This window comes from Duncaniella sp., from assembly GCF_029054785.1.
Classification (GTDB): Bacteria; Bacteroidota; Bacteroidia; order Bacteroidales; family Muribaculaceae; genus Duncaniella.
Genome location: NZ_JAIDEN010000023.1, coordinates 1 through 42198 on the forward strand (window position 1 = coordinate 1; position 42198 = coordinate 42198).

The window sequence follows — 42198 nt, forward strand, 5'->3', positions numbered from 1 at the left end:
GGTTGCGCGGGCAGCGGGTCTGGCAGGGGGTGGTCGGCGGCTCGTTGGCGATTATGGTCTCAGGAACTACCTTCGGGCGTGCGCCGGGATGGACTCCTTCGGGGGCGGTGAAGAAGTCGAGGATCTGTTTCATCAGGGCATCGCGCTCGTAGCTTCCGGTGATGGTCTCGAAGGGGAAGCCGAGGGTTACGGCACGGTGGGTGCCTGGATCGAAGGCTACGCCGGCTATGTAGTCGTTTTCGGTGTAGCGCAGTATGGCAGTGCCGTTCGATTTGTCGATCGGGCTGAATGATTCCGGCGATTCTACGGCATAGCAGTCGGCGTTGAGCTGCTGACGGAAGGTGAACGAGAGGCCGGGGCTGAATTCATTGTATTTCGACTTGACCTCGCGGACCTTGCCTGTGACGGTAGCCTTGGCCTGGCGCCACTGGAGGCCTAAGACAGAGTGGCCGAACCGGCTGTCGGAAACCCGCCGGTCGCCTGACGACAGTGGATTGTCGAAGAGATCGGAGCCGATATAGCTGCCTGAAACGAAGAGAGAGCCTCCGCCGTCGCAGAACTCGCTCAGACGTTGTTTGAGCTGTTCGGTAAAGGGTTTGAACTTGCGTTCCTGCGAGGTGCCTACGGTGATTTCCTTCTGCTTGCCGAGGATGAGGTCTATGATCCCGACCTCAGGCATGTTGTCGACAAAGGCATCAACTCCGGCTGAGATGAAAGAATAGCCTGCGGCGCGTATCGAGGTGCCGTGGACATAGACGAAATCAAAGGTGTTGCCCGCAAAGACTTCGGTCTCGTGAGTGGCGTGGCTCGCGCCATGTCCGGGGGAATCGTTGGAGGTCCACTCGATTCCGGGGCGGAATTCGGTCTGACAGCCGGTGAAATGGATGTCCTGAATGTAGGGCACACCGTGGTCTTCCTCATAGTCGAAGCCGACGCGCCCTGAGGCGTAGATTTCGGCAGGGCCTGAGATGCGGGTGAATCCGTTGACAATGAGCACCTGCGGCTTGTCAGTCGCGGTGTTGCACAGCGAGAGGATTTCAGAGGGGAAACTGATGCCGCCGTCGTTGCCTGCCACGATCTTGTAGCTGTATATGTGGTCATCGTTGACACGCACTGTCAGCCAGGGATCGTCTGTCACGGCCAGTTCGGTGAATGCCCCGTCGTCGACACGCTCGTAGACAATATAATATGTGGGCTTGGCCGACGGTTCAAGCGGGTCGTCGACTCCCTGCCAGGTCAGCAGATACTCCCCGCCGCTTCCGGAAATGCGGAACCGGCTCACGGGCAGAGGCTCGACCACGTAAGGCACTCCGTCTTTTTCGTGGAGGTATTTCAGTATGCCCTTATAGATCGCGCGGCTGACGGTGAAGCGGAAGGTCGGGTCAAGGCCGTAGCGCATGTCGGCGAAATTCTGGTGGCTGAGGAGTTCGATGAGCATTGCAGGGACCTGAGTGTCCGTCACTTCGCGGTAAGGCTTGTTGCGGAGTTTGCGCCGGGTCCATGTCGGCTCGTAGAGAGTCTGAATGTCGCTGACAATCTGGTCGGTCACAATGTCGGCATAGCGTTTTGAGGTAGTGCGCGCCTCTCCGCTGCCAAGCCGGCTTCCTTTGGTGTAGACGATAGGCATTGTGCCTACGGTCTCGTCCGGGCCGGAGGTTGTGCCTGCGTCGGTGTGGAATGCAAACGAGAGGTCAATCGGAATACCGAGGCCTTTCTGGCCCGGAAGCTGCGAGGAGCCTCCGGCGAGGTAGTTGACCCACAGAGCGCGGCTCTTGTAGTCATCCTCATAGTCATTCTCTCCGTCGGTGATGCTGTAAACCGAAGAGGGGATACCGGCCCACTGCATCCAGTAGCGGGCGCCCTCCGTGAAGCGCGGATAGGTGCTGACTGTGGGTTCTCCGCCGGGAGCCGAGCGGCTGACGTTGCCCATGCCGCCGCCGATCTTGACGGCGTCGGCGGTGACGATCCTGCCGCTTTCCGACGAAAGATTGGAGAGTTCGACCACCGGACGGTCGCTTTTTCCGGCAGCGAAGGGGAAGGTGCCGAGATAGACCCATGTACCGCCGCCGATGTGCTGGTTGACCTCAAATTCCTCGCTTCCGGCGAGGGAGTTGACGGTGTAGCGGGCATTGCGGGCGCTGTTGGGCAGAGAGGCATAGCTGACGTAGAGGGCGTAGTTGCCACCTTCGGGAAAGTCGGCATACCATGAGGCGGTCGACACCTTGGCCGGGTCGGTCACAGTGGCCACCTCGCGGACTGTCCCCATGCGGAAGGGGTTGTCGCCGTTGCCCAATACATCTTTTTTGTAGCCGAAGCCTTTGACTCCGCTTGCAGAGGCCCATTTCTGCTGGCCGTTTTTCTCGTTGTAGTCTTTCTGTGCGTATCCGCCGTCCATGTCAATGATTATTTCCTGGGTCGATGTGTCGCGTTCGCGGGGAGAGAGCACGTAGGCCCCGGCATTCTCAAGCATCGGGACGAGGTAGGGGAGGACATAGGCCTGAGGATAGAGGTCCTCGACAGTACCCATCAGACGGGCGCGCTGCCACATCCACCGCTCCTCGTTCTGGTCGAAATAGCGCCCGTGGCTTTGCCAGAGAGCGATGTTTTTTCCGGCAAGACCCTTTTTCACCGAAGGAGCGTCGACACGGGTGACAAATGGCTCGCGAGCCGGACGCGGAACTGCCGGCGCAGAGGCCTTCTGGGTGGTTTTAGCGGTTTTGGCTTTGCTTCTTCTCGGCGTTTTGGTGGCTGCACCTGCAACGAGAGTGCAGAATATCATCAATATGGAAATAATCTGTTTCATAAGTGTTGACCTCTTGGAGTATGTTTGTTTTGGCTTATATTAAAAGCAAACAGACTCTTATGGAGTTATAACATCCCGGCGGCTGATTGCACTGATGCCGGAGGACGTTTTTTTGATCCAAATTCAGAAAGTTTCTTGAAATTTAAGAGACTTCCGCTGGGGCGAGGTTCCGTGCGGATGGAGTGGGGATCCGGCGGAATCTCAGCAATGTGGTTCGGGGCGAAGATTGTAGTTGTTGCGGAGTGATTCGAACTCCTTGCCGACTGAGGCCTCAGGCGACGGGAGGCACCGCAGGATGTGGTCGGCGTCGATGTGATAGGCAAGCATCTCCTCGGTGACGGTTTCCGGGACGGGGCACACTCCGGGGAGTCCGGCGCTTAGTTTTTCGGCAGTGACCGCAAGTCCGAAGTGCTTTTGCAGATGGAGGGCAAGTGCGTCAAGCACCATTGCGGTCGCCCGGATCTTGCCTTCGGCTGAATATCCGGCTATGTGGGGAGTGGCCACGATCGCCTTTGACAGCAGTTCCTGATCTATATCAGGCTCGTTTTCCCAGCAGTCGATCGCCACAGCCGAGATGATTCTGCGTTTCAGAGCATCTTTAAGCGCCGCGGTATCGGCCACGGCGCCGCGGGCGGCGTTGATGATCAGCGGGCGGCGGCGCGTCGATGTGAGAAAGTCTTCATTGATGAGATGGAAGGTCGGCCAGGGACCGGAGGTGGTGAAGGGCGTATGGACTGAAATGAAATCAGCCTCTCCGGCAAGCTCCCGCAGGGAGCGGTAGTCAAAGTTGCCGTCGCCGCTCTGCTGTTTCGGCGGATCGTTGAGGATTGTCTTCATCCCAAGGCCGATAGCCCAGCGGTTGAGGATTGTGCCGACGTTGCCCACTCCGATGATGCCGAGAGTCTTTCCGGCGAGCGGTTCTCCAGGGCCAAGAAAGAATCTGATTGCCGAAAGGACATATTGGGCCACGGCAGGTGCGTTGCATCCCGGCGCGTTGGCCACGGTGATTCCGCGTGAGCGGCAGTAGTCCAGGTCAATGTGGTCTGTCCCGATTGTCGCCGTGCCGATGAAGGAGCATTTTGAGTTTTCAAGCAGAGAGGCGTCACAGCGTGTACGTGTACGGGTCAGGAGTATATCGGCATCGCGGACTGTGTCGGCTGTTATGGCGTCGCCCGGAAGGAGTGTCAGTTCTCCGAGATCTCTGACGGCGTCAGCTATATATGGAATGTTGCGGTCGGCTACGATTTTCATGTGTCGGTTTTGGTGTCGTGGTGCTTTGCTCACCACCTTATTTATAGTATTATGTCTCAGCTCAGCATATCCCAGATGTATATTCCCAGATAGGCCGCCATCAGGGTGACCACAGCGATGTAGCCTCGCCTCATGACCGTGAAGCGGAAGAAATGGCCCACCTGAAAAGCCACACAGGCGTTCAGCAGGGTGATGTAGAGCGGAAGGTTCGTGAAGTTGACAATGGCGAAAATGCCTGTTGCGATCGAGAGGAGTGTCAGCACACCGTTATAGGCGCGGGCCTGTGCGTTGAAACCGATGATCTTTATGAGGTTTATGTTGCCGAAAAGAAAGCCGGTCAGCAGTGTCAGTGCCGCAGCCGAAAGCAGAGGCCAGTCGGCCTGTCCGTCGAAGAGCATCGAGGGTGGAGTGAAGCAGAACTGCGGGATTTCCGGCTCAGGCACCAGACCGAGCCCCCATGTGATCCAGGCCGGAGTGATGTTGCCTAAGATCGCAGCGAGGATTTTCTTGAGGGTGAATATCCTCATCTGGCCCAAGGCGGCGATGAACACCGGAATATAGAGCGCGAACGAATATTCCGTCAGTTGTCCCAATCCGATGAGGAAAAATGTCAGGAAGACGCGCCGTGAGCTTATACGCTGGTTATAGATGCTGAATATCAGCCAGACGGCCCCCATCATTATGAGCGCTAAAAGGGAGGAGGCGCCGAGCTGCCCCATCACCACCGGCGTGCAGGCCGTTATGAAAACGAAATAGGCCGCGAAGAAGGCCGATGTGGTCCTAAGCAGGTTGAAATGGCGGTTGATAACTATCATCACCGCGCCCGTGGCGAGCACAATCAGAAGATTGAGCCACATTGAGAGGCTTCCTGCGCCGAGCCATGACGAGGGTGTCGGGAAAGCCACTGTGCGGAAATCGCCCAGGTGGGGGATCTTGCCTGCAAGCTCTGCCTGCAAGGTCATAAAAACCGCCGCGAGGCCTATGAGCACGCCCATGCCTCGCGAACGGATTATTCGGGTAAAAGTGAGTTCTTTACGGGTCATCCGCGGTTTTCACTCAGTTTTTTAAGGTCCTGGCCGATGTCGCGGCGCATATATTTTCCGTTGAATTCGACAGTCTTTGCTGCGGCATAGCTGTTGGCCAGTGCTGAGTCGATCGAATCGCCGTAGGCGCTGCAAGCGATCACGCGTCCGCCTGAAGTCAGGAGCTTGCCGTCGGCAGTGCGCTTGGTTCCGGCATGGAAGAGGATTGCATTGGCCATCGGAGAGTCGGCTCCGGTGATCTCCTCGCCCTTGGCATAGCTGCCGGGGTAGCCGCCTGACACGACCATTACTGTGGTTGCGTGGCGCGGATCCTCGGCCAGAGGCATGGTGCCGAGATTGCCTTTGGCTGCGGCTTCGAGCAGCGGGAGCAGGTCAGATGCGATGCGCAGCATCACCACTTCAGTTTCCGGGTCGCCCATGCGGACGTTGTATTCGATCACCATCGGCTCGCCCTCAACCTCGATCAGACCGAGGAAGATGAAACCGCGGTAGGTGATGCCTTCAGCAATCAGGCCGTTGACGGTCGGAAGGATGATGCGTTCTTCGACTTTGCGCATGAATTCGCTGTCGGCGAACACGACGGGGCTGACAGCGCCCATGCCGCCGGTGTTGGGGCCGGTGTCACCTTCGCCGATACGCTTGTAGTCCTTGGCCACGGGGAGGATGCGGTAGCCGCCGTTGCCGTCGGTCAGCACGAACACCGAGCATTCGATTCCTTTGAGGAACTCCTCGATCACGACAGTGGCCGATGACTTGCCGAACATTCCGCCGAGCATTTCGCGCAGCGATGCCTTGGCTTCGTCAAGGGAGTCGATGATCAGCACACCCTTGCCTGCGGCGAGGCCGTCGGCTTTGAGCACGTATGGAGCCTTGAGTGATTCGAGGAATTTGCATCCCTCCTCGACGGTCTCGGCTGTGAAGCTGTGGTAGGCAGCCGTGGGTATTGAGTGGCGCACCATGAACTGCTTTGCAAAGTCCTTGCTGCCTTCGAGTGCGGCGCCGGCCTTGGAGGGTCCGACGATCAGCGGCGCGCCTTCAACGTTCTGGAAGTAGTCGAAGATTCCGGCAACGAGAGGATCTTCGTTGCCGACAACGATCATGTCGATCGCGTTTGCCTTGCAGAACTCGGCGATGGCAGCGAAGTCAAGCGGGGAGAGATCTACGTTCTCGCCGTAAGCGTCGGTGCCGCCGTTGCCGGGTGCGATGAAGAGTTTTTCCAGGCGGGGAGAGAGTGATATTTTCCATGCGAGGGCACATTCGCGGCCTCCCGATCCGAGGAGCAGCACTCTGAGCTTCTCGCCCTGGACGGCAAGAGTCTCGTCGGCGTTGAAGGGGCTGTTTTCAGGCGTGTTGCTGACAGGTTGGCACAGAGTGTTGAGATTCTGTTGGAGTGACATGGCTGTTGGGGGGGTATTAACGTGATGAAAATTCTGAATGATAAAAATTGGGGGTGGTTTTCCCGGAGTTGTCCGACGCTTACTCGGCAGATGAGTTGGTGTTGTCGGTGTCAGGGCGCTTCCAGCGGCGGCGGGTTCTCATGAAAGGACCGTCAGGAGCGGGGATCGACGGGCGTTTGGGCGCTTCGCCGAGCGATTTGAGCGCATGGGGATTGCGGTGGCGCGACAGCAGCTGTTCGGCCTCGCTCTGTGCGGCAGTCTCTTCCTTGAATTTGCGGCGGCGTTCTTCGCTGCGGGCATAGCCTCCCTTCTGCGGACGGTATTTGTCTTCAAGTCTGTTGGGCTTGCGGCGTGCAGGTCCGGCATCCTTGCCGCCCATGCCTTTTTCGCGGGCGTCACGGCGCCATTCGCTGTCGCTCTTGCGGGTCGGCTGTCGGCGTTCCTTGCGGTCAGGGGTTTCTTCCTTGATGACTCCTCCCTCACGGCGGAAATCGCTCTTGGTGCCTTCGAAGATCACATATTCGCGCAGTTCGCAGTCAAGACCGCCGTTCTGCATCGACTCTTTGACCGAGGGGGTCAGGCCGATGGCTGTCAGATAGTCGATGTTGGAGGAGATGACCCATGCGTGATAGCCGAGGAACACGCGCTTGAACTTGGTGCCGAGCATCTTGTAGAGCTGCTCCATGTCCTGGACGTTGATACGCTCGCCATAAGGGGGATTGGTGATGAGCACACCGGGGGCACCTCCGGCGGGAGCCTCGTCCCAGAGCTGGAGAGGTTTGATGCGGAGGTTGATATATTCGTCGACTCCGGCAGCGAGGATGTTGCGTTCGGCAATCGCCACTGCTTTGGGCGAGATGTCTGATCCGTAGATCTTGAAAGGAACTTCGCGGCGTTCGGAATTCTCGGCCATCACCTTTTCGAACAGTTCGGAGTCATAGTCGCGCCAGTTCTCGAAGGCGAAGTTCTTCCGGTAGCTTCCGGGCTTGATGCCTGCGGCAATCATGGCAGCTTCGATGAGGAAGGTGCCTGAACCGCACATCGGATCGACGAAAGGACTGTCGCCGCGCCATCCGCTTTTGAGAATGATGCCTGCGGCGAGAACCTCGTTGATCGGCGCCTCGGTCTGGGCCACACGCCATCCGCGTTTGTGGAGCGACTCGCCCGATGAGTTGAGCGAGAGGGTGACACGGTCGCCGTCGATGTGGACGTTGATCATCACGTCTGCGTCGTTCAGACGCACTCCGGGGCGCTTGTCCTGGCCGAAACGGTCTTTGAAATAGTCGACAATCGCATCTTTGACGCGGTAGGTGACGAAACGTGAGTGGGTGAACTCTGACGAGTGGGAGGTGGTGTCGATCGAGAAGGTCTTTTCGATGGACATCACATCGCTCCAGTTGTACTCTTTCACCATCTCATAGAGAGAGTCGGTGTCCTTGGCGATGAATTTGTAGATCGGCTTCAGGATCGAGAGTGCAGTGCGGCAGCAGATGTTGGCGCGATAGAGCATGGCGAGATCTCCTTCGAAAGAGACCATGCGGCGACCGGGCTCCACATTTACCGCTCCGAGCTGGCGGAGTTCTTCAGCAAGAATTTCCTCAAGACCTTTGAAGGTCTTTGCTACCATTTCAAAACGATGTTCCATGTGACAATTTATATAGTTCCTTGTTGATTTGATCAGTTGTGATAATATATAATAGGTGTGGGGGCGAGTGAGTGCGCTCATCGGGCCGAACGGAAGTTGTCGGCGCGGGCCTGTATCAGTTTTTCGCCTGCTTCGACATCGCGGGTGACCCAGAGGTTGCCGCCGATGACAGCGCCGTCGCCAATGGTCACGCGCCCCAGTATTGTGGAGTTGGAGTAGACCACCACTCCGTCGCCCAGGATCGGATGACGCGGGATTCCTTTCACCGGATTGTTCGAGTCGTCAGTGACAAAACTTTTGGCGCCGAGCGTCACACCCTGATAGAGCTTTACATTGCGCCCGATTATGGCTGTGGCGCCGATGACGACTCCTGTGCCGTGGTCGATGACGAAGCCTTCACCGATGCGGGCGCCGGGATGGATGTCGATCCCGGTGTCGGAATGGGCCTGTTCGGTGATCATGCGCGGAACCACGGGCACTTCAAGCTCAAGCAGACGGTGGGCTATGCGGTAGCTCATCGTTGCCCGGAAGCCGGGATAGCAGACAATCACTTCGTGAGTCGACGTCGCGGCCGGATCGCCGAGATAAGTGGCGTCTATGTCTGTGTCGAGGATATGGCGGATGTCGGGAAGACCGGCGATGAAAGCATCAGCCATCCGGGCGGCGATCAGGCGCAGGCCGGAAAGAGATGTACCGGAATGGTCATTGCTGAAACACAGGGCTGCGGTGATCTGCTCGGTCAGGAGGCGTTGCAGTTCGTGACATTCGATAGTCATGACCGAGCGCATCACAGAAGTGTCATGGTCTGAATCGGTCAGAAATCCGGGGAACATCAGGCGCGAGGCCAGGTCCACGATACGGCGCACCGCGGAGTTGGAAAGCAGTGGCTCCCCTTCGCCTGTGCGGGCTGGACACACGTGGCGCATGTCGTCGATACTGCAAAGGTGACCTATCACCTCGTCGATCTGAAACCGTTTGTCCGGATTCTGTTCCATAATTTCACTTATCCCTGTGCGATGACTGCAAAGTTACGATTTTTGGATAGGCTATAAAAATAATTGCCTAACTTTTTTGCGTCGCTGCGGTCTGATCGCTGCGGTGAGAACGGGTGTATTGTCTTATGAGTGAGGTTATAAATACTGTGAACAGAGGAAACATCACTATCCCGCCGACCGAGAGGATGCAGCCAAGCACTTTTCCGGCCACGGTGACCGGATAGATGTCACATCCGAGGGTTGTCGCGTTCATGCAGGCCCACCACAGGGCTGTCCCGAAGTTGTTGACATCGGGGTTGAGGCCTTCCTCGAAGTAGAAAAAGATCAGACTGCCCAGATAGATGAAGGAGGCAAGGATGACTATGTAGGATGACAGGAATGATGTCAGTCGGTTGCGGAAAAATGCGCTGACCACGATCACCATCGCCATGACTCCGCGGGCCAGGGGGATGAAGCGCACGAAAAACAGCTGTTCCTGGTTCAGCGGGATGTGCAGCAGGCTGATGAGGTTGAGATAGGGGATCGAGAGGAGCAGATAGAGGATTCGGGTGCGCACATAGTGCCATCGGTCAGTGGAGACTGCGAGTTCGATGAAAAAATCGGCTATGAACACCATGCACACCCAGAACTGGAAGTGCATGTAGAATCTGTCATCAAGGAAGTTGATCCCCTTGAACGTGTCAGCTGAGATGAAGACGATCAGCAGCACCGAGAGCACGATGATCACCCAGTGCAGGAGGTCAATCAGATAGTGATGTCTGTGTTTGCTTTGAGCAGGCGTTTTTCCCTCGTTCATTTGAAAAAGTCAGTTGAGTTGAGCTGTATATATTAAAGGAGCTGTATATTAAAACTGTATATTAAATATGTGTCTGACTTTTTAACATTGCTCCGGAGCAGTAAGTTTTCCGAGGGGTGGACGAATTTCCGTAAACTGCAAAAAAATCGGCCCCGCGAGACTGAAATGAATTCAGCGTCGCGGGGCCTGAAAATGTCTGTTGCTTTACTCTTTCAGTTTCTTAGAGAACGCTTGAAAGGTTGAAGCGTGAGAATTCGAGATCGTTGGCAGCCTGCTTGGCGATCGACTTGTCGAGCTTGATTGCCTGACGGAGGTTTGAAGTCACCATCTGGTCATTGTTGGTGCGGGCACCGAGGATGGCCATCAGATAGTAGGTGGTGGCGTCGGGAGCCTGGATGGCTGCGAGGGTTGATTTGGCCTTGCTGTAATCCTTGGAGAGGATCTGGGCGAGAGCGGCGTTGTTGCTCTTGTCGTTGCCGAAAGCCTTGACAGCTGCGTTGACGTCACCCTGCTGGAGGTAATATACACCGAGAGCTGATCCGAGTTCGGGAACACCGCCGGCTTTGCCGAACGACTGGTTGGCGGCGCGCAGGTCATTGTTGACGAGAGCGACAAGACCCTGGTTCATCTGTGCTTCGGGAGCCGAAGAGTTGACGCGGGCTGCTTTCTTGAAGCTTGCCATAGCTGCGTCGTAGTCACCCTGCTGATAGAGCACCTTGCCGAGGTTGTTGAAGCCGCGGTAGTCGTTGGGGTAGAGGTTGGTTGCAGCGGTGTAGATAGCTTTCTTGCGGTTGAGGTCGTCGGTGAGGGTTGCGCCGTAGAGGAGTTCGTCAACGCTGAGAGTAGAGGGATCAGTGTCGAAAGCCTTGTTGATTTCTTCGTCGCTCTTGCCGATCACGTTGACGCTTGCAGTGATGCGTGAATAGCGGAGCTGCGGGAGGATCTCGTCAGCGAGCTGGTCGAATACGCTTGAGAGGTTGCGGATCTCGCGTTCGCGCTGTTCGGGATCTTTGTACATTGAGAGGACGCTGATGATGAGGTCCTTGTCCTGGATGTTGCTTGCAGCGACGAGCTTCTGGAAGCCTTCCCAGTCTTCGGGAGTGAAGTTGGCGGTCAGTTCGCCGAATTCAGTCACCTTGTCCTTCTGGAGCTGCTTGGTCAGATAGCCCTGGGTGTTGGTCTCGCGGTTCTGGGCGAGGCGGGTGTTGAAGTCGAGCGAGCCGTCAGGCGAAGCGTATGACTGGATGTTGATTTCCTCGATCTTGCGGTTTTCATCACCTGCGGCAGCCTTGATGTCGCGGTTGAGGCGGAGAACTTCGTCGCTCTTCAGCTCGCTTTCGCGGAGGTTGGCCTGGTTGATGAGGAAGTGGATGTCAGCCGAGTATTTTTCGTTGATGATGCGCTGGAACTTGTCGGCAGCGGTTGCGGGATCGACGGTGCCTGCGTCAGCGAGAGCTGCGGTTGCGATGATGCCGTCGGCAACTTTCACGCGCGGAAGCACGTACTGCTTGCCTTTCTGATCAACTGTGAAGCCGAGATACAGCTCCGAACGCTGCATTTCGGGCTTGTAGGCATAGTTGACGGGAATGGTGACGGTGCCGCCGTTGTCATAGGAGATGACACGGTTGTTGCCACGTACTTTCTCACCCTGGAATGCCTGGGCGGTGCCGGCTATTTCAGTGCCGTTGAATGTGAGGTAGGGGGTCACTGTCACAGTGGCGTTTTTGACGAAGAATTTCGGGGGAATGTTGCCGGTTACGGTGGCGGGTACATTCTGTCCAACTACTTCGAGCGGATTGGGATTGGTGCTGAAGTAATCAGCTGCAAACTGATTCATCTTCTTGCTACATCCGGTCAGCACGAGTGCCGAGCCGAAAAGGAGTGAGAAAGCAGATTTCTTATCCATACTAAGTTTTATAAAATGTGATAGGAGTTATTGTTGTGATTTTATGAAGCAAAGTTACAATCTTTATCGCTAATATCCCAAAATAATGAAAATAATTGTTATAAAAATGGGCCGATTTGGTGAATTAGTTGTACTTTTGCCGGATAAAAAATAACCTCTAAGTTTATAAATTACAGAAACAATTCAGAAAAACGAAAATAGCCGATGAGAAGATGGCGTATTGAAGACAGCTCGGAGCTGTACAATATTCAGGGTTGGGGACGACAGTATTTCTCCATTAACGAAAAAGGAAATGTGGCGGTTACGCCACGCGAAGGTTTTGCTTCAGTCGATCTGCGTGAAGTCATGGACGAACTCCAGGTCAGGGACATCACTTCGCCTGTCCTGCTGCGCTTCCCCGATATTCTCGACAATCGCATCGAGAAGATTTCAAACTGTTTTGCTCAGGCTTCGAAACAGTATGACTACCAGGCCCAGAACTATATCATCTATCCCATCAAAGTCAATCAGATGAGGCCGGTGGTCGAGGAGATCGTCACTCACGGCGAGAAGTTCAACATCGGTCTTGAGGCCGGTTCAAAACCCGAACTTCATGCCGTGCTTGCCACCAACATCAAGGAAAACGCTCTGATCATCTGCAACGGCTACAAGGACCAGACCTACATCGAACTGGCCCTGCTCGCCCAGAAGATGGGCCGCCGCATCTATCTTGTGGTCGAAAAGCTCAATGAACTCCGCATCATCTCCGAGGTCGCGAAGCGCATCGGTATCGACCCCAATGTCGGCATCCGCATCAAACTTGCCTCTTCCGGTTCCGGAAAGTGGGAGACAAGCGGGGGCGATCAGTCGAAATTCGGACTTAACTCCTCGGAACTTCTTGAAGCGCTTGATTTCATGGAGCGCAACAAGATGAAACACTGCCTGAAACTTATCCATTTCCATATCGGCAGCCAGATCACCAAGATCCGCCGCATCAAGAACGCCATCCGCGAGGCCACTCAGTTCTATGTCCAGCTCACAAACATGGGCTTCGACATCGACTTCATGGACATCGGCGGCGGTCTGGGCGTGGACTACGACGGAACACGCAACTCCGCTTCCGGCAGCTCCATGAACTATTCCATCCAGGAATATGCCAATGATGCCGTGTCGGCCATCGTGGACGCCTGCGAGAAGAACGGTCTGAAGCAGCCCAACATCATCAACGAGAGCGGACGCTCGCTGACGGCCCACCATTCGGTCCTCGTCTTCGAAGTGCTGGAAACCACCCAGCTCCCTCTCTGGAAGGATTCGAAAGATATTCAGGAAGATGACCATGAACTTGCAAAGGAACTCTATGAGATCTGGGACAAGCTCAACCAGCAGCGTCTTCTTGAAAGCTGGCACGATGCGTTGCAGATCCGCGAGGAGGCGCTCGACATGTTCAGCCTCGGTATGCTCGACCTGCGCACCCGTGCCCAGATTGAGGAACTTTTCTGGAGCATAGCCCGCGAGGTCGGTGAGATCGCCGACAATATGAAGCATGCCCCAGAAGAGATGCGCAAGGTTGCCAAAATGGTGCCCGACAAGTATTTCTGCAACTTCTCGCTCTTCCAGTCGCTGACCGACTCCTGGGCCATCGACCAGGTGTTCCCGATCATCCCGCTTTCGCGCCTTGACGAAAAGCCTTCGCGCACATGTACGCTTCAGGACATCACCTGCGACAGCGACGGCAAGATCTCGAACTTCATCTCTTCGCAGGGCGGTACGGCAAGTTCTCTCCCTGTCCACCCTGTCAAACCCGGCGAGCCTTACTATCTCGGAGTCTTCCTCGTCGGTGCCTATCAGGAGATCCTCGGCGACATGCACAATCTCTTCGGCGACACCAACGCGGTCCATATCTCCGTCTACAAGGACCGCTATGAGATCGACCGTATAATCGACGGCGAGACTGTGGCCGATGTGCTTGACTACGTGCAGTTCAATCCCAAGAAACTTGTGCGCAACGTCGAAGCCTGGGTGACCGCCTCGATGAAAGCCGGACGCATCACTCCTGAGGAGGGTCGCGAGTTCCTGAGCAACTACCGCTCAGGCCTCTATGGCTACACTTACATTGAAAAAGACTGATCTTACCGACTGATTCCGCTGGTTTGGCAATGAGATATTTCATGCAGCTTTCATATCGCGGCGCGCCTTTCCACGGCTGGCAGTGTCAGCCGGGAGAAGTCACGGTGCAGTCCGTGCTTGAGGATGCCTTGTCGATGATTCTGCGCCGGGCGATGAAAATCACCGGCGCCGGGCGTACTGATGCCGGTGTCAATGCCCGCATGATGGTGGCCCATTTCGATCTTGAGACTCCGCTGGACGATCCTGACGGACTTGTCAGGAAACTCAATGCGGTTGTCGGCAAGGATATAGCCGTGCAGCGGATCTATGAGGTTGCCCCTGACAAGCATGCCCGTTTCGATGCCGTCAGCCGCACCTACCATTATTATGCCGTCACGGAGAAGACCCCCTTTTTCTACCCTCTGAGCTGGAAGGCCCCGGTGTCGCTCGATTTCGATGCGATGAACCGTGCGGCCGAGATCCTGCTTGAGACTTCTGACTTTACCTCTTTCTCAAAACTCCACACGGATGTCAAGACCAACATCTGTCGCGTGAGCTATGCGCGCTGGGAGCGTCTCGGTGACCACGAATGGGTGTTCATCATCACCGCCGACCGTTTTCTGCGCAACATGGTGCGCGCCGTCGTCGGGACTCTCGTCGAAGTAGGCCGTGGCAAGATGTCGATCGCGCAGTTCCGTGAGGTGATCGAGCGTCGCGACCGCTGTGCGGCAGGCACCTCCATGCCCGGTGAGGCTCTCTTCCTGTGGGATGTCAAGTATTGAGAGGTAGGTCCGGAAACAGCTATTGTTTTTAAACAACCTCTAAAACAACCTCTTGAACACCCTCTGAATACTGACCCCCTGAATCAATGAAACATAAATTCCTGTCTCTCTTTCTGTCAGCCGCTCTGTCCGCAGGCTTTCTCTGCGGCTGCAAAGGCTCGTCGGCTTCAGACACCGGCATTGTCGGTGACACCCTCACATCCGAGGCCCGCCTGCTGACCCTCGTCGACTGCGGCGGCTACCTTGTGGCCGATGTCAAAAATCCCTGGGACAGTACGAAACTGCTTCAGCGCTACGTCCTGCTTCCTGATTCTGCCGGACTCCCCGAAAATCTGCCCGACGGAGTCTTGGTGCGTGTCCCGCTGAAACGTTCGTTGGTCTACTCCGGGGTCCACGCGGGTGCTGTCAAAGAGCTCGGTGCCATCGCTGCTGTCAGCGGAGTGGCCGAAGGCGCCTATTTCACCATGCCGGAAATCCGCGAGGGGCTCGACCGCGGCTCGATCGTGGATGTCGGCTCCTCGATGTCGCCTGACGTCGAGAAAGTGACCGAGCTGAATCCCGACGCCATCCTTGCCTCGCCCTATCAGAATTCATCCTACGGAGTTGTCGAGAGCCTCGGACTCCCGATCATCGAGTGTGCCGACTACATGGAGGCCACTCCTCTCGCGCGGGCCGAATGGATCAGGCTTCTCGGCGCGCTCTACGGTCATGAGGCCGAGGCCGACAGCATCTGGCGCAAAGTCTCCGACGACTACCGCGCTCTTGCCTCACGTGCCTCTGAGGCCGCGTCTCACCCGAAAGTCATAACCGAGAGGGTGATGAACGGCGTCTGGTTTGTGCCCGGAGGGCGCAGCTACATGTCACGCCTGATCACTGATGCCGGCGGTGTCAATCCCTGGGCCGGAACCCAGGACTCAGGCTCTGTCCAGCTTGATTTCTCGTCGGTTTTTGACAAGGCCTGCGATGCTGACATCTGGCTCATCCGCAACTACGGTCCCGGACTGACTCTCTCTGAACTCAAAAGCTCCTATGAGCTTAACTCACGTATGGATGCTTTCAAGAGCGGTGAGGTCTATGTCGCCGACACCTCGACCTCCACTCTGTTCGAGGATTTTCCCTTCCATCCTGAAAAACTCCTGCGGGAATACATCCTGCTTTTCCTTGGTCCGGACTATGCCGGGACCGATACCACGCGGTATTATAAGCGGATAGAGCCATGAGCGGACTTCCTTCATTGTCTACCCGCCGGGAGAGCCTGTCGCTCTGGGGACTTCTGTGTGCAACGCTGATTCTCTTCGTGTTGTGTCTGTTCATCGGGTCGGTCGACATTCCGGCCCGCGAGGTGCTGACGATCCTGACCGGCGGAGATGCCTCGCGTCCCTCCTGGCCTGTGATCGTCATCGGTTCCCGTCTGATCACCGCCATTGTGGCCCTCATTTCCGGTGCATCGCTTGCCATTGCAGGCCTGATGCTCCAGACCACTTTCGCCAATCCGCTTGCTGGACCCTCGATCCTTGGTGTCTCGACCGGATCGAGCCTCGGAGTGGCCGTGGTCATGCTTGCGTTCGGCGGTTCGCTGGGTTTCATCGGCGAGTCGGTAGGCATAATTGTCGCCGCCGTTGCGGGCGCAATGCTCGTTCTGGGACTGCTGCTTGGCTTTTCGCGGATCCTCAACTCATCGACCATGCTGCTGATCGTCGGCATCCTTGTCGGCTATCTCAGTTCCTCGGCAGTCTCGCTGCTCAACTTCTTCGCGACTCAGGAGGGGGTTCATTCCTTTGTCATCTGGGGTCTCGGATCCTTTTCGGGAGTCTCGCTGCCGCGCCTGCTGGTCTTTGCCCCGGTCGCAGTCATCTTTATAGCGCTCTCGATGCTGATGGTCAAGCCTCTTGACGCCATGCTCCTTGGCGATTCCTATGCGGCAAACCTCGGAGTCGATGTGCGTCGCTCGCGCAACAGGCTTCTGCTCCTTTCGGGCATCCTGACAGCCGTCGTGACAGCCTTTTGCGGTCCGATCGCTTTTGTCGGCATGGTCGTGCCTCACGTGGCGCGTCTGCTCACACGCAGCACCCGCCATCTGATACTCATGCCCGCCACGGCCCTCGCCGGAGCTTCACTCGGCCTGCTATGTGTGCTTCTGAGCGTCCTGCCCGGATCGCGCGGCATCATCCCGATCAACGCCATCACCCCGGTCATAGGCGTTCCGGTCATCCTCTATGTCATTCTCAACCGCCATCGGCTGAACCTTTTCGGCTGACCGCTGCGAAAACAGTCCCCGGCTCCCGCATCCTCGCCGCATCCCCTTCCGCCGCCCGCTGTTTTCGCGGGTGGAAAATTATGCTTACCTTTGTATCCGGAAAATTCAAAAAGACAACGAAATATTAACCAAGCGACTGAATAAAACAATTATGATTACTCAGGAACAATTAAAAGAGACTTTTGAGCGCAAGCTGGCGCTGAGGAGGTATCTTTGACATCGACAGCAAGAAAATCCAAGTAGAGGAGGAAGAACTCCGCACCCATGTGCCTGATTTCTGGGAACATCCTAAAGAAGCTCAGGCCCAGATGAAGAAAATCAAGGATCTCCAGGCCTGGATCGAAGGCTACGAGGAGATCGACAAGATTGTCAACGAACTCCAGATCGCATGGGACTTCCTGAAAGAAGGCCTCGTCGAAGAGTCGGAGATCGACGCGCTTTATGCCGACGCCATCACCAAGATCGAGAACCTCGAACTGCGCAACATGCTTCGCCGCGAGGAGGACAAGCTCGGAGTCGTGCTCAAGATCAATTCCGGTGCCGGCGGTACCGAAAGCCAGGACTGGGCCTCGATGCTCATGCGCATGTATCTGCGCTGGTGTGAGGACCACGGCTACAAGACCTCGATCGCCAACCTTCTTGAAGGCGACGAAGCCGGTATCAAGTCCTGCACGATCAACGTCGAGGGCGATTTCGCCTATGGCTACCTCAAGAGCGAAAACGGCGTCCACCGTCTTGTCCGCGTCTCGCCTTACAATGCCCAGGGCAAGCGCATGACCTCATTCGCCTCTGTATTCGTCACCCCGCTTGTCGACGACACGATTGAGGTCAAGGTTGATCCGGCCCTGCTCTCGTGGGACACCTTCCGTTCGGGCGGCGCAGGCGGTCAGAACGTCAACAAGGTCGAATCCGGTGTGCGTCTGCGCTACCAGTTCACCGACCCCTACACCGGCGAGCAGGAAGAGATTCTCATCGAGAACACCGAGACCCGTGACCAGCCCAAGAACAAGGAAAACGCCATGCGTCAGCTGCGCTCCATTCTCTATGACAAGGAGCTTCAGCACCGTCTCCAGGAGCAGGCCAAGATCGAAGCCGGAAAGATGAAGATCGAATGGGGATCGCAGATCCGCAGCTACGTCTTCGACGACCGCCGAGTCAAAGACCACCGCACCAACTATCAGACCAGCGACGTAGGCGGAGTGATGGACGGCGACCTCGACGCCTTCATCAAAGCCTACCTGATGGAATTCGCCGGAACCGAGGAATAACCGCCCGGTTGCCCGTGGCGCTTTTCAAAGCGTCCGGAATAATCGGCTCGCGCGTCCGTAGGATGCAGGATTACGCATCCCCCGTGCGTCCGTCAGGACGCCGATTTACATATAGCCCGTGACACCCGCGCGCAGCGCAGGGTGTCACGGGTTAATGATTTATACAATAAATAAAGGTGTCCGTCAGGACACCGATTTACCATCTTACTCCCAACACTCCGTCTCGTCGGCGATTTCCGGAATGGTCGACGAATGGTAGACCGGATCCTTCCCGGCACGTTTCTGTGCCTGATAATCCCTGAGCAGACGGATCGCATATTTACCGAGCAAAATGATAGCCGCAAGATTGCAGAGAGTCATCAGAGCCATAGTGATATCAGCGAAACCCCACACAAGATCAAGCGAAACCACCGCCCCGGCATAGACAATAGCCCCGACAAGAAGACGATAGACCTTGATCGCCAGGTCACTGTTGCGGATAAAACGGATATTGGTCTCACCGTAGTAATAATTGGCGATGATGCTTGTGAACGCGAAAAAGAAAATTGCGATGCTCACGAAAATCGACCCGTAGCGATGGCCCCCGCCAAGTCCGGCATCAATTGCATGCTGCGTCAGGACGATACCGTCATGACCCTCCTCGAAAATACCGCTGCAAAGGATGATAAAAGCCGTCGCGGTGCAGACCAGCAGAGTATCCGTGTAGACACCGAGCGTCTGGATCAGCCCCTGCTTCACCGGATGGCTCACCGAAGCCGTAGCCGCAGCGTTGGGAGTTGAACCTTCGCCCGCCTCATTGCTGAAGAGACCGCGTTTGATCCCCATGACCATTGCCGCACCCACCGTTCCGCCTAAAACCTCATTGGCGCCGAAGGCATTGCTGACAATCAGCATCAGGATTTCAGGGAAGCGGCCGATGTTGATCGCAATGATCACCACGGCAAGCACAATGTAAGCTATGGCCATAACCGGAACCACAACCTCGCTTACGCGCGAGATGCGCTGCACGCCGCCCCAGATGATGGCGAGAGTCAGCAGGCAGAGTCCCCAGGCCGTTGCCTCGCGCGGGATGGCAAACGATGAGGCCAGGGCATCGGAAATCGTGTTGGACTGCACCGAATTGAAGGCAAAACCGAATGTAAGGGTGATCAGCACGGCAAACGTAACGGCCCACCAGCGCTTGTGAAGCCCCTTCTGAATGTAATATGCAGGGCCTCCCATGAACGATTTGTCGCCCTTGACCTTGAACAGCTGTGCGAGGGTCGACTCCACGAATGCGCTTGCCGCTCCAAGAATTGCTATCACCCACATCCAGAACACAGCGCCGGGACCTCCTAAAGCTATCGCCGAGGCCACTCCGGCGAGATTCCCGGTGCCTACGCGCGAGGCGATTGACAGGGCAAAGGCCTGAAAAGAGCTGATATTGCCGTGGGCCGGGGCATCGTTCTTGCGCCGGTCGTTGTCTTTCTTGCCTGAGCGGACGAGCAGCCTGAGCATCTCGCCGATCATACGGAACTGGACTCCGCGCGTCATGACGGTGAAAAAGATCGCGGCGGCCAGTAGGACAAATACCAGCACATAGTCCGTCAGCACACCGCTGACGGCATTGACAATATTCTGGAGCACAGAGCTGAAACCTGAGGTCGTGGTCATGGACAAACAGAAAGGTAATTTGGTGGGGGATTGGGCAGGAGCTTAATAGGGTGGTTAGAGATTGTTTTAAACAACCTCTTGAATAAAGAAAGAGGGGCACCCGATGCATTGATAACGGAAATGAACTATGGATGGTTTGGTTCCGTTGCCGTTTTGCATCAGATGCCCTCTGTATCACCTGCATTGCAGGTTGAGGATTGCATTATTCATTCATCATGCGATGCCGAGATCCTTCTTCAGGGCCTCGATCTTTTCTTCGGCGAGTTTGCCGCACTTGTCGTAGTCCTCGACCTTCTCCATCGGAACCTTGACTTCCATGTAGAACTTGATCTTGGGTTCTGTTCCGGAAGGACGTACAGAAACCTTCGAGCCGTCTTCAGTGAAATACTGGAGCACGTTTGAAGTGCAGGGGAAGTCGAGTTTCTCGGTAGTGTTGGTGTCGACGTTGATGAGGTTGAGTGAGCCGTAGTCCTTGATGGTCTTGACGGGGCTGCCTGCAAGAGTCTTGGGCGGATTCTCGCGGAAGCTCTTCATCATGGCCTGGATCTCTTCGGCACCGGTCTTGCCCGGACGGACGACAGACACGCCTACTTCGTGGCTGAAACCATATTTCAGATAGATGTCGGCAAGCATGGCCTGGAAGTCCATGCCCTTGTCCTTGGCCCATGCGCAGGCTTCGGCCATCAGTGAGATAGCTGAGACAGCGTCCTTGTCGCGGCAGAAAGTCTCGGCCAGGAAGCCGTAGCTCTCTTCGCCGCCGCCGAGGTAGCGGAGCACGTCCTCATTGTCGCGCATAACGGCAGCGATCCATTTGAAGCCGGTGTAGCAGTCGAACAGACGGACATTCATCGCCTCGCAGATTGCCTTGATGGTCTCGGTGGTCACGATTGTCTTCACGGCAAATTCGTTGCCCTTGAGCAGACCGAGTTCCTTGTTGCGGGTGATGATGTAGTTCAGGAGGATCATCACGATCTGGTTGCCGTTGAGCAGCACATATTCGCCGCTGTTGTCGCGGATCACACAGCCGATACGGTCAGCGTCAGGGTCGGAAGCCATGACGATGTCGGCGTTGACCTCCTTGGCCTTCTCGATGGCCATAGCCATTGCCGAAGGAACTTCGGGGTTGGGCGATTCGACGGTGGGGAAGTCGCCGCTCGGAACGTCCTGTTCCGGAACGTGGATGATGTTGGTGAAGCCGTAGTTGCGGAGTGAATCCGGAATCAGCTCTACGCCTGTGCCGTGGATCGGAGTGTAGACGATCTTCAGATCCTTATGGCGTTCGATCACGTCGGGGCTGAGTGACAGTTCCTTGATCTTGTCGAGATACACCTTGTCCACATCGGCGCCGATGATCTGGATCTTCGACTTGTCGCCGTCAAACTTGATCTCCTTGACGCTCTTGATGCGGTTGACATGGTCGATGATGTTGACGTCGTGGGGAGCGATGATCTGCGCGCCGTCTTCCCAGTAAGCCTTGTAGCCGTTGTAGATCTTCGGGTTGTGTGAGGCAGTGATGTTCACACCGCTCTGGCAACCGAAGTGGCGGATGGCGAACGAAAGTTCCGGGGTGGGGCGGAAGCTGTCAAAAAGATATACCTTGATACCGTTTGCAGAGAAAATATCGGCAACGATCTCGGCGAACTTGCGCGAGTTGTTGCGCACGTCATGGCCGACAGCCACGCTGATTTCGGGCAGATCCTTGAAAGCCTCTTTCAGATAGTTGGCCAGGCCCTGGGTCGCAGCGCCGACAGTATAGATGTTCATTCGGTTAGAGCCTGCACCCATGATGCCGCGCAGACCGCCTGTGCCGAATTCAAGATCCTTGTAGAAAGATTCGATTAGTTCTGTCTTATCCTCAGCGTCAAGCATTCGCTGAACCTCCTGACGTGTTTCTTCGTCATAACCGTCACCCAGCCATACTTGAGCTTTGGCTGTGACTTCTTTAAGCAGTTGTTCGTTTTCCATATTAATTATAGGGGAAAGTATAAATGATTTTTCATGTTGGCGGCACTGCGGAAAGGCCGCATTTGCCGGACAGATAGTTTTTCTATGGTGATAAGGCAAATTTACGGCCTTTTACGGAAATAACAAAGAAAACGCGTCAAAAATGTTAAAACCTGCTATAAAATAGGTTAATAGTCCTTTATCCCCACCCGCACACCCGCAGTCATCCCGCTTGTTCCGCACCTACGTGTTTTTTTTGCTGCGATGATTTGAGATGAGCGATAAGTTCCGCACCTACGTGTTTTTTTGCTGCGATGATTTGAGATGGACGATGAGTTTCGCACCTACGGCGCTCTTGGTGGTGGAGATGGCTTTAGGGATACCACAGCTGCGGACTCCTCTGGAGCCCTTGCAGTGGCCTGAACTCTCCTGACCGCTACGCGGCCAGCCTGACCCTACCATCTCGGAACGGGACTTTCCAGGCAAGCCGCGTGGGGGTTGGAGGAGCTCAGGACCTCAAAGCCCTCCCGAAACGGGACTTTCCAGGCGAGCCGCGTAGCGGCGGGGCGAATCCAGGCCACTGCAAGGGCTCCAGAGGAGTCCGCAGCTGTGGTATCATAGCATCCCCACAATAACAAGAGCGCCGTAGGTGCGAAACATTCACCATCCCGCCATATTGCTTTAATTATCCACCTTGTCAATCCCGCTGAAAATCAGAAATATTTTCTCCGCCCTATTGCCGAAATGAAAAATACTCCATATCTTTGCCAACGCATATCGTCCGCAGAAGCCCGATATGGGTCACGTGGGCGGGAATGCAAAAGACATAATTGAAAAGCGTTTATCCGCGCTGATTCTTGACGTTCAGAAATTCTCGCAAAATTTCATAATAAAGTCAAGGATTGAGCAACGGTAGATGCCCGTGGATGTGTAATATCCTGCATCCGGCATCGTATTCCGAGAGGAATATGGCCGGGGCATTTATTGCATATACAAGCGTGGGCTTCTGCGTTGCCGTCCGACTTTATTAGGGCAATGCGAGAAGCCTCTGAACGTAGGACGGTAACAGATACAGACTCCTACGCTTTTTTTGTATGAACCAATCAGCCCGAATACGGGGAGCTTATAGGGCTTGATTAAAAATCATGAAACAAAACAAAAACGAAGAACTTCAGTCAAGACGCCAGTTCTTCAAGAATGCCGCCAAGGGTGCGTTGCCTATCCTCGGCGCTATCGCATTGGCTAATATGCCTATTATTGCTAAAGCAATGCCAAAAGGATATAATAAGAATTGCAATGATTGTAGTGGAGGCTGCGTAGGTGGTTGTGGCGGATACTGTTCTAATGATTGTACTGCTGGATGTACAGGTCAATGCTTGGGCTGTACAGGAGGGTGTACTGGATATTGTACAGGCTGTGTGAATTATTGTTCAGATTCATGTCTTAACTTCTGCCATAATGGCTGCAAGGGAACTGCTAAAAATCCTTGGGATTAATAAATCCTTTTAGCAATTAAATATGTTATGGCCAAAATTCATAATCGAGCGGTACAGTGGAAAGACGGAAGTGCAAAGAATATAACATTCATTGTGACAAAAGATTGTCAACTTGCCTGCAAATATTGTTACCTTGTAGGAAAGAATGAAAAAGAGCGGATGCCATTTGATGTTGCCAAACAAGCGATTGACTATATTTTGGCTCATGAGGATGATGTTTTGTTCTCTACTCATTCGGTGATCTTTGATTTTATAGGTGGCGAACCATTCCTTGAGATCGAATTGATAGATCGAATTTGTGATTATATAAAATTCGAATTGTTTAGGCTTAATCATCATTGGTTTGACTCTTATCGTTTTTCATTTTCAACGAATGGCATAAACTATGATTCCGAAGCAGTCCAGAAATTTATTGCTAAGAATTATGATCATCTCTCCATTGGCATTACAATTGACGGAACAAAGAAAAAACATGATCTTAACCGAATTTGGAAGAGCGATGGCCCGGAAAGAGGAAGTTATGATTCTGTTGTAAAGAATATTCCCTTGTGGCTTTCCCAGTTCCCTGTCGGAGGAACAAAGGTTACAATCAGTTCTGCCGATATTTCATATATCAAAGAATCGGTTCTTCACCTTTATTCACTTGGAATACATGAGGTGAACATAAATGTTGTCTTTGAGAATGTTTGGAAAGAGGGTGACGATATTCTCTTTGAAAATCAGCTGATAGAATTGGCTGACGCAATTATAGATAGCGATTTGTATGAAGATTATGCTTGCTCATTTTTTGCAGAACATATAGGCAAGCCGTTGGATAAAGTTCTTGAAAATCAGAATTGGTGTGGCGCAGGACGTATGTTATCTATTGATGCCGCAGGTAATTTTTATCCGTGCACTCGTTTTGCTGCCTATTCTCTTCGCGAAAAGAAGCCTATTATAATTGGAAACGTCAATGATGGCATTGATAAAAATAAATTGCGTCCGTTTTTGACCCTTGACCGACTCATTCAGTCTCCGCAAGAATGTATTGACTGTGATGTGGCGAGCGGATGTGCATGGTGTCAGGGAGAAAACTACGATGCCGCTGACACTCCAACAGTTTTCCAGCGTTCGACTGCTATATGCAAGATGCACAAAGCGCGTGTCAGAGCCAATAATTATTATTGGAATAAACTCTATCGAAAACTGGAAAAAGAAAATTGCGTGGATGAATTTCGAGAAAATAAAAGGCCTGATATTAATCAGCCATGCTGAATCCGGTATAAGCTGAAACTTTGTTGGAAGTCGTTTTTTTGAACGAATTTATTTGTCTATTTTTGAGAGTCGCTTATGATTAAATATCTCATTATACAGCTTGATGACACATCTGTCTCTTATTGCCATTACTCCAATCCCTCGTCAAAGTCTCGGCTTATCCCGCTTGAGACACTGAAAAGTGGAATTGAATGGGGCATGAAAGAGAATGTCACATTTCAGTTCTTATTCCCGGACTATGAGCTGCCACAGGAGTACAAGGATATAATCGAAACGGTCTATCATGCCTCTATAATGCCGTATGGACGTCGTGATGAAGTTGAAAAATCTGATTCCGACGTAATTGTCATTTCAGATTTGAAAAAGTTGGAACTTATTGCTGATAAGACTGATACCGCTTATGTGGTCAGAGGAAAACTGTCAGATCTGATTGACGCAGTTGAGAAGATCAAAGGTCTGATCGAAAAAGTTAATCGTGTAACAGTAATTCCGACAGATGTAGAAAAATATAATGATTCGCTTAATGAGGTATATGGTAGATTTCTTGATGACTTGGCGGGATGTGTAAAGGAAGAATATACGAAAAATCATTATGTACAGTTCAATCTGTTGACTGATCGGATTATTCTTGATAAAATGAACAACTGCAATGCCGGTTATGAATCCATATCGCTTTGTCCTGATGGCAAATTTTATCTATGTCCGGCTTTTTATTTTGACGGAGATGGCTTTTCAGTCGGAGATATTGAAATCGGATTGGATATAAAGAACCGACATCTTTATAAACTTGAATATGCCCCTATTTGTCGGACATGTGATAGCTGGCAGTGCAAACGTTGTGTTTGGCTTAACCGCAAGATGACTCTTGAGGTCAATACGCCGAGTCACGAACAGTGTGTCATGGCTCATATTGAACGTAATGCTTCGCGCTTACTTCTTGCTAATATTCGGGAAATAGGACAGTTCCTACCCGGAAAAGAAATTCCCGAACTTACTTATCTTGATCCATTTGACAAATTTGCAAACAATTAAAACGAATAAAACGATGAAAAAAGCAGTAGGTCGTGTGACGGAAGCCGAACGCGATGAAATCCAATCACTTTTTGAGCGCCGCAACGGTCTTAATGAACTCGCCAAAATTTTAACAGCCGATAATACCGAACTATATGAACATCTTGTCCTGGATCTTGGTGTGACAAGTAACCGATTTCAGAATTGGTGGGCCTCAACTTCCGCCAAATACAATTGGGAGAGCGCAGAAAATGGAAATTGGGAAATTAATTTTGACGATTGTACAATCTATTTGATAACTCCGGAATAAAATTATATATGGTAATATGTATGATCGGCACGACTGAGATTATTCTGATCAGCGCCGTTATTCTCCTGATTTTTGGAGGAAAGAAGTTGCCTGAGCTCATGAAAGGAATGGGCAAAGGCGTGAAAAGCTTTAAGGAAGGCATGAATGAGCCGACCGAGGAGGAGATGAACCGTCGTGTCGAAGAAGAGATTCAGCGACGTGCCGATGCTCAACAGAATCAGCATCCGGCTGAAAACTTGGAGCCTGAAAAGTGAGCCAGTCGGAAATTGCCAATGGACTTCTGACATTCGGAGGTCATCTTGACATTCTGCGCAAGATGCTTTTCCGGATTCTATGTGTGGTTATAATCCTGGCATGTGTCATCTTTTGCTTCAAAACGGAGACATTCGCCATCCTCCTTGCACCGCACAACTGTGACTTCTGCACATTCCGCACAATCGAATCGCTTTTACAGCATTTGGGGTGGGACTTTCACTTTGCGGAATATCACATTCCACTCATAAGCACCGAACTGTCGGCTCAGTTTATGACCCATATAACGGTGTCGTGCCTCCTTGCCGCTTTGCTTGCCTCTCCGTATATCTTGTTCGAACTTTTCCGGTTCGTCTCTCCCGCTCTGTATGAAAGTGAAAAGCGGTATTCCTATCTCGTGGCAGGAGTCATCTACCTCTTCTTCATCCTTGGCCTACTGATGAGCTATTTCGTGCTGTTCCCGATCTCATTCCAGTTTTTGGCCACCTATCAGGTCGATGAAGAAATCGTAAGCACCATCACCCTCGATTCCTATATCTCCACGTTTACGACGTTGACATTCCTTATGGGGATCGTATTCCAGTTGCCCGTCTTCGCTTTTGTCCTTGGCAAGATGGGTTTTATCGGAGCTGTGACTTTGCGACAATATCGCTCATATGCGTTTGTCCTGATCATGATAATCGCGGCGATCATCACTCCTCCTGACCTTTTTACCCTCATTTTGGTCACAATTCCGATCTATGCCCTCTATGAACTGAGCATTATCGTCCTTGCAAAGTGGGGGCCTGTATTTGATGGAGATGAAGCTGCCGGGGACGAAGACATGGCAACAGATGAAGAGGACGGAAACATTGAAGAACCTGAAACGTGGGCATAACACTTCCCCTCCTGCAATTTTTTTTGATTTTCTATGCGATTCTTTGTAATTTTGCACCTTTGAAGCTGAGGGCTTGCGTCTTGGGCAATGTCTGATGCAGATTTTTAACCGGATTAAATCAAAAACCATATCAGGTTCTTATGTATAGAACGAAAACATGCGGAGAACTCCGCCTCAGTGATGCCGGACAGGAAGTTACCCTCGCCGGCTGGGTGCAGCGCGCCCGAAAAATGGGTGGCATGACCTTTGTGGACGTGCGTGACCGCTACGGTATTACCCAGGTGGTGTTTAATGTCGAGAACGACGCAGCTCTCTGCGAGGCCGCCAATCATCTCGGTCGTGAATTCGTGGTGCAGATCACCGGCAATGTAGCCGAACGCACCAGCAAGAATCCCAACCTCCCGACCGGCGACATCGAGATCATCGCCTCTGAGCTCAAGGTGCTCAACCGAAGCGAAGTGCCCCCGTTCACCATCGAGGACGAAACCGACGGCGGCGACGATCTGCGCATGAAATACCGCTATCTTGACCTGCGCCGCAACTGCGTCCGCGCCAATCTCGAACTGCGCCACCGCATGGCTTTCGAAATCCGCCGCTATCTCGACTCGAAGGGCTTCCTCGAAGTGGAGACTCCGGTGCTGATCAAGTCGACTCCGGAAGGCGCACGTGACTTCGTGGTCCCCTCGCGCATGAATCCCGGCGAGTTCTATGCTCTGCCCCAGTCTCCCCAGACCTTCAAGCAGCTCCTGATGGTCAGCGGATTCGACCGCTACTTCCAGATCGTAAAATGTTTCCGTGACGAAGACCTCCGTGCCGACCGTCAGCCTGAATTCACCCAGATCGACTGTGAAATGTCGTTTGTCAATCAGGAAGACGTTCTCCAGATGTTCGAAGGCCTCGTCAAACACATATTTAAATATGTAAAGGACATCGACTTCACCGAACCCTTCCCCCGCATGACATGGGCCGACGCAATGCGTCTCTACGGTTCCGACAAGCCCGACACCCGTTTCGGCATGGAATTTGTCGAGATCAAGGACCTGACCGGAGGCAAAGGCTTCGCCGTGCTCGACGATGCCGAATATGTCGGCGCCATCGTGGCTCCCGGCTGCGCGGACTACACCCGCAAGCAGCTTGACCAGCTGACCGACTTCGTGAAGCGTCCGCAGATCGGCGCCAAGGGGCTGATGTGGGTCAAGCTCGAAGCTGACGGCTCGATCAAATCCTCAGTATCCAAATTCTACACCGAAGACGATCTCCGCGCCTGGGCCGACCGTGCAGGCGCCAAGGCAGGCGACCTCATGCTCATTCTCGCCGGCCAGACAATGAAGACCCGCAAGCAGCTCTGCGAACTGCGTCTTGAGATGGGCTCGCGTTTGGGCCTGCGCGATCCGCAGAACTTCTCCTGTCTCTGGGTTGTCGACTTCCCCCTCTTCGAATGGGACGAAGAGACCCAGCGCTACTATGCGATGCACCATCCCTTCACATCGCCCAACCCCGAAGACATCCATCTGCTCGACAGCGACACCGGCGCAGTCCGTGCAACTGCCTATGACATGGTTGTCAACGGCAACGAACTCGGCGGCGGCTCGATCCGTATCCACGAAGCCGAACTTCAGGACAAGATGTTCCGTCTGCTCGGTCTCACCGAAGAGGACGCCCAGTATAAATTCGGCTTCCTGATGAACGCCTTCAAGTACGGCGCACCCCCTCACGGAGGTCTCGCATTCGGTTTCGACCGCTTTGTCAGCATCCTCGCCGGTCTCGACTCGATCCGCGACGTCATCGCCTTCCCCAAGAACAACTCAGGTCGCGACATGATGATCGACGCCCCCGCTGCCATCGACGATTCGCAGCTCGACGAACTCAGCATCCGTCTCGATCTCAAAGAAAAGGAATAAGGCCCATGACAGAGCCGAAAATCTGTGAAATAACAGAGTGCATCGAAGCCTTTGCCCCGCGCTCGCTTCAGGAAAAGTGGGACAACACCGGCTGGCAGTTGCGCCCTGCATCCGAGTTGAACAGCTGCACGGGAGTCATGTTCTGTCTTGACGTGACCCCGGCGGTTGTCGACGAAGCCGTCAGGGAAGGCTGCAACCTCATTGTCTCCCACCATCCTCTGCTGTTCCACGGACTGAAACAGATTTCGCCAGACAGGCCCAACCAGCTTGCCCTGCTCAAGGCCATCCGCCACGGGATCTACATCTACTCCTCCCACACGGCCCTCGACAACGCCCCGGCAGGAGTCTCCCACCGCCTCGGAGAGATGTTGGGCCTGATGGATATTCAGGTCCTCTCGCCGCGTCAGGCCGATCCCTCGACCGGACTCGGAGTGATCGGCGACTTCCACTGCGCGCTTCCGGAAGACGACTTCCTCAGGCGCGTCAAGGAGGTCTACCGGGCCGAATCGATCCGAGTGTCAGACCCTGACAGAGCCTCGCGGGGGGTGCAGAATGTGGCTCTTTGCAGCGGATCGGGCGGAGAATTCATCCCCGACGCCATTGCCGCGGGAGCCGACGCCTACATCACCTCCGATGTCCGTTATCACGACTTTGTCGATTTCGGACACGACATACTGATAGTTGATGTCGGCCATTTCGAGAGCGAAATCTGCACTAAGTCAATTTTTTCGGCCATTGTTTCAGAAAAATTTCCTAACTTTGCAGTCCGGCAGTCATGTGCCGAGCACAACCCTGTGCGCTACGTCTGAAAAATAAAAAATCCACATATACCAATATGGCGATAGAGCAAAATAAAACCGACCAGACCCTTTCTGTTGAGCAGCGTCTTCGCGCTCTTTATGAACTTCAGACCATCCTTTCGGAGATCGACCGCATCAAGACCATCCGCGGCGAGCTTCCTGAGGAAGTCCGCGACCTGGAGGACAACATCGAGGGCCTTCACACCCGTGTCGATAAATTCAAAGCCGAGATCGAGGAACTCCGCCTCAAATCGGCCAAGGAGAAAAACAACATCGAGCAGGCTCAGGCACAGATTGCCACCTACAAGCAGCAGCTCGACAATGTCCGCAACAATCGCGAGTTTGATCTGTTATCTAAAGAGATTGAATATCAGACCCTCGAAATTCAGCTCTCCGAGAAGCGCATCAACCAGTTTGCCCGCGAGATCGACAACAAGAATGCCGATATTGCCGCCGCAGAGGAAACCCTCGCCGACCGCAATCACATCCTTGCCGACAAGCGTCAGCAGCTTGAGGAGATCGTCTCTGAAACCAAGAAGGACGAAGAGCGTCTGCGTCTCCAGGCCAAGGAACTCGAACCCAAGATCGACGCCCGCACACTCACAGCCTTCAAGCGTATCCGCAAGAACGCCCGCAACGGTCTTGGAGTGGTCTACATCCAGCGCAACGCCTGTGGCGGCTGCTTCAACCGCATCCCGCCCCAGAAGCAGATGGAGATCAAGATGCACAAGAAAATCATCGTCTGCGAATACTGCGGACGTATCATGATCGACCCCGATCTCGCCGGTGTCACTGAAGGAGAAGCCTGAATCTCTCAGGAGCTGATCTGAAGTTGAACCGACTAAACAAAACTGAAAATTATGGAAAAGATTCTCCCCGGCAAATATGTCGAAATAAGCTACGATCTCTTTGAGGTCGCTCCCGACGGCACTGAAACACTCGTTCATAATGTCACCGAAGATGAGCCCGAACGCTTCATTTTCGGTGTGACCAAAGGCATGATCCTTCCTTTGGAACGCGCTCTCGATGGTCTCGAACAAGGCCGTGAATTCGACGTTCCCGTCAATGCCGGCGAGGGTTTCCCCTATAACCCCGACGACGTGGCCGAGCTCAGCAAGAGCATCTTCATGGTCGACGGAAAATTCGACGCCGAGACAATCTGCGAAGGCGCCTATATCCCGATGATGACAGCCGACGGCTTTCGCATCACCGGAAAAGTCAAGAAAGTCACCGCCGAACATGTCATCATGGACTTCAACCATCCCCTCGTAGGCAAAGACCTCCGTTTCAAGGGCAAGGTGGTCACTGTCCGTGACGCGACTCCCGAAGAGCTGCACCCCAGCTGCGGAGGCGGCTGCTGCGGCGGTTGCGGCGACAACGGCTGCGGAGGCGACGATGCCTGCGGCTGTGACGGCTGTGGCAAGTAAGCGACTCACCTGAGAGCCGCCTGCCCCGCAAGCCACTGACAGACTCTCTTCTCCACTTACATTCTGATTAATAATCTCAACACCATTACCACAATTCATGGCAACAACTGCTGACTTTAAAAACGGTATGTGCCTCGACATCGACGGCAACTACTTTTTCATCGTTGAATTCCTTCATGTAAAGCCCGGCAAAGGCCCCGCTTTCGTCCGCACAAAACTTAAGAACGTAAAGACCGGCCGAGTTCTCGACAAGACCTGGAACTCAGGTGTGAAGGTCAACGAAGTGCGCATCGAGCGTCGCCCCTACCAGTATCTCTACAAGGATGACATGGGCTACAACTTCATGCACACCGAAACTTTCGAGCAGGTAGCCCTCCCCGGCGAAAGCATCGACGGAGTGCAGTTCCTCAAGGAAGGTGACATCTGCGAAGCTATGGTTCACGCAGCTTCCGAGACCATCCTCACTTGCGAGATGCCCACCAGCGTAGTGCTCGAAATCACCTACACCGAACCCGGCATCAAGGGTGACACCGCAACCAACACCCTCAAGCCTGCAACTCTCGAAACAGGCGCTGAGATCCGTGTGCCCCTCTTCTGCAACATCGGTGACAAGGTGCGTGTCGACACCCGCGACGGTTCATACGTTGAACGTATCAAGGAATAATATTCCGGTCAGTCAGATACGGCTGACACCCCATAACACATAACAATGGCGAGCCGTGGGAAACGAATTCCTTCGGCTCGTCATGCTTTTTGAAGGTACATTTTGAAACACACCTCTGAGGTAAAAGAAAGCAAGACATGAACATCAAACATATTTGCGACGGAATCCATTATGTCGGCGTCAATGACCGCACAACCCATCGCTTCGAGGCTCTCTGGCCTCTGCCCGACGGCGTAAGTTATAATTCATATATTGTCAGGGGCAGCGAGAAGACAGCCTTGATCGACGGCGTCGAGATCAGCGCCTGTGACCGTCTGCGCGAAAACATCAACGCGGCCATCGGAGTAGATGCTCCTGACTATCTGGTCATCAACCACATGGAGCCTGACCACTCAGGATCCGTCAAAGTGCTGCGCAGCATGTTTCCCGATATGGTGATCGTCGGAAATGCCAAGACTCTTGAAATGGTGAAGGGCTTCTATGGCATCGAGGACAATCTGCTGAAGATCGCCGACGGCGACAGTCTTGACCTCGGCGGCCTGACATTGAAATTTGTGATGACCCCGATGGTCCACTGGCCGGAGACCATGATGACGTATGTCCCTGAACGTGCGGTCCTTTTCGCCGGTGACGCGTTCGGATGTTTCGGCGCGCTCAACGGCGCTGTGACCGACAGCGATATGAACATCGAGCCTTACATCCCGGAAATGTACCGCTACTACTCGAACATTGTCGGGAAATACGGCATGTTCGTCCAGAAAGCCCTTGCGAAAACGTCGGCGCTGGAGATCAGCTATATCTGCCCGACCCACGGTCCTGTCTGGCACGAACACATTGACCGGATTGTTTCGATCTATGACCGCCTGAGCCGCTACGAGGGGGAAGAGGGCGTGACGATCGTCTACGGCTCGATGTATGGCAACACTGCCGAAATGGCTGAGGCGATTGCCTCACGTCTGGCGGAGAGAGGCATCAGGAATATCCGTGTGCACAACGCCTCTGTCTCGCATCTCTCTTATATCCTGAGCGACATTTTCCGTTTCAAAGGCCTTGTGATCGGCGCGCCGACATATTCCATGACACTCTTTCCGCCGGTTGAGGCCGTGATGACAGCCATAAAGACCCGTGAGCTGAAAAACCGTGTGATAGGGACTTTCGGCTCTTTCACCTGGGCCTCACAGTCGGTAAAGCGCATCAACCAACTTTTTGACGAAAGTAAACTTTATAACGACGCTGTTGTTTCAGTTGAAGCAAAGCATGCTCCCGGAGCCGAGGCCCTGGCCGAATGTGTCCGCCTTGCCGATGCGGTAGCCGACGGAGTTCTCGCGTAATCATTCACTACTCTTTCGACAACAATGGATACGAATGACAGGAAAATAGAGCGCCATCCTTTTCCTCCCTTTATTCCGGCCCAGGCCAAGGTCCTGATCATGGGGACCTTTCCGCCTAAACCGCTGCGCTGGTCGATGGAGTTCTATTACCCCAACAAGACCAACGACTTCTGGCGCGTCATGGGGATCATTTTCCATGACGATGTCAACCATTTCCGCCTCTCCGACGGCAGTTTCGACGAGGTGCGGATAAGAGCCTTTCTTGAGGAAAAGGGGATTGCTCTCCACGACACCGCCGCCGCGGTTGTGCGCCTCAAGGACAACGCCTCCGACAAGTTTCTTGAAATCGTCGAGCCGGTCTGCCTCGGAGCCTTGCTTGAACGTATGCCGGACTGCCGCTGCCTTGCCACCACCGGCGAGAAAGCCGCCGGAGTGCTTGCGTCGATAACCGGAACCCGTGTGCCGGCCATCGGCGAGTGGGTCACGGTGACATGGCCCGCCGACGGGCGCACTCTGGAGATGACCCGTATGCCATCCACTTCGCGGGCCTATCCGCTTGCTGTCGAGAAAAAGGCCGAAGCCTACCGGAAACTGTTTCTTAAGGCCGGACTCCTCTGAGCCGCGCCATTCCCCGCGCCGGTCTCGCGAAAGAATCGCATCTTAAAAATTCATAAACGTTTAAAACACCCTCTAAAAACAATTAAGCATGTTGGATCTCATTCCGCTTCTGGCACTGTTTGACCCGGCCGGTATCATGGCCGACTTTTTCCGTGCCGACCCGATGACAGTCTATCTACTTGTCCTTGGATTCATGGTCATAGAAAGCTCGTTCATTCCCTTCCCCTCGGAAGTGATTGTTCCTCCCGCAGCATATCTGGCCTGCACCAAAGGAGACGTTAACATAATCGCCGTGGTCGGTCTGGCCACTGCCGGAGCCATCATCGGCGCTCTGATCAACTATTATCTTTCGGTGTGGATAGGCCGTCCGATCGTCTATCGCTTTGCCAACAGCCGCATCGGCCACGCCTGTCTGATCGACGAAGCCAAGGTGCGTCATGCCGAGGAATATTTCGACCGCCACGGTGCGGCCTCGACCTTCATTGGCCGTCTGATTCCTGCCGTCCGTCAGCTCATTTCCATCCCCGCCGGTCTGGCGCGCATGAATGTCGGCAAGTTTGTGGTTTTCACCGGACTCGGTGCCCTGACCTGGAACATCGTGCTCGGCGCTCTGGGCTACTGGCTCGGAAAAATGGTGCCTCAGGACCAGCTCTATGCCAAGGTAGAGGAATATAACGACTATCTGACCTATGTCGGTCTGGCCATCGGTGTGGTCTGCGTCGGAATAATCCTGTGGAACGCCTTCAAACCGCGTCCCAAGGCCGACAACGCCTGAAAATCAGCTTGCCATAATGCGGATGCGTTAAAAAGCGTCCCAACCTCTAATTATGACATTGCTTATTGGAAAATAAATGTGTACTTTTGCAACCGAACAGTACCCCCAAACACCCAAAAGGAATGATTCAAGTCGCCCCCTCGCTGCTCTCAGCTGATTTCACCCGCATAGGTGAGGCTGTGGATATGGTCAATAAAAGCCGTTCGTCGCTCATCCACCTTGATGTGATGGACGGAATGTTTGTCCCTAACATCACCATCGGTTTTCCGGTGATCGAGTCGATCAGACGCATTGCCGAAAAGCCTCTGGACGTCCACATGATGGTCTGCGATCCGGGACGCTACATAGAAAACCTGCGCGCTGCCGGTGCCGACATCGTGAGTGTCCACTGGGAAGCCTGCACACATCTCGACCGTGTCATCGGCTCCATCCGTGAGGCCGGTATGAAACCCGCCGTCGCGCTCAATCCGGCAACCCCGGTGATGCTGCTGCGCGATGTCATCCGCGATCTTGACATGGTGCTGCTCATGAGCGTCAATCCGGGCTTCGGCGGCCAGAGCTTCATCCCCAACACCGTGCGCAAGGTCCGTGAGCTGCGTGAGCTGATTGAAGAAAGCGGTTCCGCGGCTGTGATCGAGATCGACGGTGGAGTCAACCTTGAGACCGCCCCTGCGCTTGTCGAGGCCGGCGCCGACATCCTTGTGGCCGGAAGCTATGTCTTCAAGGCCCCGGATCCCGCAAAAGCCATCTCAGATCTTAGAGGTTGTTTAAACACAAGAGTTAAAATCTGAGTGGTGTATCTTTTAGATAAATTGTTGTAAATGAGAAAGGAGCATAGCGAGCTATGCGACTGACGAATTTCAACAATTTAGCAAAAGAGACACCAAGGCTCAGGTAACTTTAAACAGTCTCAAACATGAAATTATTAAAAGAAAAAAATAATACCGTCGCTCAGATTTTAACTATTGTTTTTAAACAACCTCTTATAGACCAAAACCGTTGAATTGACCGATTGATGAATATACGCGATATACGAATAGAAAATTTCGACTATCCTCTCCCCGACGAACGTATTGCCAAACACCCCCTCGCACAGCGCGACAGCTGTCTGCTTCTTGTCAAGGACAGCGACGGAACTCTCTCGACACGGAGTTTCCACGAACTGCCGGGCCTGCTTCCGGCTGATTCGATGCTGGTCTACAACAACACACGTGTGATCAACGCCCGTCTGCGTTTCCGCAAGGGTGAGGCCGCCGATGGCGCTCTGATCGAAATTTTCTGTCTCGAACCGGTCGAGCCTGCCGACTATGCCTGCAACTTCGCCTCGGCCGAGTCATGCTCCTGGACCTGTTTTGTCGGCAATTCCAAGCGCTGGAAGAGCGGAGATCTTGTCATGCCCCTCGCAATCGACGGTCATGATCTGACGCTGAGGGCCACGAGGGTCAGCCGCGAGGGCAACACGTCGGTGGTCCGTTTCAGCTGGGACGATCCCGCCGTGACTTTCAGCCGCATCATCTCCGCCGTTGGCGAAATCCCGATTCCTCCTTACCTCAACCGTGGGACCGAGGAGAGCGATTCGCAGGACTATCAGACGGTCTTTTCCCACATCGACGGCTCTGTCGCAGCTCCTACCGCCGGGCTGCATTTCACCCCCGCTGTCCTCGACGGAATCGATGCTGCGGGAATTCTGCGCCGCGAGCTGACGCTCCATGTCGGCGCAGGCACCTTCCAGCCCGTCAAGTCGGACACCATCGGAGAGCATGACATGCACAGCGAGTTCATAGCCGTGGACCGTCAGCTGATCGAGGAACTTGCCTCTACCGACCGGCGCGTGATAGCCGTCGGCACCACTTCGGTGCGCACCCTCGAAAGCCTCTACCATCTCGGTTGCCGCCTTTATGCCGGACTTTCTGCCGAGACACTTCCTCAGTGGTATCCCTACGATCCGTCTCACCCCGGCCTGAGCGTGGCCGAAGCGATGAAGGCTATTCTCGGCCATCTCGATGCGACGGGCGAAAACACCTTTGTGGCATCAACGCGCCTGATGATCGCTCCGGGCTATCGCTACCGGATGGTTTCGGGAATGGTCACCAATTTCCATCAGCCGAAATCAACGCTGCTGCTGCTCGTCTCGGCCTTCCTTGCGGGCAATCCCTCCAACCCTGAATGGCGGGAGATCTATGACTACGCTCTGGCCGACAGCCGTTTCAGATTCCTGTCATACGGCGACGCCTGTCTGTTTCTTTGACGGGCGGGCCGACACCCGTGCAGCCATCCTGCGGGCCTGGCGGCGCTGCTCCTGCTCATAGCGGCGGCGCTGGCGGCGGTTCATTCTGCTGACAGGCTGCAAGTCCTCGGCAGCCTCAGGATCTGTCTTTGCGTCGGCTGACGGCGAGGCGCTCTCATCATGATTTTTCATTCTGCAAGCCGGGCCTGAAGTCCGGCTTTTGCGTGATCTGCCGCGAGCCGCCGCCGAACGTTTCATCGCACGGTCGATTTCCGGTTTCATCAGAGACAGAATCAGCATCACGTCCTTGTCGGCACAATTTTCAGGCATAGTCTGACCTGCCAGATACGAATCGATGATCTCCATCACCTCATCGGCTTTCTGAGTGCCTTTGCGGGCAATGGCGCATGACATGTAGACGCGTTCGCGCAGTTCGCCATAGAATTTTCGGGAGACGGGCAGTTGGTTCGGTTTTGCGGTCGGGAGGGTCTTTTTCATAATATCTCGGAGTGAGTGGGTGGTGGTGTGATTGTTTTTTACACTGCAAATATACGGCCCGAAAACCCCGGAAAAGTGCGATAATGCGGAGACCCGCAAATTTTTTGTAACTTTGCTCATGAATCAACCAAATTGTAGAAACTGATGGCAAAGCAGGACTATATAGATAAGAACCGTCAATGGCTCCAGGCAAAGGCCCAGGAGCCGGGTGTCAAGGCTCTCGACAAAGGTATTTTTTATAAGGTGATCTCCCGTGGAAAACCGGATGCGCCCAAACCGAACCGCAACAGCGTGGTTGTGGTCCACTATACCGGCACCACCATCAACGGCAAGAAGTTTGACAGCTCACGCGGAGGAACAGCCCCGGCCATGCGTCTGCGCGACCTGATTCAGGGCTGGATCATAGCCCTGCAACAGATGCATGTCGGTGACCGTTGGGAAATCTATCTCCCCGCCGAAATGGGCTATGGACGCTTCTCACAGCCCGGAATTCCCGGCGGCTCGACCCTCATTTTCGACATCGAACTCCTCGGCGTGGGGTGAGATCAAGGAAAGCCCGTATTATTTCGAGGGTTGCGTATCCTGAACCATCGGAGATGGTAGATTTCCGAAACCCCAGGGTGAGCGAGTGCCCGCAGGGCCGAGCGGTGCCTGGGGTAATGGCATGAAATATACGGTCCTGTCTCGTAGAGACTGTTTAGGGGAGGACGTTATCCAGCCTCTCCGAGGCAGGCATAGAGGATACGTTTCTTCCCCCAGGCACCGCTCGGCCCTGCGGGCGCTCGCTCACCCTGTGGTTTCTGAGACCAATCCTCTCCGAGGATTTTGCAGATATTGTCTCGATGGTTATGCCATAGCGCCCGTCGGGCTATGTTTTTACCCGTTTTGCGGGTATAATGAGCTTTCCTCGGCAGATTGCGGCTATGAATCCGATAAGCCATATAGCAAGGCATGCTGTGGCCGGGCGGATGAAAAGTTCATGGCCGAATGCCGAGTAATAGAGCGTCATCCCCTCGATCAGGAGCAGTGAGAGCGTGAAGAGCCGAGTGGTGCGTCCGTCAAGCAGACGGGGTCCCTTATAGTCGGTCCCTGCGGTGAATGAATGACTCCATAGAAAGAGGAACATGGACAGCCCCCAGAATACTATGGCCATTTGCAGCCAGTCTCTTAGTGCCGACGCTTCCACGCCTGACCAATGGATGAAGAGCAGGGCTATGACAAGTGTAAGATTGATGGCGTAATTGGCTGAATAGACGAATTTATATTGACGTTGCATATGTGGATTTTACATTGTTTCGAACACTCGTCCGGAGATTTTTTTCAGGATATCGCGGTCGGAGAGATAGGCGTCTGTGGAGGGGTCGATGTTGCCGACCGTTTTCCAAAGAAGACGATAGGCGCTTGAGAGGCGGACTTTGTCCTCTTTGACTGCGGTCTCGATCAGGCTGCATTCGTCGGGTGAGAAGACTGCCCGCAAGGTTTTCGGACAGAATACCTCGAATGGTTTTCCGGCAAGGAAGTCGGCGACGGTCTTGTCATCGGCCTTATAGCTGTCGGTAAGCAACTTGTTCAGCTGTTTTTCCTGCTCCGGAGTGACGATGACTGCCTTTTTCAGCAGGGCTATATAGAGGGGTACTACCGTCTCGGCCTTGGCACCGCAGACGGCATTGAAGCGGTAGTCATTTTTGAGGAACTGCAAAGCCTCGTCGTTGTCGCTGAAGCCGTAGAGGCCGCTTCCCGGCGAGAGAAATGCGCGGTTAAGACGTTCGAGATATAGGCTTGTGAAATTGGCCGTTGAGCCGAATTCGCTGACCACAAAATCGTTGAGATTGTCAAAACTCCTGTCCGGGCTGACGTAGTGTGTGCGGTTGCCGTCACGATAGGCGATGTAGCAGATCTGTTGCGGCATGAACTCCAGGAGCGGATCGGGGCAGGGATTGAAGATGAAAACGCTGTCGGCAGTGTTGAAAACTTCAGTCTGCATAGCTGAAAGCGGCAGTGGCTTCTCCATTTTTGACAACACGAAGCGCCCGTTTTCCGAAAAATCGTTGAACCAGTAGACCTGCTGCGCCTTTTTGCCCGCATCTTTGATGAAGAAACAGTCCGTGTCTCCGTCAAATTTAAAGGCGTTGCTGACAGCCGATTCGAAATCTAAAGGCGTGTAGCTCACAACAGGGATCATCTTGGCCGACTTGCGTATTTCCGCAACATTGACGTCCTGTGACATGGCGCAAAGCCCGCTCAGCGCCAATAAACTGATGGAGAGAACTGTTTTCATAATTTTGTGTTATTTGGGTTTATAAATCGTTGTCTATGTGAAGATTCACAAATGTAGAAAAAAAGTCCGTATCCGGCAAATGAAAAAAATTATGTAGGTTCTACAATTTTCGAATAAATAGTCTTGTATTCAATGAGTTATTTTTGATGTTTGGTTTTACGCCAGTTATTATATTTTGTCACTCATATTTTTCCTAATATCGGGCCGAATATACCTGCAAGTATTACAGGGATTACATACACTATTATAAATTCCATATAATAATTTTTAGAATAGACGTGAAATCCACTTACCTGCTTTTGCCGGATAGAATATAAATTTCATCAACAAGGTTTGTTATAAGTCACGAGTTTAATCAATTCCGTCCTGGCTGACATTGATTTCGGCATATTCATTGCCGAAACTGGCAATAATCCTCAGTTTCCTCCGTTTCTTCTGATCCGAAGGAGACGCGATTATATCCAGACTGGTGGAAGGATGCTTATTTTTGACTGTCAGCCAGTTGTAAGATACAGTAAGGGTGTCATTTTCATATGATTCGTAATCACTGACGAAATCGCTGCCTTTCTCTATGTGTATGCCATATATAAACTCTTTTCCGTTTGCGATAATTTTACCGCCTTCCGCAGGGAAATGCACATGTTTCGGATAACCATTCTGAACGTGCTCAAACTCGCAGGAAGAGAGCAGGCAGATGAATATGAGAATAATCGGATAAAAGATAAATTTCATCATCAAGGTTTGTTATAAGTTATTACTTTGAGTAGATGGTTAGATTGTTTGACATTGCAAATTTAGATACAATAAGGTAGGAAAGCTAAAAAAATGAGATTTTGTATTAGGCGAAGATGAACGATATGTCCTTGATTTTTAGTAAAATAAAAATGCGCCTAATTTTAAAATTAGGCGCATAGAAGTGATGCTGGTGATAAGGTGTTGAACGTTATGGGATTATGATATTTGCAAGAATGGGGATATGTGATTCGTAAAAGGCAATCTATTGTGTCATAGTTTGTTATGATATGGCTTTCAGGTATATTTCTTTGTTCGGACTGTCGGAATTGCGGAATTTTGATTTCAGGCGCTTGCGGCGGTCGTAGATTGCAGTGATTTTCTCCTCTTTGAGGAAGATGGTAATTGCAGAGTTTGAGAAGCCCAAAACTGAAAACATGAACAGCCGAAAGTCAGCATCTTTGAGTTCCGGAAACTCTTTGCGGAGGTTTACCAATATATTTTTGTGATGTCTGTTGACTATCGCGGCAAGTTCTTTGATTTTTTGTTCGTCAGAAGAAAATTGGTCGATCAGGGAAGTGACTTCTTCGGAAATCCGTCGCTTGGCGACTTTTGATGGAGCCTCGTATAAAGTACGGCAAAGATCATCGATCACTGCGAAGCGCTCGGCGAGAAGAGTTTGGATGGCAGCCTGCGACTCGGCATCATTTTTTGCAAGCAGTTCGCGGAGATTGCGCGCGATCTCAACATTATTGTTGATTATTTCCGATTTGCGTTTACGATAACGCAGCAGATATACAATCGCAATGGTGAGCAGTAAGATCGTAACAATGACAATGCAGATTGCGATGGTTCGAGTGGATTTCAGACTGGCCTCATTGATTTTACGTTCTGAAATATAAAACTCTCTCATAGAGGTTCCGAGAGATTGGGACATAACAGACCGAAGGATACTATCAGTGAAATTATTCATCTGTTGAAGCACCTTCATGGCTTGGTGCATAGAATCCATTTCCACACAGACAATATATCTTAACCAGGCATTTATCTGGTTGTCTGACGGATCGAAATTCTTTGAAAGTTCAGTTGCTTTTACGACATTTCCTACGCGCAGATTGGCAATTCCATAGTAAATGGAATCATGGCGATTGGCATAGGAGGAACTGCAAACGTCAGAAAGATATGGAACAGCTTTGTCGTAATCTCCGGAATTTATATGTGTTATACCGATAAGTCGGATCGCCTCAAAATAGAGATTTCGATCATTATATTTTGTAGCCGAGTCAATAAGTTGTTTGCACAAATCTATGGATTCCTGATATTTTTCGGCGGCTATATACGTTTTTACCAAGTCAATGATCGCATGGTTTATATGGGGCTGGCGGTTGGAGAGGCGGAAGTTTTCGAGTTCGATTTCGGCAAATTCGATCTCTTCGGCGGTATGATAGTTTTCGTGATAGATGTCGGCGATCATGCGGGCCGACATGGCGATCCAGAACTTGTCGTCGAGCCGGACTGCAAGGTCATAGGCCTTGAAAAGCGCCGTGAGGCTCCGCGGATAGTCCTTGTTGTTGAAATTCAGTTCTCCGAAATAGTGGAGCGCGAGCATGAGGCGCCGGTCATCTCCTGATTCTTCGAAATAGCTGACGGCGGTTGAGATGAGCGAGTCATCGGTCTCGGTGATGTAGCTTTTGGATCGCGCCTGAGTCAGCAGAAGGGCATAGAGGGCACGGGAGTGACGGTCGGTCAGCTCTTGCGGGGGTATATTTTCAAGCATGACAAGGGCCGAGTCGGGATGTTCGGTCATGATGCTTTCGGCCTCGCGGAGTGATTCGGCGTGGCGGGAGGCGCAGCTGTGGAGGAGGATAAGCAGAAATATGATGATAGGGAATTTGAGCATAGACGGTGGTTGCGGAGAGGGG

The 42198-nt window shown here is 53.2% G+C and carries 38 protein-coding genes; 22 read left to right on the top strand and 16 right to left on the bottom strand.

Annotated elements, in window-relative coordinates; translation table 11 throughout:
- The 8 genes from K2H17_RS00930 to K2H17_RS00965 form a co-directional block, all read right to left on the bottom strand.
- The coding region (locus tag K2H17_RS00930) for an N-acetylmuramoyl-L-alanine amidase (RefSeq protein WP_300130307.1) at positions 1-2803 on the bottom strand (2803 nt) is incomplete at its 3' end.
- Positions 2804-3004: 201 nt separating this feature from the next.
- Positions 3005-4054, bottom strand: a complete 1050-nt coding sequence (locus K2H17_RS00935) for a 4-phosphoerythronate dehydrogenase (protein WP_300130309.1) — start codon at positions 4052-4054, stop codon at positions 3005-3007.
- A 56-nt stretch (positions 4055-4110) separates the two neighbouring features.
- The gene (locus K2H17_RS00940) at positions 4111-5097 is read right to left on the bottom strand and encodes a hypothetical protein (RefSeq protein ID WP_300130312.1); all 987 of its coding nucleotides are present in this window, start codon (positions 5095-5097) and stop codon (positions 4111-4113) included.
- Positions 5094-6494 (bottom strand): phosphoribosylamine--glycine ligase, encoded by a 1401-nt coding sequence (purD, locus tag K2H17_RS00945; RefSeq protein ID WP_300130314.1) that lies wholly within the window; start codon positions 6492-6494, stop codon positions 5094-5096. The genes K2H17_RS00940 and purD overlap by 4 nt, the downstream gene beginning before the upstream one ends.
- Positions 6495-6573: 79 nt before the next feature.
- Positions 6574-8139, bottom strand: a complete 1566-nt coding sequence (locus K2H17_RS00950) for a THUMP domain-containing protein (protein ID WP_300130315.1) — start codon at positions 8137-8139, stop codon at positions 6574-6576.
- Between the two features lie 77 nt (positions 8140-8216).
- Positions 8217-9134, bottom strand: coding sequence for a serine acetyltransferase (locus tag K2H17_RS00955; RefSeq protein WP_300130317.1), 918 nt, complete (start codon positions 9132-9134; stop codon positions 8217-8219).
- A 67-nt stretch (positions 9135-9201) separates the two neighbouring features.
- Positions 9202-9930, bottom strand: a complete 729-nt coding sequence (locus K2H17_RS00960; RefSeq protein WP_300130320.1) for a potassium channel family protein — start codon at positions 9928-9930, stop codon at positions 9202-9204.
- A gap of 220 nt (positions 9931-10150) precedes the next feature.
- Positions 10151-11836, bottom strand: coding sequence for a tetratricopeptide repeat protein (locus K2H17_RS00965; protein ID WP_300130323.1), 1686 nt, complete (start codon positions 11834-11836; stop codon positions 10151-10153).
- A 204-nt stretch (positions 11837-12040) separates the two neighbouring features.
- Here K2H17_RS00965 and speA point away from each other — a divergent pair, with 204 nt between their 5' ends.
- The 5 genes from speA (at position 12041) to prfB (ending at position 18228) form a co-directional block, all read left to right on the top strand.
- Entirely contained in the window at positions 12041-13942 is a 1902-nt protein-coding gene (gene speA / locus K2H17_RS00970) for a biosynthetic arginine decarboxylase (RefSeq protein ID WP_300130325.1), read from the top strand.
- A gap of 29 nt (positions 13943-13971) precedes the next feature.
- A complete protein-coding gene (gene truA, locus K2H17_RS00975) occupies positions 13972-14703 on the top strand; it encodes a tRNA pseudouridine(38-40) synthase TruA (RefSeq protein ID WP_300130327.1) in 732 nt (243 codons plus the stop codon).
- Positions 14704-14789: 86 nt separating this feature from the next.
- Positions 14790-15923: an ABC transporter substrate-binding protein gene (locus K2H17_RS00980; RefSeq protein ID WP_300130330.1), complete on the top strand. Its 1134-nt coding sequence runs from the start codon at positions 14790-14792 to the stop codon at positions 15921-15923.
- Positions 15920-16960: an iron ABC transporter permease gene (locus K2H17_RS00985; RefSeq protein WP_300130332.1), complete on the top strand. Its 1041-nt coding sequence runs from the start codon at positions 15920-15922 to the stop codon at positions 16958-16960. Before K2H17_RS00980 ends, K2H17_RS00985 begins: the two co-directional genes overlap by 4 nt.
- 151 nt (positions 16961-17111) lie before the next feature.
- Positions 17112-18228 (top strand): peptide chain release factor 2 gene (gene prfB, locus K2H17_RS00990; RefSeq protein WP_300130334.1). Its coding sequence is split into 2 segments (ribosomal slippage): positions 17112-17174 and positions 17176-18228, totalling 1116 coding nucleotides; the frame shifts between segments, so codons are not numbered across the junction.
- Between the two features lie 204 nt (positions 18229-18432).
- On the opposite strand, the gene K2H17_RS00995 is transcribed toward prfB, so the two are convergent.
- From K2H17_RS00995 to K2H17_RS01005, 3 genes are all read right to left on the bottom strand, one after another.
- Positions 18433-19881, bottom strand: coding sequence for an alanine/glycine:cation symporter family protein (locus K2H17_RS00995; protein WP_300130336.1), 1449 nt, complete (start codon positions 19879-19881; stop codon positions 18433-18435).
- 213 nt (positions 19882-20094) lie between these two features.
- A complete protein-coding gene (locus K2H17_RS01000) occupies positions 20095-21846 on the bottom strand; it encodes a phospho-sugar mutase (RefSeq protein WP_300130339.1) in 1752 nt (583 codons plus the stop codon).
- 273 nt (positions 21847-22119) lie between these two features.
- Positions 22120-22287: a hypothetical protein gene (locus K2H17_RS01005; protein ID WP_300130341.1), complete on the bottom strand. Its 168-nt coding sequence runs from the start codon at positions 22285-22287 to the stop codon at positions 22120-22122.
- Positions 22288-22970: 683 nt separating this feature from the next.
- Between K2H17_RS01005 and K2H17_RS01010 the strand changes: the two genes are divergently transcribed.
- The 16 genes from K2H17_RS01010 to K2H17_RS01085 all read left to right on the top strand — a co-directional run bounded on the left by K2H17_RS01010 (position 22971) and on the right by K2H17_RS01085 (position 36789).
- Positions 22971-23321, top strand: a complete 351-nt coding sequence (locus tag K2H17_RS01010; protein WP_300130342.1) for a Cys-Xaa-Xaa-Xaa repeat radical SAM target protein — start codon at positions 22971-22973, stop codon at positions 23319-23321.
- 27 nt (positions 23322-23348) lie between these two features.
- Complete coding sequence (locus K2H17_RS01015) at positions 23349-24575, top strand: radical SAM peptide maturase, CXXX-repeat target family (protein WP_300130344.1); 1227 nt, start codon at positions 23349-23351, stop codon at positions 24573-24575.
- Positions 24576-24650: 75 nt separating this feature from the next.
- Positions 24651-25607: a CXXX repeat peptide maturase gene (locus tag K2H17_RS01020; RefSeq protein ID WP_300130345.1), complete on the top strand. Its 957-nt coding sequence runs from the start codon at positions 24651-24653 to the stop codon at positions 25605-25607.
- A 13-nt stretch (positions 25608-25620) separates the two neighbouring features.
- Positions 25621-25896: a CXXX repeat peptide modification system protein gene (locus tag K2H17_RS01025; protein WP_300130348.1), complete on the top strand. Its 276-nt coding sequence runs from the start codon at positions 25621-25623 to the stop codon at positions 25894-25896.
- Positions 25897-25916: 20 nt separating this feature from the next.
- Complete coding sequence (locus tag K2H17_RS01030) at positions 25917-26150, top strand: twin-arginine translocase TatA/TatE family subunit (RefSeq protein ID WP_300130351.1); 234 nt, start codon at positions 25917-25919, stop codon at positions 26148-26150.
- Positions 26147-27025: a twin-arginine translocase subunit TatC gene (gene tatC, locus K2H17_RS01035; protein ID WP_300130354.1), complete on the top strand. Its 879-nt coding sequence runs from the start codon at positions 26147-26149 to the stop codon at positions 27023-27025. The genes K2H17_RS01030 and tatC overlap by 4 nt, the downstream gene beginning before the upstream one ends.
- Positions 27026-27165: 140 nt before the next feature.
- Positions 27166-28926: an aspartate--tRNA ligase gene (gene aspS / locus K2H17_RS01040; RefSeq protein WP_300130356.1), complete on the top strand. Its 1761-nt coding sequence runs from the start codon at positions 27166-27168 to the stop codon at positions 28924-28926.
- A 5-nt stretch (positions 28927-28931) separates the two neighbouring features.
- The gene (locus K2H17_RS01045; RefSeq protein WP_300130360.1) at positions 28932-29735 is read left to right on the top strand and encodes a Nif3-like dinuclear metal center hexameric protein; all 804 of its coding nucleotides are present in this window, start codon (positions 28932-28934) and stop codon (positions 29733-29735) included.
- 26 nt (positions 29736-29761) lie between these two features.
- Positions 29762-30535 (top strand): C4-type zinc ribbon domain-containing protein, encoded by a 774-nt coding sequence (locus tag K2H17_RS01050; RefSeq protein ID WP_300130361.1) that lies wholly within the window; start codon positions 29762-29764, stop codon positions 30533-30535.
- A 51-nt stretch (positions 30536-30586) separates the two neighbouring features.
- Positions 30587-31153 carry a peptidylprolyl isomerase gene (locus tag K2H17_RS01055; RefSeq protein ID WP_300130363.1) on the top strand — a complete coding sequence of 189 codons (567 nt, stop codon included), beginning with the start codon at positions 30587-30589 and terminating at the stop codon, positions 31151-31153.
- Positions 31154-31250: 97 nt separating this feature from the next.
- On the top strand, positions 31251-31817 hold the full coding sequence (efp, locus tag K2H17_RS01060; protein WP_107032834.1) for an elongation factor P: 567 nt from the start codon (positions 31251-31253) through the stop codon (positions 31815-31817).
- A gap of 137 nt (positions 31818-31954) precedes the next feature.
- Positions 31955-33148: an FprA family A-type flavoprotein gene (locus tag K2H17_RS01065; RefSeq protein WP_300130367.1), complete on the top strand. Its 1194-nt coding sequence runs from the start codon at positions 31955-31957 to the stop codon at positions 33146-33148.
- A gap of 24 nt (positions 33149-33172) precedes the next feature.
- On the top strand, positions 33173-33766 hold the full coding sequence (locus K2H17_RS01070) for a uracil-DNA glycosylase family protein (RefSeq protein ID WP_300130368.1): 594 nt from the start codon (positions 33173-33175) through the stop codon (positions 33764-33766).
- A gap of 136 nt (positions 33767-33902) precedes the next feature.
- Entirely contained in the window at positions 33903-34541 is a 639-nt protein-coding gene (locus K2H17_RS01075; RefSeq protein WP_300130389.1) for a DedA family protein, read from the top strand.
- A 122-nt stretch (positions 34542-34663) separates the two neighbouring features.
- On the top strand, positions 34664-35332 hold the full coding sequence (gene rpe, locus K2H17_RS01080; protein WP_300130370.1) for a ribulose-phosphate 3-epimerase: 669 nt from the start codon (positions 34664-34666) through the stop codon (positions 35330-35332).
- A 224-nt stretch (positions 35333-35556) separates the two neighbouring features.
- Positions 35557-36789: an S-adenosylmethionine:tRNA ribosyltransferase-isomerase gene (locus K2H17_RS01085; protein WP_300130372.1), complete on the top strand. Its 1233-nt coding sequence runs from the start codon at positions 35557-35559 to the stop codon at positions 36787-36789.
- On the opposite strand, the gene K2H17_RS01090 is transcribed toward K2H17_RS01085, so the two are convergent.
- A complete protein-coding gene (locus tag K2H17_RS01090) occupies positions 36760-37266 on the bottom strand; it encodes a hypothetical protein (RefSeq protein WP_300130376.1) in 507 nt (168 codons plus the stop codon). The two genes, K2H17_RS01085 and K2H17_RS01090, sit on opposite strands and share 30 nt — an antisense overlap.
- 144 nt (positions 37267-37410) lie before the next feature.
- On the opposite strand from K2H17_RS01090, the gene K2H17_RS01095 reads away from it, so the two are divergent.
- Complete coding sequence (locus K2H17_RS01095) at positions 37411-37809, top strand: FKBP-type peptidyl-prolyl cis-trans isomerase (RefSeq protein ID WP_300130378.1); 399 nt, start codon at positions 37411-37413, stop codon at positions 37807-37809.
- A gap of 325 nt (positions 37810-38134) precedes the next feature.
- On the opposite strand, the gene K2H17_RS01100 is transcribed toward K2H17_RS01095, so the two are convergent.
- The 4 genes from K2H17_RS01100 to K2H17_RS01115 form a co-directional block, all read right to left on the bottom strand.
- Positions 38135-38542: a hypothetical protein gene (locus K2H17_RS01100; RefSeq protein WP_300130381.1), complete on the bottom strand. Its 408-nt coding sequence runs from the start codon at positions 38540-38542 to the stop codon at positions 38135-38137.
- A 9-nt stretch (positions 38543-38551) separates the two neighbouring features.
- Positions 38552-39544 (bottom strand): hypothetical protein, encoded by a 993-nt coding sequence (locus K2H17_RS01105; protein ID WP_300130383.1) that lies wholly within the window; start codon positions 39542-39544, stop codon positions 38552-38554.
- Between the two features lie 351 nt (positions 39545-39895).
- Positions 39896-40279 (bottom strand): hypothetical protein, encoded by a 384-nt coding sequence (locus tag K2H17_RS01110; protein WP_300130385.1) that lies wholly within the window; start codon positions 40277-40279, stop codon positions 39896-39898.
- A 280-nt stretch (positions 40280-40559) separates the two neighbouring features.
- The coding region (locus K2H17_RS01115) for a hypothetical protein (protein WP_300130388.1) at positions 40560-42198 on the bottom strand (1639 nt) is incomplete at its 5' end.

Bases quoted from the DNA above. Each gene is read 5' to 3' on its own strand.
- K2H17_RS00935 (WP_300130309.1), bottom strand. From the start codon at position 4,054: ATGAAAATCGTAGCCGACCGCAACATTCCATATATAGCTGACGCCGTC.
- K2H17_RS00940 (WP_300130312.1), bottom strand. From the start codon at position 5,097: ATGACCCGTAAAGAACTCACTTTTACCCGAATAATCCGTTCGCGAGGC.
- purD (WP_300130314.1), bottom strand. From the start codon at position 6,494: ATGTCACTCCAACAGAATCTCAACACTCTGTGCCAACCTGTCAGCAAC.
- K2H17_RS00950 (WP_300130315.1), bottom strand. From the start codon at position 8,139: ATGGAACATCGTTTTGAAATGGTAGCAAAGACCTTCAAAGGTCTTGAG.
- K2H17_RS00955 (WP_300130317.1), bottom strand. From the start codon at position 9,134: ATGGAACAGAATCCGGACAAACGGTTTCAGATCGACGAGGTGATAGGT.
- K2H17_RS00960 (WP_300130320.1), bottom strand. From the start codon at position 9,930: ATGAACGAGGGAAAAACGCCTGCTCAAAGCAAACACAGACATCACTAT.
- K2H17_RS00965 (WP_300130323.1), bottom strand. From the start codon at position 11,836: ATGGATAAGAAATCTGCTTTCTCACTCCTTTTCGGCTCGGCACTCGTG.
- speA (WP_300130325.1), top strand. From the start codon at position 12,041: ATGAGAAGATGGCGTATTGAAGACAGCTCGGAGCTGTACAATATTCAG.
- truA (WP_300130327.1), top strand. From the start codon at position 13,972: ATGAGATATTTCATGCAGCTTTCATATCGCGGCGCGCCTTTCCACGGC.
- K2H17_RS00980 (WP_300130330.1), top strand. From the start codon at position 14,790: ATGAAACATAAATTCCTGTCTCTCTTTCTGTCAGCCGCTCTGTCCGCA.
- K2H17_RS00985 (WP_300130332.1), top strand. From the start codon at position 15,920: ATGAGCGGACTTCCTTCATTGTCTACCCGCCGGGAGAGCCTGTCGCTC.
- K2H17_RS00995 (WP_300130336.1), bottom strand. From the start codon at position 19,881: ATGACCACGACCTCAGGTTTCAGCTCTGTGCTCCAGAATATTGTCAAT.
- K2H17_RS01000 (WP_300130339.1), bottom strand. From the start codon at position 21,846: ATGGAAAACGAACAACTGCTTAAAGAAGTCACAGCCAAAGCTCAAGTA.
- K2H17_RS01005 (WP_300130341.1), bottom strand. From the start codon at position 22,287: ATGGTAGGGTCAGGCTGGCCGCGTAGCGGTCAGGAGAGTTCAGGCCAC.
- K2H17_RS01010 (WP_300130342.1), top strand. From the start codon at position 22,971: ATGAAACAAAACAAAAACGAAGAACTTCAGTCAAGACGCCAGTTCTTC.
- K2H17_RS01015 (WP_300130344.1), top strand. From the start codon at position 23,349: ATGGCCAAAATTCATAATCGAGCGGTACAGTGGAAAGACGGAAGTGCA.
- K2H17_RS01020 (WP_300130345.1), top strand. From the start codon at position 24,651: ATGATTAAATATCTCATTATACAGCTTGATGACACATCTGTCTCTTAT.
- K2H17_RS01025 (WP_300130348.1), top strand. From the start codon at position 25,621: ATGAAAAAAGCAGTAGGTCGTGTGACGGAAGCCGAACGCGATGAAATC.
- K2H17_RS01030 (WP_300130351.1), top strand. From the start codon at position 25,917: ATGATCGGCACGACTGAGATTATTCTGATCAGCGCCGTTATTCTCCTG.
- aspS (WP_300130356.1), top strand. From the start codon at position 27,166: ATGTATAGAACGAAAACATGCGGAGAACTCCGCCTCAGTGATGCCGGA.
- K2H17_RS01045 (WP_300130360.1), top strand. From the start codon at position 28,932: ATGACAGAGCCGAAAATCTGTGAAATAACAGAGTGCATCGAAGCCTTT.
- K2H17_RS01050 (WP_300130361.1), top strand. From the start codon at position 29,762: ATGGCGATAGAGCAAAATAAAACCGACCAGACCCTTTCTGTTGAGCAG.
- K2H17_RS01055 (WP_300130363.1), top strand. From the start codon at position 30,587: ATGGAAAAGATTCTCCCCGGCAAATATGTCGAAATAAGCTACGATCTC.
- efp (WP_107032834.1), top strand. From the start codon at position 31,251: ATGGCAACAACTGCTGACTTTAAAAACGGTATGTGCCTCGACATCGAC.
- K2H17_RS01065 (WP_300130367.1), top strand. From the start codon at position 31,955: ATGAACATCAAACATATTTGCGACGGAATCCATTATGTCGGCGTCAAT.
- K2H17_RS01070 (WP_300130368.1), top strand. From the start codon at position 33,173: ATGGATACGAATGACAGGAAAATAGAGCGCCATCCTTTTCCTCCCTTT.
- K2H17_RS01075 (WP_300130389.1), top strand. From the start codon at position 33,903: ATGGCCGACTTTTTCCGTGCCGACCCGATGACAGTCTATCTACTTGTC.
- rpe (WP_300130370.1), top strand. From the start codon at position 34,664: ATGATTCAAGTCGCCCCCTCGCTGCTCTCAGCTGATTTCACCCGCATA.
- K2H17_RS01085 (WP_300130372.1), top strand. From the start codon at position 35,557: ATGAATATACGCGATATACGAATAGAAAATTTCGACTATCCTCTCCCC.
- K2H17_RS01090 (WP_300130376.1), bottom strand. From the start codon at position 37,266: ATGAAAAAGACCCTCCCGACCGCAAAACCGAACCAACTGCCCGTCTCC.
- K2H17_RS01095 (WP_300130378.1), top strand. From the start codon at position 37,411: ATGGCAAAGCAGGACTATATAGATAAGAACCGTCAATGGCTCCAGGCA.
- K2H17_RS01100 (WP_300130381.1), bottom strand. From the start codon at position 38,542: ATGCAACGTCAATATAAATTCGTCTATTCAGCCAATTACGCCATCAAT.
- K2H17_RS01105 (WP_300130383.1), bottom strand. From the start codon at position 39,544: ATGAAAACAGTTCTCTCCATCAGTTTATTGGCGCTGAGCGGGCTTTGC.
- K2H17_RS01110 (WP_300130385.1), bottom strand. From the start codon at position 40,279: ATGATGAAATTTATCTTTTATCCGATTATTCTCATATTCATCTGCCTG.